Source organism: Chromobacterium sphagni (genome assembly GCF_001855555.1).
GTDB lineage: Bacteria > Pseudomonadota > Gammaproteobacteria > Burkholderiales > Chromobacteriaceae > Chromobacterium > Chromobacterium sphagni.
In genome coordinates this window covers 1-54,836 of sequence record NZ_MKCT01000016.1, presented here as the reverse complement: position 1 = coordinate 54,836, position 54,836 = coordinate 1, and the positions used below count along the sequence as shown (strand labels likewise).

Sequence of the window (54,836 nt, the reverse complement as noted above, 5' to 3'; positions counted from 1 at the left end):
CGCGGTAACGTAACGCTGTCCGACAGGCGGCACGCCCTCAGGCAAAATCATTGATGCGCGCAGCAGGTGCCAGTTGCAGCGCCGGCTGCGCGTCCGGATGGCTGCGGCTCCAGCCCTGATAGTCCTTCCAGGCCTGCGCCAGCTTCTGGCTGACATTGGCGTCGCCGTCCAGCGGCGTCAACTCCACCCCGATGCGCTGCAGCGTACGGAAGATCCCGTCCACATCCTGCCGGCTGCGGAACTCCGGCTGGGCACTGTCGCCGCTGCGCGCGCCCTGCCGCTCCACCTGCGCCCAGACATTGAACGCCGCCAGGTCGCTGGCCTGCTGCAAACCGCCGTCGGCCACCGCCTGCACCCTATCGTCGCCCTGCAGCGCCTGATGCAAGCCGGCCAGCCGGTCCAGCACCGCCTGGGCCTGCTGGTCGTTGCGGGCGCGCCCCGCCACGTTCGCCAGATCCGCCATGCCTTGCGCCGTCCGGTATTGCGGAACGATGCCATGCTGCTGGGCATCGGCAAGCCAGCTCAGATCGCGACGGTAATAGCCGATCGTGTCCACCATGCCGCGCTGAGTCAAGGGCAGCAATGAATCCGCATCGTCCTGCGACAACGCGCCATTGCCCTGCAGCAACTGACCCAGCTGCTTCACCTGGTCCACGGAAGCATTGGCGACATCGAAGCCCTTGAGCAGCTGCAGCATGGGCAGGCTCATGCCATACTGCGCCTGCAGCTGAGCGCCCTGGACCAGCGCCTGAGCCTGCCTCTTCATGGAGGCAGGAGTGGCGGGTTGCGCCGCGGCGGCCGGCGCTTCGGTTGGCTCGGGCTTGGACGGGTCCGCCGCCTTGTCCGCTGCTGCTTGCAAGTCTATCTGCAGCTTGCCGTCCGGGTGCTGCGCCCGCCAGGCCTGATAAGCGCTCCAGGCTTGAGCCATCGGATCGCCGGCCCCGACCTTGTCGTCCGCCGGCGGCAGCTTGACGCCCAGCCGCTGCAGGGTATTCATGACCGCGTCCGCGGTTTTCTGATCATAAGTTGCAGGGGGCTGGCCCGGCTCCGCCCCTTGTTGCTCAATGCGCGTCCAGTCGTTGAAGCGCTTGAGTTCCAGCGCCTGGCTCATGCTGTCGGAAGCGGCAGCCTGCACGCTGCCGTCGCCTTGCAGCGCGTCGTGTATGCCGGCCAGCTTCTCCAGCGCCTCCCGCACCCGCGCGTTCGTCTTCAACGGGAAATCGGCCAAGCGCATTGTGATTTCGCCGGCCTTGACGCTGGCCATCGCGTCGTCGCGGCGCTTGGCGAAAATTTCCAGCGCATTGCTGTCGCCCGCGGTGTTCCAGCCTTTGGACTCGATGTCGCTGCTGATGGCGCCGGCCACGTCGCCGGCCATGTCTCCCTGTGCAAGCATTACCTCGCTCAAGGCATCCAGGTCCTTGCCCGACATATTGCGCACATCGTATTGCTTCAAGAGCTGCAGCGTCTGCATGCTCAGGCCATAACGCGATTCCGGCGAGCCCACCTCCAGGCCCTTGCTGTCCAGCAACGGCGCCGGCGCATCGTTTCCGGCCGCAGTCGCCGCCCCCGCCACCCGCACGCCAGCCCAAGCGGGCCGCATTGCCACCTGCGGCTGCAAATTTATGGGAAACCCTCCGCTCACCGCCATTTCACGCCTTTCGCACCATGTTCTCTCAATGCGATATCGTCAAATGCCACTGAATATTTAATGTGAATATTCAACTTTTAGGCAGGAGCGTTCTGATTACGACAAAAACTGGCAACTTAATACGAATCCAGAAACGCAACCGCTCCATTCATGCCATTCAAGCCAGCGTCAGCGCGCCCAGGCTGGCGGCCACGACCAACAGCACTCCCAGCATCTGCGCCGGCGCGATCGCCTGCGCCAGCAGCAGATAGCCTGCCAACGCCGCAATGGCCGGCTCGGCGCTGCTCAGGATGCCGAAGGACGCCGCCGGCATCAGCCGCAAGGCGCTGATCTCAAGCACATAGGGCAGCAAGGGCATCAGCAGCGCCAGCTCCGCCACCGCGGCCAATTGCCGCGGGCTGGGCAGCGCATGGCCGGCCAGCCCGAACGGCGCAGACAGCAAGGCGGCGGCCAATAGCGCCGCCGTCAAGCCGTCCAGCCCCCGAAACACCTGCCCCGCCCGCTTCATCAGCACGATGTACCCGCCCCAGCAGGCCGCCGCCGCCGCGGCAAACGCCAGTCCCGCCGCATCGGCCTGCCATTGCCCCTGATGCCTGGCCAGCAACAGCACGCCCAGCAGAGCCAGCAAGGGCCAAGCCAGATCCAGCCGGCGGCGCGCGCCAGCCACCGCCACCAGCAAGGGCCCCAGGAAATTGACGGCCACCGTCAGCCCCAGCGGCATGCTGCGCAGCGCGGCGAAGAAGCACAACATCATGCCGGCCATCGCCCCGCCCAAGCCCAGGATCAAGCCGCGATGCCCGCGCGCCAATTCCCGCAGCGGCGGACGCACCAGCGCCGCCAGCAAGACCGCCGCGCAACTCAGCCGCAGCCATGTCAGGCTGAACGGGCCGAGCTCCCGCATCGCCGGCACCGACCAGGCCGACCCCAATTGCACGCAAGCCATGGACAACAGGCCCAGCGCCGCGCCCAGCGCCAGCCGGGAAAGCCGTGCGGCCGCTTCGCCGCGTTGGGCCGGCGCGGGCAAACGGCGGGCTAAAGGGGGTAACATGGGCTCAGTAAGTGACGAACTCGCCGCGCAGCCGTCTTTTCATGTCGCGGTGGCGCGCCAGCGACTCCGGCGCCAGATGCTCGCCGCCGCGGTGTATCCATGCCGCCTCGCCGACCTCGGCCTGAGCGCGGCCGATGATGGCGTTGACATCGCGTTCGCCCTCGATGATCTGCCTCAGGATGGGCAGCACGCAGCCCATGTCGGCGGTGACCACCGCTATCTTGGCCGCCCTGGCGGCGTCAGGACCGTTCACGCCTATCGACAGCGGCGCTCGCCGCAGCATCTGCACATCGTTGCCGCCGTCGCCCATGGCGACCAGCGCGCCATCACGCAGCGAGCGGCCAAGATTCAAGGCTATCGCAGCCTTGGCGCGGTCGCCCACCATCGCGCAGGCTTCGATGATCTCGCCCAGCAGGGTGGACGCGGTCCGGCCACGCCGTTCCGCCGGATCGTAGGAAATGCCGAGCTCGTCGCGGCAATGCTTGAGGAAGCGCGCCCGCAGCAGACGCCGGCCGGCATCGGACAGGCGCCGCGAACGCTCGCCATGCCGGCTGTGTATTTCCGAGTAGCCGTCGATGATGGCGAAGGCGTCGTCCAGATAGCGGCAGACCATCCCGATTTCATCATCCCAGCGCCGCCTCCCCTGCAACAGCTCGCGGGTCTCGTTCAAGGGAAACGGCGAGCCGATAATGCGCTCCCGCGCCAGCAGCCCGTTGCGCTCGACCAGATTGCGATATGGCTGTTGCGGCGCGGTGGTGATGCCCACCACTGGCATGCCCCGGCGCTCCAGCTCGCGGACCAGTTCGGCCGCGCCGGGGGTGGCCGCGCTGCCGCGCGCCAGTCCGTCCAGATACGCGTAGTCAACGCCGCTGGCCAGCAGCATCGGCAAGGCGAGAATGGTGTCGGTCCCTTCCTGCACCCAGGTATAGCGGCACCCCGGCGGCCCGCCGCCGACACGGCGCAACGGCCGGCGCAGACCTATGGTGGTTTCGGTAAAGGCGGCATAGCCTTCCTGATACAGGATCTGGCCATAGGATGGCACGGCCTCGATGGCGCCGTGGCGGGGCCGGACCCTGGCCGACAGCGCCTCGGCGATGAAGTCGCCCAAAAACAGCGGCCCCTCGACATCGCTGCCCAGCACGCCGGCGGCGCCGCGCAACTCCGGCAGCGCCGTCAGCGCCCGCAAGCTCCGGTCGCCCAGCAGATACTGCATGTCCTTGCCTATCATCGCACCTGCCTCCCGCCGCCTCTGGGAAATACAGCCACCCGCCGTCATCTGATTTTCATGCGGACAGAACGGACAAGATGGATTTCACCCAGATATAGGCCGGCGGCATCGGAGCGGCAACAGGCAATCGCCCGCCTACGGTTTGCACCTAGCGCAAACACCGGCCATGCGCGGCGGCAAGAAGATGCGGAATCCCGTTCACAGCCGGATCATGCCGCTTGTATACTGCCCGCCTGGCCGATACCGGCGATGTCCATGGAACCATTGGCGGGAAGCATCCGCCCAATCCCGTTCCAGGCTGAAAATGGCCAACGCCGCCCCACCTCTTTTCAACAGCGCGAACCGCATGCACTTCATCTTCGACATAGACGGCACCATCTGCTTCAACGGCAGCAGCATCAGCCCAGCCATCCAGCGCGCGCTGGCAGAGCTGGAGCGGCAAGGGCACCAGATAGGCTTCGCCTCCGCCCGCCCCTACCGCGACATCCTGCACCTGCTGGACCCGAGCTTTCACGACGGCCTGTTCGTCGGCTCCAACGGCGCGATGACCTACCACCGCGGCGAACTGACCGCCATCAGCCTGCTGGCCGACGACACGCTGCAACAGCTGTTTGCGCTGGCGGAACAGCACGCCGCATCCTATCTGGTGGACCTAGCCTGGCATTACCATTACCAAGGCGAACCCGACCACCCCTTCATGGCGCTGGTGGACCCGCAGCGCCGCGCCAGGCATGTGCCGCGCGGCGAGATTCATCAGCCGGTGAAGCTGCTGGTAACCGAATGCGCCGATGGCGATGGCCTGAAACAGGCGCTGAGCAGCCGCGACGACATCCATATCCACCACCACTCAGACCAGCAGATCGTCGACATCACCGCCGCCGGCGTCAGCAAGATGAGCGCCCTGCGCCGCCATGGCATCGAGGCGGAACAGCTGGTCTGCTTCGGCAACGACAGCAACGACCTGTCCATGTTTGCCGCCGCCAGGCATTCCGTGCTGATCGGCGGCCATCCGCAATTGCTGCGGCACGCCACCGAACAGCTGGAGCGCGGCGAGGACATCGAAACCCGGCTGATCGGCGCCATGCGCCGCCTCGGCGAGCGCTACGCCGTCCAGTGATCGCGCCGATAGCGCCGCGACCGATTTGGCAGGCCCTGCGATGGGCGGCGTATACTGCAGGCATACCCAACCATGAAGCCAAGCCATGATTCTGGTCCACACTCCCAACCCGAAGGAAGTCGCCACCTATCTCGAACTGTTCCGCGCCGCCATGCCGGAACAACTTTTCGTCGACGTCAACGAAGCCTGCCTGAATGCCGTCCGCTACCTGATCGTTTGGGGCGTGCCCGACGGGCTGATCGCCAGCCTGCCGCGGTTGGAAGCCATTTTCGCGCTGGGCGCCGGCGTGGACAAGCTGCTAGGCCGGGCCGACCTGCCGGACGGCATGCCGCTATACCGGCTGCTCGACAGCGGCATGGCCGGCCAGATGACCGAATACGTCCGTTACGGCGTGCTGGGCTATCAGCGCAATATGGATGTCTACCGCCGCCAGCAGGCGGCCGGACAGTGGCGGATGCTGGCCCCCAGGCCGCCTGCCGACGTGCATGTCGGCATCCTGGGGCTGGGCGAGATCGGCACGGCGGTAGCCAAGGCGCTGGTCCGCGACGGCTATCCGGTAAGCGGCTGGAGCCGCAGTCCCAAGCATATCCACAGCGTGCACAGCCTGCATGGCGAGTCCGGCCTGGAAAAATTGCTGGAGACCAGCCAGGTGGTGGCCTGCCTGCTGCCATCCACGCCGCAGACCCGCGGCCTGCTGAACGGCGAGCGGCTGTCGCTGATGCAACCCGGCTCAATGCTGATCAACGCCGGCCGCGGCGACCTGGTGGATCAGAACGCGCTGCTGGCCCTGCTGAACAACGGCCACCTGCGCTGCGCCCAACTGGACGTGTTCGCCGTCGAGCCCCTGCCCCACGGCCACCCGCTCTGGCATCACCCGTCCGTTACCGTCACTCCGCACATTGCCGCCATCACGCTGCGCCAGGAGGCGGTGGCGCAGATTGTCGGCAAACTGCGGCAACTGGCGCGCGGCGAAGAGGCCGACGGTCGCGTGCAGCGCCAGCAAGGCTACTGAGCCTCCAGGCAGGAGGCTTCCGGTCGCCTGCGGTTCTCTCCCCCCGACACCCTGCCGGCTGGCAAAATGGACAGCGATCGTGACGCAATCAGGCGGCCGCCATCGGAAAATCCATAAATTTCAATGTCATTTTAATTTAAATAATAAAATGATATTTGCTAATCAAAAAGGCCAGTAGCCACTGCTACAGCCGGTTTATATGATCGCCCCATTTCAATGCTGCAACGCAACAAAAGGGAATGAAATGGCCGACATCATCCACTCCACCCGCGTGCTGCCCGCCAAGCTGGAGCCGGCGCAAAAAGAGAAATTGGCCCGCGAATTGTTCCAGGTGCACGATGCCATCTTCGCCGGCACCGACTTCGACACCTTCAACGCCATGATCTTCTCCCCGCCCGCCGAGCACAGCAGCCTGCTGCTGCACCGCGACGCGAGCCGGCGCCTGGTCGGCTACTGTACGATGCACCGCTTCCGCCGCCAGATCGGCGGCCGCACTTGCAGCGTGCTGCGCATCCAGTCTGGCCTGTACAAGGAATACCGCGGCAAAAACAGCAATTTCTCCTTCATGATGCTTCAGGTGCTGTACAACTGGCTGAGCCACCCCTTGCACCCCATGTATTTCTTCGGCGTGATGCTGCACCCTTCCAGCTACGGCGTGCTGCACAAGTTCGCCCGCGGGTTCTGGCCGGCGCCTGGCCAGGACGAGCGCCACCCGCTGGCGGCCAAGGCATGCGAGCTTTTCGCCAGCTTCAACATCAATCCGGTTTCTCCCGAACGGCCCTTCATCGCCAATCTGGGCATCCTGACGCGCGACAGCAAGGACGACCACCAGTTCTGGCAGCGCTCCACCAAGCCGTCCGACCGCTTCTTCCTCAGCATGAACCCCGGCTACCGCCTGGGCGACGGACTGCTGGCGCTGGTGCCGCTGTCGCCGGTTTCCGTGGCGCACGCGGTATTCCGCTGGCTGCGCATCCGCAAACAGAAACGCGGGCAAGTCTGACCCGCCATCGGCCGGGAGACGACCCTCCCGGCCCCAATCCCACACCGCGCCAGCGCAGGCTCGAATCCGGTCGCGGAATGTCCCCGTCCAGCTGCATTACCGACCGCAGGCGGACAGGCGGCGACGGCGATCCTGCCGCCGGACCGACGCGCGACAGCTTGATTTTTGGCGGCGCAGGCAGTCGAACAGCCGGGGATGAGACAGGGGGTAGGCGCATCGCGATGCCTTTTTCCCAAGGAATTATTATGCCAAAAGCATAAATAGGCCAAATCAAACCAGAGAATCGACATGTGCGCAAGACCCGCCAATGTGGTGAATGTCAGCGAGGTTGAAGAAAAGGATCATCAGGAGGGCGCGCACTGGGGCGGCGGTTACAAACCGCTGACACCGGCGATGGAGGATCGCAAGGGCCGACTGGGAGTCAATCTCACCCGTCTGCCGCCGGGCCATGCCGGCTGCCCCTTCCACAGCCACGCGCTGGAGGACGAGGTGTTCTACATCCTGTCCGGACGCGGCGTGTTCCGCTACGGCGACGATATCTGCGAGGTAGGCCCCGGCGATTGCCTGTCCTGTCCCGCCGGCACCGGCATCGCCCACCAGCTGGCCAACCCGTTTGACCAGGATCTGGTCTACCTGGGCATGGGGCCCAACCACGCCAGTGAAGTGTGCTTCTACCCGGACAGCGGCAAGGTGCTGGTGCGCAGCCTGCGCCAGGTGGGCTATCTGCGCGAGGCCCCGTATATGGACGGCGAGCCGGAGCTGCCGAAGATTTTCGAACTGCTGAAGTAGACGCTACATCGCCTTGAACTGGCCGGCGAAGCTGCGGCTGAGCGGCAGCCTCTCGCCGCCGTCCTTCAATTGGACGAAGCTGCGTCCCAGCATGTCCTGCTCTATGCCCTGCACCGCCGCGAGCCGCACGATCAAGCCGCGGTGGATCTGGACGAACTGGCCGGGGTCCAGCCGCGCCGCCAGTTCCTTCAGCGGCGTGCGGATCAGCTGGGTTTCTCCGACCAGCACCAATTCGGTGTACTTGTCGCTGGCCTTGAAATACAGCACCTCGTCCACCGGGATCAGCCGCTTGCTGTTGCCCAGCCCGGCGGTGATCCAGTTGAGCCAGCCTCGGGCCTCCATCCTGGCCGGCTGCGGCGCTTTTTCCGGCGCCGGCAGCTGGCTCTGCAGCCGGGCGATGCAACGCAGCAGGCGGACATCGTCCAGCGGCTTCATCAAGTAGTCCGCCGCCTCGGCCTCGAATGCCTGCAACGCGAACTGGTCGTAGGCTGTAACGAACACCACCCGGCAGCCGGACACGCTTTTCGCCACGGCCATGCCGTCCACGCCAGGCATGCGTATGTCGAGAAAGGCGAAGTCCGGCCGCAGCCGGTTGATGTCGGCCAACGCCGTCACGCCGTCGTGCGCGACCGCGACGATCTCCAACTGCGGCCACAGCCTGTACAAGGCGTTTTGCAGCGCGGCGGCAAGCAAGGCTTCATCGTCGGCGATCAGCGCGGTGGGCATGGAGACTTCCTGTCGGGCAAAGAATGATTATGCAAGCGGCAATACCAGTTCGGCCAGCACACCATGCGGCTGGCGCGGCATCAGCCGCAATTGCGCCGCCGGGCCGTACAGCGCCGCCAGCCGTTCGCGGATATTGGCCAAGCCGACGCCGGGCGGCGAGGATTCGGCGATTCCCACTCCGCTGTCGCTGACGCCCAGGCGCAGAAACTTGTCCTGGCGCTCGGCGAAGATCGCCAGCTCGCCGCCGGTCACGCTGGGCTCCAGGCCGTGCCTGAGCGCGTTTTCCACCAAAGGCTGCAGCAACAGCGGCGGCAAGGGCAGCGCTTTCAGCGCCTCGTCCACTTCCAGCTTCACTTGCAGCCGCTCGCCCATGCGGATGGCGGCGATGTCCAACAGGGCCGACACCAACTCCAGCTCCTGCCCCAGCGTGCCGCCGGCGTTGCGGCTGCGCGCCAGGCTGGCGCGCAGATAGGTATTGAGATGCCCCAACATGCTGGAGGCGCGGGGCGGATCCATCTCGATCAGGCTTTGCACGTTGGCCAGGGTGTTGAACAGGAAATGCGGCTCGATCTGCGCCTGCAGCAGCGCCAATTGGGCGGCGGTCTGGGCTTCGCGGCTTTCCGCCTCGCGCCGGCGCGTGGCTTCCAGCTCGCCCGCCAGCGCCTGCGAGCGGTAGTACAGCATGCTGACGGCCATGGCGAAGGTCACCACCAGAAATGTCGGCAGCAAAAACAGATACGCTCGCTCCGGCACGCGGAAGGCGCGCGCCAACACGTCGAAAGCGCCCAGCCAGGCCGCCAGCTTGAAACCGAAAGGCACGCTGAACAACAGCACCGCCAGATAGACGACGATTCGGCTAAGCTTGAGCCAGCCGCCAAGCAGGCTGCCGGTCAGCCAGCAGCTATAGCCGATGCAAAACGAAATCAGCAGGTTGTCGTACAGCATCCCCAACCGCCAAGCGAGGAAAAAAACAGGGCGATAGCCAGGTTGATCGCGCTGCAGACGGCAAGCTCGCGCAATTCGCCGGACCAGCGTTGGTATGCACTCATGATTTCACCTCAGTGGAAATAATCGAACACCAGCTGCCATGCCTGCTTCGCCGGCCCGGCGCCATACTGGCTCAAGGCGCCGCCGTCGAAGCGCTGCCACTGCAGCGCCAGATCCACCGGGCCCAGATGATAGCGCGCCTCGGCCCAGTTCATCCCGCTATGATCCACCAGGCTGACGCCGCGCATGGCGGTCAGGTCCAGATTGTCCGCCAGCGCGTCCTGCCAACTGGCGCGCAACAGCGCGCCGCGCCGGGTGAGCAAGGCCGTGCTGGTGGCCATGCGCATGCGATACAAGCCATAGAACGGACTCTCCTGCAGTTGCCGCCAACTGGCCGAATCCGGCGCGCCGCCATCGTACTCGCCTTCCAGCGTAAGGCTCAGCTTATTGCCGCCGGTCCAGGTGAGGCCGCTCGCCAGCCGGTTGCTCCAGCCATCGCCCTCCTGCCCCAGCCATTGCCGCCATTGCGGCGCCTGCCTGCCGCCGGCCCACTCGATGTAGGCCACGGTGGAGTCGCCCAGCACCCGCGACAGATTGAAACCCAGTTGCGGCGAGCACCCCTGCTCCTGCAACAGCAACCATTGCGGGTTCAGCGCTTCGGTAAAGCGGTAGCTGTAGACCAGCAGCGCCCGCTCGCGCGGATTGCTGGCGCCGAAATCCAGGCTCATGCCATTGCCGCTGGGGCCATCGGCCAGCTTGGGCGACCAGATCGCCGTCAGCGAGGCATTGTCCCACAGCCGCTGCCAGCGCAGCATGGCGTTGCCCAGCCGGTTCTCCCGCAAGCTGGCCTGATCGGCCGACACCACCGAGCGCACCGTGCCCTCGCCCAGAAAGTCGGTCGGGTTGTAACCGACCCCCACGCCGTAACGGGTGTTGACGCGGCCAATGTCCAGCATGCTGGCGCCGCCGAACTCGCGGCTGAGATAAGCCTCTTTCAGCGTGTCGACGCCATGGCTGCGGCCCGGCGCATCGGCGAAGTTCTGGTCCAGGCGATTGGACAACACCGCGCGCCAATCCGGATCCAGCCGCCCGTCCCAACGGATGTCAAACGACAAGCGCTGGCCGCCCGGCGCGCCCGGACTGGCGATGGCCGCCGCCTCCAGCAGCAGTTTCAAATCGCGAGGTTTCTCCGCCGGCAACTGGGTCTGGTCGGCCAATTGCAGCGCCGCCGCGTCGTCGTCGGCGCTGGCCGCCCCTGACAGCAGGCCGGCCAGCGCCAGCAGCCTTCCCAAGCGCCGCATCGCTCACTCCGCCCGGAAACGCGGCAGATAGTCGCGCTGCAGCCAGGCCTCCGGCACCTCGCGCCAGGCAAAATCGCTGTTGCGCAACACCGTCACCCACTTGGGATTGAGACCGTCTATGATCACCGTCTCGGTGGGACGCTCCTGGCCCAGCACCTGCTGGTAGGCCCGGTAATAGGCGGTTTTCAGCAGGCCGCCGCTTTCGGCGTAGAACCTGGCCTTGCGGCTGCGGTAGCCCGCCGTGTCCACCCACAGCTCTATCGCGTGGTAGGTGACGCCGGCGTTGCGCGCGGTCAAGCGCAGCTTGTAGCAATGGCGCGCCTGGCGGTCGCCGTCCAGGATGTCCTCCTCGCCCGCCAGCGCGGCGCGGTAGTCCAGCGCCAGGTTCACCGTCACCACGTCGCCGTTGGAGGCCTGGCCCAGCAGGCGCTGCTGCGGAGAGATCGGCACGCTGGCCTTGCTGGCCGGGTCGTAAAACCACAGGTCGTTGCCGTTCTTCAGCATCAGCTTGCCGGCGTCGCGCGCCGGGTTGACAAAGCGCAGCAAACTGCGGAACTGGCCGTTGTTCGGGTCGGCGCGCGAATACACCGCCAGCGCGCTGCGCTCGTTCTCCTTGCCATCCTTGTAGCCCACCAGCGACACGATCAGGCCGAAGGACTTGCCCGGATTGCGCACCGCGTCGCTGTTCGCCAGTATTGTCTGCGCATCCGGCGCGGCCTGAGCCAAGCCGGCGAGCAGCGCCCATGCCGCCATCCACATCTTGTTCATGTCCATCTCCTCAAGCGTGGCGCAGAGCGTCCACGATCACCGCCCGGGCGGCGCGCCGCGCCGGCCACCAGGCCGACAAAGTCGCCATCAGCACCAGCCCCAGCGCGGTGGCGAGCATCATGCTGGTCTCGCCCCACAGCCGCACCATGATGGGCGACGGGTCCACCTGGCCAGGCGGCAGCCAGGTCAGGCCGGCGTGGTTGATCACCTGGGCCAGCAGCAGCGCCAGCGCGATGCCGGCCACGCTGCCCAGCAGGCCCAGCATCACGCCCTCGCACAGGAACAGGCGCTGGATGCCGCCGCGGCGCAGCCCCATCGCCCGCAGCGTGCCAATTTCCACCGTGCGCTCCAGCACCACCATATTCATGGTGTTGGCGATGGTGAACAGCGCCACGCAGCCGATCAGGATGGACAGGAAACCGAAGATGGTGCCGAACATGCCGGTGATCTGGCCGTATTGCGGCTGCAGCGTGGCAAAGTCGTAGGCGACCAACGGCTGGTCTTTCAAACTGGCGGCGAACAGCTGCCGCAACCGCGCCTGCGCCGCCGGAATCTGGCTGCTGTGCTTCAATTGCAGCGCGATGGCGGTGACGCGCGGCTCGCCGCCGCCATAGACCAGGCGCTGCGCGGCGGCCAGATGCATACTGACGTACATGTCGTCCAGCTCCTTCACCCCCATGCTCTGCGCCTTCACCACGGTCAGCCGCGCCACATTCGGCGCGCCGGCGGCGGTGGCAGCCAGCAGTTCTATGCGGTTGTCGGCCAGCGCCTGCGGCGCGGCGTCGGACAGCGCCCGCAGATCGGCCGGCATGGCGTTGCCGCCGCCGGCGGCCTTGACCGGCGCGCTGCAGCCCTTCACTTTCAGCGCGTCGCACAATTGCAGCACCCGCGCCACGCCCACCCCTATCACCGCCGCGTCCGGCGCGGTGCCGGTCAGGGCTATGGTCTTGGGCTTGTCGCCGAAATGGTAATCGTCCCAGCGCCGCATCCGGTTCTGCCCGGCCACCTCGCTGCCCTGGGCGATGACGGTGCGCGAGGCGCCGGCGGCGTAATGGCCGGCTATGCCGCCCAGCGACAACGTCGGCGTCGCCGCCGTCAGCATCGGTTTCAATATCGGATCGTTCTCCACCACCCGCATCACGCGCCGGTAGTCGCGGATGCCGTAGGCGGCCGGATTGCCGTTGCCGTAAAGAAAATAATCGCGGTGCTGGATCTGCAAATGGCCGCCGCTGCGGACGAAGCCGGTCTGCAGGCCATATTGCACGGTGCGGTTGTAGCCGCCGAACAAGAGCAGCGCCACCACGCCCACCACCATGGTGCCCAGCGTGGCCAGCGTGCGGCGGCGGTTGCGCAGCAGATTGCGCCAGGCCAGTTTCAGGGTGTTCATGCCATCTCCTTGCGCAATTGCGCGTCGGCGCGGCTGACGCGGCCGTCGCGCACCTGATAGTGGTCGTCAGCGGCGGCGATCACCTGCGGATCATGCGAGGAAAACACCACCGTCAACTGGTATTGCCGCTGCAGATCGCGCAGCAGCGCCAGGATGCCGGCGCCGGTCTGGCTGTCCAGATTGGCGGTGGGCTCATCCGCCAGCACCAGCGAAGGCCGGTGCGCCAGCGCGCGGGCGATCGCCACCCGCTGGCGCTGGCCGCCGGACAGCTGGCCGGGCCGCTGCCGCGCCTTGTCGGCCAGGCCTACCGCGTCCAACAAGGCCATCGCCCGCGCCTTACGCTCTGCTGCCGACACCCTGGCCAGCAGCAAGGGATATTCGACGTTCTCATACGCCGACAGCACCGGCAGCAAGTTGAAGTTCTGGAAAATGAAGCCGATGTGGCGGGCGCGGAAATCGCTGAGCGCGTCGTCATCCAGCCGGGCGATGTCCTGTCCCGCCACCAGGATGGTCCCGCTGTCGGGCTGATCCACCCCGCCGATCAGATTCAGCAGCGTGGTCTTGCCGCTGCCCGATGGCCCGGACAGCACGGTGAAACAGGCCGGCCTGACCGCCAGCTCGACATCCTGCAGCGCCGGCACCGTCACCTGGTCCAGCCGGTAATGCTTGCAAACCTGATGCATCTGCACTGACCACATCGACTCTCTCCCTGGATGGACACCACGCCGCCACTGTAAACCAGCCGGAATGCGTTTGTAATATTTTGCGATGAAACGCCACCCGTCGGCGCGAGACGCGCCTGGCCAGCGCCAGCCGCATCGTGGCGCGCGCGCACGACGAATCGGTGGAGATCAGCCAGCACAGCAGCCGGTGGCTCTGGCTCTGGCGCCGCACGGCAGCGCCGAGCTGCCGGCCAGCTATTCACACAGCAACCGCATGCGCCGCGCCGAATACGAAAGGCTGAAGCAGGAGCCGCAGATCGAGCTGTTGAAAGTGCAGAGTTGGGTGAAGGAAAGCGGGCAGAAAATCGTCATCCTGTTCGAAGGCCGCGACGCCGCCGGCAAGGGCGGCACCATCAAGCGCTGCATCCCCATCTGCCCAGCGCCGGCGAGATCGTGTTCTTCGACCGCTCCTGGTACAACCGCGCCGGAATGGAGCGGGTGATGGGCTTCTGCGACGCCCGTCAATACCTGGAATTCATGCGCCAGACGCCGCAGTTGGAGCGGATGCTGGTCAACAGCGGCATCAAGCCGTTCAAGTTCTGGTTTCGGTCAGCCGCGAGGAGCAGTTGCGCCGCTTCATCTCGCGCCGCGACGATCCGCCCAAGCACTGGAAGCTGTCGCCCATCGACATCCTGTCGCTCGACAAGTGCGGCGACTACACCGCCGCCAAGCAGGCGATGTCCTTCCACAGCCACAGCGGCGACGCGCCGTGGACGGTGGAGAAATCCGACGGCAAGAAGCGCGCCCGGTTGGGCGGCATCCGCTACTTCCTGTCGCGGCTGGACTATCCGGGCAAGGACCGGCGCGTGGCGCGCGCCCAACCCGCTGATAGTGGGCGAACCCGGCGATATGTCGGGTCAGGAAGAGCGGGACTCGCTCTCCTTTTGACCCCGCCTCTCCCCGCGCCGATGACGCCACCGGATCAGACCACCCGCCGCTGGCGGCCATCCGGTGATTGCCTGAAGACTTGGGAAACCGTATATTCGCTTTAAATAAGAATTTATACGTACTAGTCCGGTTTCGTGCAGCACTCGAATCAACCAGCAGCCTCGCAGGTAATTGTCATGAGTCACGCGCAACAACAATGGGGACGCCTGAGTACCCGAATCATCCTGGTCGCGGCCGGCGCCATCAGCATCGCCTTCGCCGCCATGATCGCCCTGATCGCCCATCTCAACTACAGCGCCGCGATAAACACCGGCTACCAGCTGGCGTCGGAACAGGCCGGCAGCTACGCCAAGGATGCCGAAAACACGCTGTCGCAGGGCTTCCTGCTGCCGCAGCACCTGGCCGACGCCATCGCCGGCGTCAAGCGCGGCGGCAAGCCCGACCGCAAGCAAGCCGACAACATCATCCTGCAGCTGCTGGACCACGCGCCGCAATCGATAGGCCTGTGGATGCTGTGGGAGCCCAACGCCTTCGATGGCGACGACAACGCCTTCCGCCTGGACTGGCCGCGCCACGACCCCACCGGCCGCTACGAGCCCTACATCACCAAGAACCCGCAGGGCAAGGCGCAGATGGACGTGATGATGTCGGCCGACCGCATCAAGGACTTCCCCAAGTTCAAGGACCACCCGGAAAGCTATCAGCCCGACTACGAAAAGCCGGGCTGGGGCGACTTCTACTACGTGCCCAAACAGCGTGGCCGCGACACCATCACCGAACCCTACCCCTACGAGGTGCAGGGCAAGAAAGTGCTGGAAAGCTCGCTGGCGGTAGTGATAAAGGACGACGCCGGCAAGATGCTCGGCGTGTCGGCCACCGACGTGGCTCTGGACCAGCTGCAGAAATCCTTCGGCCAGATCCGCCTGTACCAGACCGGCTTCATCCGCATCCTGTCCGAGGGCGGCACCTACGTGGTCCACCCGCAGGCCGAGCAACTGGGCAAGGCCGTGGCCAAGGACGACGCGCTGGCCGGCCACCTGGCGGACATCAAGAAAGGCGAAGACTTCGTCTATGAAGACGGCGGCTTCACCCACTTCTTCCACCCGATCAAGATAGCCGACACCGGACAGTTCTGGACCCTGGGCATCAGCGTTCCCACCTCCGCCATCACCGACGGCGCCCGCAAGGAAATGCTGACTGCCATCGCCATCGGCGCGCTGGCGCTGGCGCTGATCCTGCTGCTGTTGACCATCGTCATCCGCACCCAGACCCGCCCGCTCAAGCACCTGGCCGAAACCATGGAGCAACTGGCCGAGGGCGGCGGCGACCTCACCACCCGCATCGCCATCGCCAACCGCGACGAGATAGGCCGCACCGCCAGCGCCTTCAACCGCCTGCTGGACAGCCTGCGCGACATGTTCGTCAACGTGCGCGAACAAAGCCGCCAGTTGTCCGACGCCGCCGCACGGCTGAGCGGATCTGCCACCCAGGTGCACGACGCCTCCGCCCAGCAGTCGGATGCCGCCACCGCCAGCGCCGCCAGCGTGGAGCAGGTGACGGTGGGCGCGCAGCACATAGCCAGCACCGCCCAGCAAGCCGGCGACATCGCGCGCGAAACAGGCGAGATGACCGAACAGAGCGTGGCCAAGGTCAAGCGCGTCACCAGCGAGATCCAGCGCATGACCGACAGCATGCACGAGCTGGCGGACAGGATGAGCGGCCTGGGCGAGCGCTCCAACGAAGTCACCACCATCGTCGGCGTGATCAAAGACATCGCCGACCAGACCAATCTGTTGGCGCTGAACGCGGCGATCGAAGCCGCGCGCGCCGGCGAACTGGGCCGCGGCTTCGCGGTAGTGGCCGATGAGGTGCGCAACCTGGCCGGCCGCACCGCCGAAGCCACCATCCAGATCACCCGCATCGTTGAAGCCATCAGCAGCGAAACCCGCCAGGCGGTCGGCGACGTGCAACGCAGCAGCCAGCAGGTGGATCTGAGCGTGGGCATCGCCGAGGAAGCCAACCAGGCGATGCGCGAGGTGCAGGGCTACAACCAGCAGTTGGTAACCAGCATCGTCGACATCGCCGCCGCCACCCGCGAGCAATCCAGCGCCAGCCTGGAGATCGCGCAGAATGTCGAGCGCATCAGCAGCATGGCGCAGAACAACAACCAAGTGGTGAGCGAGGTCAGCCAGGCGGTGCGCCAGCTGCGCGAGCTATCCAGCGGACTGGAGCAGCTGGTCAGCCACTTCAAGCTGTAAGCGGCCCTCCCGCCCTTCCCCAGGCCCGGCTCAGCCGGGCCTTTTCATTGCCGCCAAGCCGTCAGATGCCCGCCGCGCGCAAGGCCAGCAGCGCAGCGAAGCCCAGCAGGATAAAACCACAACCGGCATCCAGCATGCGCCCGCCGCGCGCGCCCAGCCTCGCCAACAAAGCGCCGCCGCCATAGGCCAACATCAGCCACCATGCGGCGGAGCCGCAAAACACCCCGGCGGCGATGGCCAGCTGCTGCGCGCCGCTGACCGCCAGGCCGCCGGACAAGCCGGCCGCCACCGCGACGAAGGACAGAATGGTCATCGGATTGCTCAAAGTCAGCAACAGCGTGCCGATGTAGGCGCGCCACAGCCCGGCAGCGCCCTCCTCCCGCCTCGCCGGCCCAGGCGCCGGACGCCGCAGCGTGGCCACGCCCATCCAGGCCAGCAGCAGACAGCCGGCCCAAGCCAGCGGCCGCGCCAGCTGGCCGGCAAAATGCGCCGCCACGCTGCTGCCGGCCACTCCCGCCAACGCAAACAACCCATCGGCGCTAGCCGCCCCCAGGCCGGTGGCCAAACCCAAGCGCGGTCCGCCGCGCAGGGTGCGGCTGATGCACAGCAGGCCTATCGGTCCCACCGGCGCCGCAATCGCCAAGCCTATCCAGGCCGCTTGCCAGAACATGTTTTTCTCCCCCGTTGACCATGCCATACTGTGCCGCCATGCCGCGCCGATGCACATGCGCTATTTTCGCCCAGCAGCTATTCTGGCCTTGAAAACCAAAGCCAAATGGCAAAAGGAGTTTACGAATGGAAGTGGACGCCAAATCCTGGGCGATTCTGGCCGTGCTGCAGGCCAATGCCCGCCAGTCGCTGACCGAACTGGCGCAGACGGTGGGCCTGTCGGTGCCGGCGGTATCGGAAAGAGTGAAGCGGCTGGAAGAAGCCGGGGTGATACGCGGCTACCACGCCCGGGTGGCGCCGCTGCGCGCCGGCTATGCGCTGTCCGCGCTGGTGGGGATCACCGTGCCGCAGCCGGACAAGAAGACGCTGCTGGCGCGCCTGGAAGCGATGCCGGAAGTGATGGAGTGCCACCACGTCACCGGCGTCGATTCCTACATCTTCCGCCTGCTGGCGCGCGACGTCGGCCATCTGGAGCAATTGGTGGCCCAGCTCAACGATCTGGGGGAAACCCGCACCTCCATCATTCTGTCCACGCCGCTGCAAGGAAGGCCGGTTTTGCCCCCCAAATAGCCAGCCGTCAAAAATGAATAACAGCTATAGAAAAACATTTTTCAAAATTACCACATTCCGCCTGCTCTTTTTGACATGAATTCAACCGTGACCTGGCGGCTTATTCATTTTCTGAATCCGCCAATATTGCTTTAACAGCGAAAAATCCATAGCATCCACTGCCGATGCCTATCGCATCGCAAGGGCCGATTCGTCAGCCCCATGTATTAACCAACACAAACCAATTTGCACTTCCGTGCCGCATCCATTTTGGTCAACCGATTAAAAGGAGTCGCATCATGGCAAACAGCACTCTTCTCCCCAATCAATTCCTTGGCGTCAATCAGTTTTTGCAATCCGCCAGCGGGGCCTTTCAACTGATTCTGCAAAGCGATGGCAATCTGGTTTTGTACCGGATGACCAATCATCATCCGCTATGGGCTTCCAACACCAATGGCAAGGACGCCATGCGCGCCATCATGCAGACTGACGGCAACTTCGTGCTCTACGATTTCCATGGCAAGGCGCTGTGGGCAACCGGCACCAACGGCAAACCCGGCTCCTTCATTACCATGCAGGATGATGGCAATCTGGTGATCTACGAACCCAAGATACCGGTCTGGGCATCCAATACCGCACAGTAAAACCGGTCTCCCCAGTTGAGGAGCAGGCCACGCCAAACGGTGTGGCCATCAACCCGGCCCTTGCCACTCTGCAATAACTTTTGGATAGTCCATAATTCTCCAAGCAGGCATCCCACTCACTGAATCGCCGCATTACTGCAGAAAATTCCGCCACGCTATAATCCAAAAAATTGCGTTATACGCTAGAATAATCGCCAGTTCCCTACTTTCCTTTTCCTTACCTAAACACATATCTGGACTCTCAAGATTAAGACCGCTAAAAAAAACCTATATTCTGCGCAATGACGCACATGGCAGATCAGCGACTTACAAACGGCCGCCTGAGGTTTTTTTAGCGACTCCAAACATACATCTAAAATCAGTCACCACAATAACTTGGGCGTCATCAGTCCCGAGAACTTTGAGCGGGCTTTGGCGTGAGGCGGGAATTTTTCTACTGTTCCCGGAACCGTCCACGCGTCAGTGTGGGTAATCTGTGGCCGATTTCGAAAGGGGAAAGAGTTCAGCCAGACATCCTCAGAAACGACAATCGGCGCATCCCCGATGGGAATGCGCCGATCTTCAATACCAAACTACGATCAGGCTGATGCCGCCCGTTCAACGCGCGGACATGATCTCTGGCAAAACAGCCCTACTTGGCTGGGCTGGCTATTAGCGCCAACCCTCTCTAATCCTCCGAATCAAAGCAACAGTCAACATGTCGTAAACTTCTGCGGAGTTTGTATCGGATGGAACAAACTGTGCCAAGGAAACAAAATACTTCGCCTCAGTTTTTTTGGTTAACCAGAGCCAAGCCTGTTTTTACTTGCGAAAGAACCTAATCGCTCCCCACCTTGGGAATTTCCCCTTCTTTTATTGGAAGTGGGCAGACTGTGATATCAACTTCCCGCTCGATTAGTTGAATAGCAAGAAAGTTGTGCGATGGGCCTGTAATGCGTACTACTTTGTAAATACCATTAGAGCCGTTAACAAAAACATGCAGAACAAGTTGGCACCAAGCCTTGTCAGACCGGCATGAAACGCCAACTTGTCACCCAGAAGCTTTGGAAATCGTTACAACCGCTGCTTCCCATGCCACCTCGTCGTCGTGGTAAGGGCCGTCCCCGTTTGGATGATCGGTCCGCTCTGAACGGCATCCTATTTGCCCTCACCACGGGTATCCCATGGTGAGAACAAACAAGAATGTCATTGAGGGCTGCAAAATCATCCAGCCGTGACCGCCCGCCCCGGTGGGAGCGAGATGGCGGAGGGAGTGGCGGCTGCAATGACTTCCAGAGCTTCTGACTGACGACTTTCCGTTTCATCTCCGCCAGATGCGGCATCAAGAGGTTTTGTTAGCGGGTCTAAACTGGACTCAAAGCCCCAGCTTCACCTGGTGGTGGCGCAGCCAGTTATCCAGCCCCAGCGCCATTTCCAGGCCAGCGCGCTCCGGCGCCGAACTGACCGCGCCATATGGCTTGTCCAGCAGACTTCGGACGGCGGTCCGGTCCAGCAGGGATGAAGCCGGCGCGACCGAGTCGTCCAGCACTCTGGCCAGCCCTTCGCGCAGCGCGCGCTCATAGGCCGGGTCCTGCGTGGCCGGATACGGGCTCTTGACGCGTTGGACAATGGAATCCGGCAACACATCCTTGCCGGCGGCGCGCAGCAGGCTCTTCTCGCGGCCATCGAAGTTCTTCATGCTCCACGGCGCGTTGAACACGTATTCCACCAGCCGGTGATCGCAGAACGGCACCCTCACCTCCAGTCCCACCGCCATGCTCATCCGGTCCTTGCGGTCCAGCAGCGCCTGCACGAAGCGGGTCAGGTGCATGTGGCTGATCTCGCGCATCCGCTTTTCCTTGGCGTTGTCCGTGGCCAGCGTCGGCACCTCGGCCAGCGCTTGGGCGTAGCTGTCGCGGCGGAAGCGCGGCATGTCCAGCTGCCGCAGCAGCTCAGGCGCGATAAGCGACTGGCCGTCGAAGAAGGAGCCCGCGTTGCCGCTCAACCAGGGGAAGGTGTCGGCCGCCACCGCGGCCGCGTCGTGGAACCAGCGATAGCCGCCGAACACCTCGTCGGCCGACTCCCCGGACAGCGCCACCGTGGATTGGCCGCGGATCGCCTCGAACAGCTTGTACAGCGACGGCAGCATGTCGCCCCAGTAGGCTGGCGGCAAATCCTGCGCGCCCAGCACTGCCGCGCGCAGCGCCGGGTCGGCCAGTTCGCGGCTCTCCAGCAGGATTTCCTGATGCTCGGTGCCGGCATGGGCGGCCAGATCGCGCACGAAGGGCGCGTCCGGCGAGCCGCGCAGATAGTCGGAGGTAAACTCGATGCCATGATTGACGAAGTCCACCGAGAACGAGCGCACCCTGCCCTTGCCTTGCATGGCGGTGCTCCTGGCCGCCAGCGCGGTGATCACCGACGAGTCCAGCCCGCCGGACAGCAGCGTGCACAGCGGCACGTCGGCGATGATCTGACGCTCGACGATGTCATCCAGAAGCTCGCGCACGGTGCGGATGGTGGTGGGCAGGTCGTCGCCGTGTTCGCGCGCCTCTAGCTGCCAGTAGCGGTGCTTGCGCAAGCCGGCGCGGTCAACAGTGATGGTTTGGCCCGGCCGCACCTCGCGCATGCCGGCGAACACCGCCGCCTCCGGCGTCTTCACCAGGTCCAGCATTTCGCGCAGGCCGTCCGCGGTCACCAGGCGCTGCGCTTCCGGATGCGCGAGGATGGCCTTGGGCTCGGAGCCGAACAGCACGCCGTCGGCGGTCGGATAGTAATACAGCGGCTTCACCCCCATGCGGTCGCGCACCAGCAGCAGCCGCTGCTGGCGCGTGTCCCAGATGGCGAACGCGTACATGCCGTTGAGTCGACCGGTCAGCGCTTCGCCCCATTGCAGGTAGGCGCGCAGCACCACTTCGGTGTCGCTGCGGGTGCGGAAGGCGTGGCCCAGGCCGATCAGCTCGCTGCGCAGCTCCTGGAAGTTGTACACCTCGCCGGTGTACACCAGGCAGGCCAGCGCCTTGCCGTCCGCCTCGGCCAGCATCGGCTGGCTGCCGCCCTCCAGATCGATGATGGACAGGCGGCGGTGGCCCAGCGCCGCATGGTGGTCCAGCCACACCCCTTCGGCGTCCGGCCCGCGCAGCCGCATGGTGCGCGTCATGTTGTCGATGACTTCGCGGTATTCCCTGACATCCCGCTCAAAACTGATCCAGCCTGCGATTCCGCACATTTTGGCTCTCCTCCGTGGATGGAATCCATAGCGAACATCCATGCCGGCAAGGGCATCGCCATGAATGAAAAAGTATTTTAGTGAACGGGAGAGTTCGGGATATGCCAGGCGGCGCGCCGCGCGCGGAACCACCGGCTAAAACTGGTAATAAGAATGGGTTGTTGACGTATTTTTGCAGCCATCCGCCCACTCCGGCGGACGGCTGCAGACGGATCAGGAGGCCTGGCGGCAAGCCTTGTCGGGCGGCGCGTACTGCTTGCCGGCCTCCAGCGGCTGCGCCAACGGCGAAGACCAGGTCTGCTCGTGCAGCGCGGCGATGCGGGCGGCCATCGCCGGATTGCGCAGCACCACTTCCAGATTGCGCGACTTGTCCATATAGCCGCCGCTCCAGTTGCTGGTGCCCACCCAGGCGATCCTGCCGTCTATCGCCATGGTCTTGCTATGGATCACCCGCGCGAACGGGATGCAGGAGCCGTCGCGCGGAATGGTAACGTAGCGCACCTCCATGCCGGGCAACACCGCCAGGCTTTTCAGGTAATCAACCCCCGGCTTTTCCAGATTCCAGTCCGACACCATCAGCTTCACCTTCACTCCGCGCGCCAGCGCGCCGCGGATGGCGTTGTCGAACACCGGGTAGTAGCTGCGCGGCTTGCCGAAGCTCAGCGGCGCGTAGTCCAGCAGCTGGATGCGCACTTCCTGCGTCGCTTCCGCCATCAGCCGAGGCAGCGCGGTTTCGGAATCGCCGACGCCGTCCGGGTTATAGGCATTGGGGCTGGCCAGCAGCACCGCCGGCTGGCGCAGGTCCGCCGGCAGGATAGCGCTGCGCAGCGGCTCCGTCTTGCCGCCGGCGGCGAGCGTTTGCTGCGCGGCCCAGTCCTGCTCGAAAATAGCCTGCATCCGGCCGGCCATGACCGCATCGTCCACCTTCAAACCGGTTTCATGGATGTGTTGCAGCGAGCGCCAGTCGAAATTCTGGCTGCCGACATAAGCCTGCCTGCCATCCACCACGATGAACTTGGCGTGGATGATGCCGTTGCCGGTGATCTGGTTGTAATCGAGCTGACGGTATTGCAGATTTGGGATGCGCTTGAGACGCTCTATGGTGGCTGGATTGCTGGCGAACATGCCCTTCTTTTCCATCAGGAAGCGGATCTTGACCCCGCGCCGTCCCGCCGCCTCGAGCCTGTCCATCACCTGGTCGAGCTTACCGCCCGCCTCGCCCGCCACGTAGAACTGTTCCAGCGCGATCTGCTTCCGGGCCGAGTCGAACAATTCGTCCCATACCGTGGCCGGGTCGCGCAAATCCGGCGTATCCAGGCCGGCGTGCTGCGGAGCGGTATGCACCAGTTCAAAGCCGGGGATGGTGAAATCGGCGTGGGCCAGCGTGGACGACACTACCAGGGCTAGCGGCCAGCAGCGGCTGCGCATTGCGGCTTCCTTTGCAAAATCGCGAATGATGACATTATCATGTTAAGGAAGTATGAACCGCACATCCCAGCCCCGCGCCGGCCGGGCAAAACAACAAGGCCGCTCCTGCCGGAGCGGCCCGTCCGCATCTCAAATCAGCGCTCAGCGCAATGACAACAGCGCCAGCACCCGGTAGCGGCTGATGCCCAGCAAGGCCGGCACCAGTTGCTGCAAATGGCCGAAATCGCCGCTCTGGTTGAGGCGGGCGTTGAAGTCGCTGACAAAGGCGTCGGCCCAGCTCGGCTCGTCCTGTTTCGCCAGCTGGCTGATGGACTGGCGCGCCTCGGCGATGGCGCCGTTGATGGTGGAGCGCGTCTGCTGCAGTTGGGCGATAGCGCGCAGCACGCCTTGCAGCGTCTGCCGCACCTGGGCATGGTCGTCCACCTGCCACTGGCCCGGCGCCAGCGCCGGCGGCTCGGCGTCCAGCGCCAAGGGTTGCGGTACCCCGCCTGGAAAGCGCACCCCGCCGCCGCGAACGACAAGGTCGTTTTGCAGCCGGCTCCAGTCCTGTTCGCTGCAACTGAAGCCCAAGCGGCCATGATCGTCCAGCTCGCAGCGCACGCCGGCCGGCCCCAAAGCCTGATTGAGCCGGCGCAGGATGTCTTCGCGGCCGACGCCGGCGCCCACCTGCACCGCGCTGGGCGGCGCGCCGCCGCCGGTGGAAAACACCAGGGTTTCCGATTGACCCTGGCTCAGGCTGTCCAGATCCAGGCCGCGCGCGGCGAACAGCTGGCGCGATGGCGCGCCGAGGCTCAGCCTAAGCTGGCCGTCCAGGCTGCCGACGCTGTCGTCCCGCCTTTGCTGCCAAGCCTGCTGCAGCTGGTCGCGCTGCTCGGCCAGGCCATCGCAGTCCACCCGGCGCTGAGTCAGCTGCTGGCTGAGGCTGCCCTTGAAGTTTTCCAGCTGCCGCAGCATGTCGTCGACGAAACCTTGCGCGCACTGCGCGGCGCTGAGCTGCTCGTTGAGCTGGGTGCTGTAGCGCCAGCCCGACGCCGAGGCGGCGGACGGCTGGGCGCTGGCCAGCGCGGGGCGGCCGCCGGCACCGGCGCGGCCGCTTGCCGGCGCGATGGCCGATCCATTCTTGCTCCAGCGCCTGTCCGCGCTGGGGTGGTTGACCGAGGTAAGCGTGCTGGACATGGCGGCGGACTCAGATCACGTCGAACAGGGTCAGCTGGCTGACCTTGCCGTAGGCCTTCTGGCTGGCCTGCAAGGCCATCGACAGATTGTTCATGTCCATATAGGCGGTGCCGTAGTCCAGGCTGCCCAGTTCCAGAATGTTCTGCTGGTTGGCCAGGCTAAGGCTGTTGTGGTTGCCATCCAGCGTCTGCAAAACGTTCTGCGAGCCGCCCAGTTCGGAAATGCGGCCGCTGACATCGCCTAGTGCGCTGTCCACGCCGTCCATCACCCCGCGGATGGTGGCGCCGACGGCGGGGTCCTTGTTGTCCAGCGTCGGGCTTTGCAGCGTGGCGATCGCCTTGTCCAACTGGTTGAGCAAGGCGGCCATCGGCTGCAGCGTGACATTGGACGGCTGAGTCACGCCCTCGCCCACCGTCACCTGCTGGCTGTCGGTGTTGCCGGCGAAGCTGTAGCGGCTGCCTGCCGGCTGAGTATTGTCCACCGCGATGGCGGCGGTATTGATGGCGCTGCCGGAAAACATGTAGCGCCCTTCGCTGTCCTTGGTGTTGGCGGCGAACAGGATGCTGTCACGCAGGCTGATCAGCGGCGATGCCATCGCCTTCAAATCCTCCGCCGGCGGCTGGTTGGCGGCCGCCACCAGGATGTCGCGCGCGTCGCGCAGGTTGGCGCTGATGCCGTCGAGCAAGGCTTCGTTCTTGGACAGCTGCGACTTGAGCGCGCCGATATTGTCGCGGTACTGGCTCAAGGACGCCTCCTCGCGCTGCAGGCGCAGCAGGCGCACGCTGGCGATGGGATTTTCCGAGGCCACCAGCATACTCTTGCCGCTGGACATCTTCTGCAGCAGCTCGGCCATGCTGGAACTGCTGTTCTGCATGGCCAGTCGCAGAGTGGACTGGTACTGGTTGCTGGAGATACGCATGCTTGTCCTTACAGGATGGCCAGGGTGCTTTCGAACAGCTGGTTGGCCACCGAAATCACTTTCATATTGGCCTGGTACATCTTCTGGTATTCGATCAGGTTGACCGCTTCTTCGTCGCGGTTGACGCCGCTGGTGCCCTGCCAATTCTTCTCGGCCTCGGCCCGGATCACGTTGGCGGTGTCCAGGCCGGACTTGTTCTGCTGGCTGGAAATGGCCAGGTGGCCGATCATCTGCGAATAGGCGTCGCCCAGCGTCACCTGGCCGACGCCGGCCAGCGGGAAAGCCTGCTGCTTGATCGCCAGGATGGCCCGCAGATTATCGTTGTTGCCCGGCTTGGCCGGATCGGCGGAAAAACCCAGGTCGGCCGCCGCGATGCCGGTGGTTTGCAGCAAACCGTGGGCGGCGCCGGCATCGTACTGGAACAGCGGCTTGCCCGGTTGGCCGTTCAGGTCGTAGCCCTTGGCCAACTGAGCGTTGACGCGGCTCGCCAGCTCGCCGGCCAGCGCGCGCACCTGGGTCTGGATAGGGCGCAGATTGTCGGCTTCGAACTGGTTGAGTCCGCCCAGCTGGCCGCCCAGACCGCTGCCGGGAATGGAATACTTCTCGGTGCCGAAGGCCAGCTTCAGCTGCTGGCTGCCATCGGGCTGGCCTTCGCTGTCCAGCGTGGCGGCGCTGTTGCCGGCGACCAGCGGCAGGCCGTTCTTCAGGCTGACGCTCTTGCTGCCGTCCGGCTGGGCCACCACCCGCACCTCCACCAGCGACGACAGCGAGTCGATCTGGCGGTCGCGCTCGTCCTCCAGGCCGGAGGTGTTGATGCCCTGCGCCCTGGCCGACATCAGCTTGTCGTTGAGGGTGGCCAGGTTGGCGGCGGCGCTGTTGATCTGGGTCAGCGTGGCATGGCGCTGTTCGGCGATGGCCGCCAGCTGCGAGCCGAGCACGCCGTCCAGGTTGTTGAAGCGCTGCGCCAGCGAGCCGGCCTCGCGCACCACCTGGTCGCGCATGGTGTTGGAGTCCAGGCTGGCGGCGTTGAGCGCGGCGAAGAACTTGTCGAAACCGGCCGACAGGCTGCTGCCGTCGCTGCCCATCACCTGCTCCAGCTGGCTGAAGTAAGGCTGGGCGGCGGACTGCTCGCCGACGCTGGAGCCTGCCTGCCACTGCAGCAGGTTCTTGTAGTCGTCGCTGAAGCGGCGCACGCTGCCGACCGCCACGCCATAGCCGGCGCTGTCGGGGTCGCCGGTGCCCGGCGCCTGGGTGGTCAACACCACGCCCTGGCGCGAATAGCCCGGAGTCATCGCGTTGGCGATATTCTGGCTGGCCGTATTGAGCGCGACCTGTGCGGCCTGCGCGCCGGACAGCGCGTTGTTGATCATGCGCATGGTTTGGCTGTCATCACTTGTTCAGGGGAAACATCGGTGTGGCGAAAGCGGCCAGCCCCTGGTCATGGCCATGGTCATAGCCTTGGCCTTGGCCTTGGCCTTGGCCTTGACTGTCACTGGCGACGGCCGCGCCCTCCGGCTTAACGGGAATATTCCCATTCGCCGGCAGCAGCTGCGCCAGGATGGCGTTGGCGACGCCGAAAACGCGCTGGCGCGCCAGCTGGTCGGCCAGCGCGCCGTCAGCCAGGTCCAGCATGTCGCCGTTGATCGAGTTGGCGAACACGCTGTCTTCGCCCGCCACTTCGCGGGTGGTCTTGCGCATCTGCTTGAACATTTCGCGCACGAACTGCGCTTCGAACTGTTCGGCGGCCTTTTCCGCCTTCTTGCGGTATTCGGCGCTGGCCGGCGCCACCGGGGCGTCGCCGCCGGAAGGCAGGTTCTGGTTTTGCAGATCGTTGCTCAACATCGGCTGTTTCCTTAAATCACTATCAGTTCGCCGTCGATGGCGCCGGCCTGGTCCAGCGCCTGCAGAATGGCCATGACGTCGTCCGGCGTGGCCCCGGTGCGGTTGACCGCGTCGATGATGGCGCGCAGGCTGGCGCCGGCCGGCCACTTGAACATCCGCCCCGCCCCTGTTCCACGTTGACGCTGGAATTGGGCACCACCTTGGTGTCGCCGTTGCTGAACGGCCCCGGCTGGCTGACCATCGGGTTTTCCGAGATCACCACCCGCAGGCTGCCGTGCGACACCGCCGCCGCGCGCACGGTGACGCCTTCGCTGATCACCACGGTGCCGGTGCGCGAGTTGAACACCACGCGCGGCAGCTCGGCGCCGACATTGACGTTGAGCCGCTCCAGCCTGGCGACGAAGGCCACCCGCTCGGTGGGATCGATCGGCGCCTTCACTTCAATCGTAGTGGCGTTGCGGGTGCTGGCGATCTTGCCGTAACTCTGGTTGATGGCCTTGACCACATTGCTGGCAGTCTCAAAACTGGGGCGGCGCAGGCTGAGGCGGATCGAGTCGCCCTGCTCGAAATCGCTGGGAATCTCGCGCTCTATGCTGGCGCCGTTGGGAATGCGCCCGGCGGTGGGGGTGTTGACGGTGACGCTGGAGCCGCTCTTGCCCTGCGCCGACAGCCCGCCTATCACCACGCTGCCCTGGGCCAGCGCGTACACCTCGCCGTTGGCCGCCTTCAATTGGGTCAGCAGCAGGGTGCCGCCGCGCAGGCTCTTGGCGTCGCCCAGCGACGACACCGTCACATCTATGGTCTGGCCGCGGCTGTAGCCGGGCGGCAGGCTGGCGCTGACCATCACCGCCGCCACGTTCTTGACGCGGGTGTCGGTCTTCTCCGGCATCTTCAGGCCGAACTGCTTGAGCATGTTGGCGACCGACTGGCCGGAGAACTTCACCTGCGAGTTGTCGCCGGTGCCGTCCAAGCCCACTACGATGCCGTAGCCTATCAGCTGGTTGTCGCGGATGCCCTCGACATTGACCATCTGGCGCAACGGCAAGGCGAAGGCGGCCAGCGGGCAGGCCGCCAGCAAAACAACCGCCAGCAGGCGGCGGAAAAACGCTAGTTTCATGACGGACCTTAAAACGGCATCAGCGGGCTGGTGAAGAACTTCATCAGCCAGCCGGCATTGTTGGCGTCGGCCAGCGCGCCGGTGCCGGAATAGCCGATGCGGGCGTTAGCGATGCGCAGCGAGGAGACGCGGTTGTCGGTGTCGATGTCTTCCACCCGCACGTAGCCGGCCAGCCGCAGCGTTTCCTCGCCCTGGTTGAGCGCCAGCTGTTTCTCGCCCTTCACCTGCAGCAAGCCGTTGGCCAGCACCTTGTGCACCACCACGGTCAAGGAGCCGGCCAGCGCGTTCTGCTGGGTGGAGGTGGACGAGCCGTTGAAGTCGCGGCTGGCGTCTATGCCCACCTGGGCGTTGAACGTGGTATTGCCCAGCAGCGACGGAGCCACCTTGGCGCCGGATTTCTTGCCGAAGCTGGTGCCGGCCTGTTTGCTGGCCTGGGTGGTTTCCTCCAGCACCACGGTCAGCACGTCGCCGGGACGGAAGGCGTGGTTGTCCGAAGTGAGCGACAAGGCGCCCGCAGGGGTGAACACACCGCCGCCGCGGCTGGTCTGGACCTGCTGCCGCAGCAGGTCCGGCAACGGGTCCGGCTCCGGCTGCGGCGGCTGGAACTGGGCGCAGGCCGCCAGCAGCAAGACCGCCAGCGGCGCAAGGCGGATCAGCCTCATCGCACCGCCTGACCCAGCTGCTGCAGCATATTGTCGGCGGCCGACAACACCTTGGTGTTCATTTCATAGGTGCGCTGCGCGGCGATCATGTCCACCATCTCCTCCACCACCTGCACGTTGGAGCCTTCCAGACTGCCCTGCTTGAGCTTGCCCAGCGCGTCGGTGCCCGGATTGCCGGTGGTGGGGTTGCCGCTGGCGGCGGTTTCCTGGAACAGGTTGTCGCCCAGCGCCAACAGGCCGGTGGGATTAATGAAGTTGGCCAGCGTGACCTGGCCGATGTCGGTGGGTGTGGAGCCGCTGCCCTCGGTCACCGACACCGCGCCGGTCTCGCTGATCGAGACCTTGGTGGCGGTGGCTGGAATGGTGATCTCCGGTTCCAGCGGCAGGCCCTGGGCGTTCACCAGCTGGCCGTTGGCGTTCAGCTGCAGCTGGCCGGCGCGGGTGTAGCCGGTTTCGCCATTGCTCATCTTCACCTGCAGAAAACCCTGACCGACGATGGCCACGTCCAGCGACTGGCCGGTGGTGGTGAGATTGCCCTCGGTGAACACCTTCTGGCTGCCCACCAGCCGGGTGCCGTTGCCCAGTTGCACGCCGGACGGCGAGACGTTGTTGTCGTCCACCTTGCTGCCCGGCTGCTTGTCCACCTGGTAGAACAGGTCTTCGAACACCATGCGGTCGCGCTTGAAGCCGGTGGTGTTGACGTTGGCCAGGTTGTTGGCGATGGCGGTCAGGCGCGCGTCCTGCGCCTGGATGCCGGTTTTGCTGATCCACAATGCCGGGTTCATGCTGAATTCTCCAAATCGGTGTGGTTGGCGCTTACGCGCGCACCAGGCGGTTGCCCGCCTCGTTCATGTCGCTGGCGGCGTTGAACAGCTTCATCTGCATTTCGAAATTGCGGTTGAGCGTCATGGTGGCCACCATCTCCTCCACCGCGGACACATTGCTGCGCTCCAGATGGCCGCCTTGCACGGTGACGGTGTCGTCGGCGGCCAGCGGCCGGCCCTGGCGGCTGACGATCAGGCCGTCGGCGCTCTTGCCCACCTCGCGCGGATCGGGCTTGACCAGCTTGAGCTTGTCCACCGGCTGCATTTCGGTGTCGCCGGGATTGAGCACGGAAATGGTGCCATCGGCCGCCACACTCACCTTGGTGTAGCCTTCCGGCAGCGTGATGGCGCCGCCGTCGCCCAGCACCGGGTGGCCGTTGACGCTGAGCGCGCCGTCCGGCCCCACCACCATGCTGCCGGCGCGGGTGTAGGCCTCGCTGCCGTCGGCGGCGGAAATGGCCATGAAGCCGTCGCCCTGCAAGGCGATGTCCAGATCGCGACCGGTCTCCACCACCGCGCCGTTGCGGCTGTCCAACACGGTCGGCGCGTTCTGGCTCAGCAGGCGGGCGTCGTAGCCGTAGCCCGGCACCGCCTGGCTGGTGGCGGCGTCGATGTCGGCGCGAAAACCGCCGGTCTCGGCGTTGGCCAGGTTGTTGGCGTGGATCTGCTGCGCCTTCAACATGCGGTCGGCGCCGCTCATCGCGGTGTAGATCAGCGCGTCCATGCCTTACACCGCCTGCATCAGCGCTTGCATCGCCTGGTTTTCCGCCGAGATCACCTTGGTGTTGGCCTGGTAGTTGCGCTGCGCGGTCATTAGGCTGACCAGTTCGGCGGTGACGTCGACATTGGACTGCTCCAGCGAGCCGGTGGCCAGCTTGCCGGCCATGCTGCTGCCGGCGGTGGAGAACAGCGGCGCGCCGGAGCCGGCCGACTCCTGCCAACTGGTCTGCGAGCCGGCGGTCAGCGCGTTCTCGTTGGCGAAATTGGCGATGGCCAGCTGCGCCACCGTCATCTTCTGGTCATTGCTGTAGCTGACGATCACTTCGCCGTTCTCGCCCAGGCTGACGCCGGTGCGCGCGCCCGGCGCGTAGCCATTGCTGGCGCTGCGGCTGGTGCTGGCCTCGCCGGCGAACTGGGTGGTGCCGGTATAGTCCACCGCCACGCTCAGCGGGGAAGCTCCGGCCGGAGAGCCCAGATTCAGGGCTACGGTCGCCGCCGGCGCGGTCAGCTTGCCGTTGGTGTCGAACTTGAGGTCGGTGGTGGTGGCCAGCGGATTGCCGTCCAGCACGTAGTGCACGGTGACGGTGCTGTCCGCGGTCTTGCAGAAGTACTGCGTCAGGTTGTGCTTGTTGCCCAGCGAGTCGTAGACGTTGGACACGTTGGAATAGTTGAAGCTCTGATTGGTGCCCTTGTCGAACGGGATGGTCTGCACCGCCCAGCCGGAGGACATGTTGCCGGTGTACTGCAGCGAGTCGCTGGGCTTGGCCGGGATGTTGCCGGTAGGGATCTGGATGTCGCCGATCGCGCCCAGCGCGCCGGCGTCGGACTTGGCATAGCCCTGCATGCGGCCGCCGTAGTTGTCCACCAGATAGCCGTCCTTGTCGGTGTTGAAGATGCCGACCCGGCTGTAGGTCATCGCGCCGGCGACGCTCTTGGACACGAAGAAGCCGCGGCCGTCGATGGCGGCGTCCAGCGCGCGCCCGGTGGACACCACGCCGCCGCTGCGGCCGATGTTCTGGTTGTTGGCGTTGGCGTTGACGCCCATCGCCTGGCTGCCGGCGTAGGCAGAGGCGAAGGTGACCCGGCCGGACTTGAAGCCGTAGGTGCCGGAGTTGGAGATGTTGTCGCTGATGCTGCCCAGCTGGTTGTTGACGGCGTTGATGCCTGACAGAGCGATTTCAAAACTCATGGTGGTCTCCGGAACGGGCTTTAAGCGGAACTGCCGGGCTTGCCCAGCAAGGCGGATATGGAAGAGGACGGAAAGTCGCCCAGGCCTGCCAGCGTGATGGTCGGCTCGCCGCCGTTGACCGGCAGGCGCACGCCGCTGACCGCGGCCTGCAACTCCAGCAGGCCGGCCTTTTTCGACGCGGTGGAGAGTTCCACCTGGTAGTCCCCGGCGACAAGGCCGTAGTCGGCCAGCTTGACGCTGAAATCGGACGCGCCGGCGGCGCGCTTGCCCAGATCGACCAGGGTGCGCTTGCCGGCGGCGTCGGTCAGCGTCAGCGTGGCGTGCTCCTCGGCGCCAGATAGGGTGACGCGGCCGGACAGACTGCCCTGGCCGTCGCTGCGGATGCGGTCGGTCTGCACCAGCATGTTCTTGCCCACCTGCGCGCCTAGCGCCACGCCCTGCAGCTCGCGCAGCATCGCGCCCTGGCTCTGCAACTGGCTCAGCATGCCCTGGGTGGACTGCATCTGGCTCATCTGCGCCAGCTGGCTGACGAACTGCGACGGATCGGCCGGGTCCAGCGGACTCTGGTTGCGGATTTGCGCCAGCAGCAGCGTCATGAACATGTCGTTGCCGCCGCCGCTCTGGCCGGCGGCCGGAGCCACACCCTGCCCGCCCGCTTGCTGGCCGTTGCCGCCCGCGGCGAACGGCTTCGATTGCGCCTGATCCACGCTCATGCGTTGTCTCCCAGCTTCAGCAGGTCCTGCTGCATGCTTTTCACTTTGGACAGCACCTCGACGTTGGTCTGGAAAGCGCGGCTGGCCGACAGCATGTCGGTCATCTCTTCCACCGCGTTGACATTGCTGTAGAAAACATTGCCGCTGGCGTCGGCCAGCGGATTGCCCGGCTCGTGCGCCTTGCGCACCGGCTCTTGGTTCTGCACCACGTCCAGCACCTGCACGCCCATGCCCTCGCCCTGCATCTGGCTGCTGAATACCGGCTTGCGGCCGTGATAGGCCGCCTGTTCGGTGCCGGCGGCGGTGTCGGCGTTGGCCAGATTGCTGGCCACCGTGTTGAGACGCACGGTCTGCGCGGTCATCGCCGAGCCGGCGATGCGCGAGATATCCCGGAATGACATGCTTGCTTACCCCGCGATGACTTTGGCCAAGCCATGCAGCTTCATATTGATGAAGGTGAGGCTGGTCTGGAATTCGGAAACGTTCTGCGAGAACTCGGCCTGCTCAACGCCCAGCTCGACGGTGTTGCCGTCGCGCGAGGGATGGTTCGGCAGCCGGTACATCAAATCGCCGCCGCCGTCATCCAGCGCCATGGAAGAATCGGCGCCTGACGATGCCAGCGCCGCCTTGAAATCGATGTCACGCGCCTGATAACCCGGGGTGTTCTCGTTGGCGAGATTCGACGCCAGCACCCGGGTCCGCTCCGCCCGCAGCCGCAAGGCCTCGGGGTGGACGCTCAGGGCCTTGTCCAGATGCATGCCCATTGCCTTGACCCTATCAGTTCACTACCATGTTCAAGCTATTGACTAGAAATAGCCTTTCTATTGGAAAGCGATACTAATAAGCGAGCCCGGCATCGTATACGCAACAATTACCACGCGGTTTGTAATGGCAAAATTCACGAAACCACGATACACACAGGCATGGCCGCTGCTCGGCCTGCTGCTCTCCCTGCCCGTTCAGGCCGGCAACTCCGCCGAACAAGCCGTCCGGCAGCACGCCGTCCAGCTGATCCAACAACGGCTGTCCGACGCCGGGCTGGGCCAGGCCGACATCCGCCTGCAACTGCTGCCGCCGCGCGATCTGCCGGCCTGCGTCCAAGCCTGGCGGGTGGAGGCAACGGACAGCCGCGCCTTCAGCCGCATGCGCTTCAGCGTCGGCTGTCCGGACAAGGACTGGAGCGGCGACTACATCGTCCGCGCCAGCGTCAACGCCAGGGTGGCCAGCGCCGCGCGCGACCTGCCCGCCGGCGCGCCGCTGCAGAAAGAGGACATCGCCTGGAGCCAGCGTCCGGTCAGCGAGCCGGCCGACCTGTTCGGTGCATCCAGCCCGCCGCTCGGCCTGGCGGCGCGCGCGGCCCTCAGCCAGGGCCAACTGCTGCGCCGCAAGCAGCTGCAGGCGCCGCTGCTGGTGAAGCGCGGCGGCGAAGTGCGCATCGTCGCCCGCCAGGACGGCATAGAGGTCAGCAACGCCGGCGAGGCGCTGGCCAACGGCCGCAAAGGCGAGGTGATCCGGGTGCGCAACGTCGCCAGCGGCAAAGTGATCAGCGCCCGCGTCGGCGCCGACGGCGAGGTGGAGGCCATGGACTGAGCGCGCGGCCAGGTCATGGTGTATATCTCCGGAAGACGCCTACCGCAAAGGAGAGACCATGAAGATTCTGCCCGTCGTCCTGCTGCTCGCCCCGATGCTGGCCTGCGCCGCGCCCGGCGCCTCCGCCCCGCACGGCCAGGCCCGCTTCGGCGAAATGAAGGCCAAGCTGCTACAGGAGCACGCCCAGCGCATCCAGATTCTGCAGACCAGCCAAAGCTGCATCCAGGCGGCGCAGACGCCGCAGGCGCTCAAGAGCTGCATGGAAACCCAGCGCCAACAGATGCAGGCGCTGCGCCCCGGACAATAAGCCCCCCACGCGCCAGCTGGCGGCCGTTGCCGCCGGCGCGCAATTCCCCTCTCCGGGAATTAGCTAATCCGAATCTTTCATTTCACAACGATCGTCAATGTCGATACATTTTGCATATTCCATTATGTATTTTGTATCCAGAAAGATGATGCCAGCCACACTCCGCCACCACTCCCCGCCTCGCCACTGTTCCCGGCTGCCCGGCTGATTTATCCGCGCAATCCGGGCAGGACCGCCTTTCCCGAATAACAAAGAAAGCTTTTTCCATGATGAAACACACCCTGCTGCTGGCCGGGCTGGGCGCCGCTTTGCCTTTCGCCACCCTCGCCTCCGACGCCACCTCCCAGGACAATTCGCTGGAGCGCGTCACCGTCACCGGCTCCAATATCCGCGCCAGCTCGAAGGCCAAGACCAATCCGGTGCAGGTGATCAGCGCCGCCGACATCGCCGCCAGCGGCAAGAGCAGTCTGCCCGACGTGCTGCGCTCGCTGGCGGTGAACAGCGGCAACAGCTTCAACGAGCAGTACACCGGCAGCTTCTCCGCCGGCACCGCCGGCATCTCGCTGCGCGGCCTGGGCCAGCGCAACACGCTGATTCTGGTCAACGGCAAGCGGGTGTCCAACTACGCCACCGCTCAGGAATTGCAGGAAACCTTCGTCGACCTGAACTCGCTGCCGCTCAAGGCGGTGAAGCGGATAGAAATCCTCAAGGACGGCGCATCCGCCATCTACGGCTCGGACGCCATCGCCGGCGTGGTCAACATCATCCTCTACTCCGACTATCAGGGCGCCGAGCTGGGCGCCAGCGTCAGCCGCGACGCCAGCACCGGCCAGAACGAACGCCAGTTCAATCTGCTGGCCGGCAAGGGCGATCTGGGCCAGGACGGCTACAACCTCTGGTTCTCCTTCGACGCGCAAAAGCGCGACCGGCTGGACCAGACCGACGTTTCCTGGCTGAAGGACAACGACTTCCGCGGCCAACCGGGCGGATCGCTGGTGCGCAACGTCACCAACTACTACAACGGCAACCCGGTCCAGCGCTTTCCCAACGCCATCGGCCCGCTGCAGGACACCGACTACGGTGCGCTGAACCCCGGCAAGAGCGGCCGGGTATGGGCCTACAATCCGGCGCAATACACCACGCTGATGCCGGGCATAGAGCGCTACCATGCCGCGCTGCATGGCAGCTACCGGCTGGACGCCGTCACCGAGGCTTATGCCGAATTCCTATACGGCGCCAGCCACAGCAACCAGATCTTCGGGCCGCCGCTGTCCGTCACCAGCTCGCTGCGCGCCTGGAACGCCGCCACCCAATCGCTGACGTCCATCAGCAATGTGCTGCCGGCCGGCAACCCCAGCAATCCCAACGCCGGCCCCACTCCGATCAGCGCCACCCTGTTCGACCTGGGCCAACGCGACAAGACCGACAGCGTGTCGTTCCGCCGCCTGCTGGCGGGAGTGAAAGGCAGCGGCGACAAATGGGACTGGGACGTGTCGGGCCTGTATTCCGACAGCCGGCTGCGCGAGTACGCGTACAACTTCGTCAACCGCTACGCCTATGAGAAGCTGCTGGCCAGCGGCGGCTACAACTTCATCGATCCGGCGCAGAACAGCGCGGCGACGAAGGACAGCCTGCTGATCAACACCCTGCGGCCGGCCTGGTACCGCACCGCCAGTTTCGACGCCACCGCCAGCACCGAGCTGGCGCAGTTGCCGGCTGGACCGCTGGGCTTCGCCGCCGGCTACCAGCTGCGGCGCGAGATGATGAACGCCGGCACCTCGGCCGCAGTGACCAGCGGCACCGAATTGCGCCCGGCGCTGGACCTGATCAACGGCGCCCGCAACGTGCAGGCCGCCTACTCCGAGCTGAGCGTGCCGCTGCTGAAAAGCCTCAGCCTGAGCGCCGCCGCCCGCGCCGACCACTACAGCGACTTCGGCAGCGCCTTCTCGCCCAAGCTGGGGCTGCGCTATCAGCCGCTGCAAAGCCTGACCCTGCGCGGCTCGCTGTCCAAAGGCTTCCGCGCGCCGTCGCTGCCGGAAATCACCCACAGCACCGCGGTCAGCTACGGCAGCGTGCAGGACCCTTACGATCCGATCACCCCCAACCAGAGCATAGGCTACACCCACCTGGTGGTGGCCAATCCAGCCATCAAGCCGGAACACTCCACCAACGCCAACCTGGGCCTGGTGCTGTCGCCGACCGCGGACAGCAGCATCGCCATCGACTATTACCGGATCCGCCAGAAAGACGTGATTGGCCTGGAAGACGTCGACAATCTGGTGCGCAACCCCGGCGCCTACCCCGGCCAAGTCGTACGCGACAGCCAGGGCCGGCTGCAGACCATCACCCAGCAGTTCACCAACCTGGGGAACCGCGAAACCTCGGGCTTCGACCTGGACCTGAGGCAAAGCTGGAAGCTGGCCGGCGGCCGGCTGACACTGGCCGCGCAGTGGAGCCGCCTGCTGTCCTTCCGCCAGCCGCTGCAACAGGGCGGCGCGCTGCAGGAAGGCGCCGGCAGCAACCTGCTGGGCGCGCTGCCGCGCTGGAAAGGCCAGACGTCGGCCAGCTGGGACAATCACGACTGGTCGTCCACCCTGACCTGGTTCCACACTGACGGCTACACCCAGGCCTTCAGCAGCGGCGCGGACGACCAGAGCCGGGTGGGCAGCTCCAACACCTTCAACCTTAGCGCCAGCTACAAGGGCGTCAAACGCGTCACGCTGACCGCCGCCGTGCAGAATCTGGCCAACCGCCGGTCGCCTTGGGATTCGCATGCCGGAATCTATTACGACTCCAGCCAGTACGACCCCACCGGACGCACCTTCACGCTGGGCGTGCAATACAAGCTGGACTGATCCCCTCCCGTCCCGGCAAGAAAAACGGCGACCATGCACGCATGGTCGCCGTTCGTCGTTCTTACGCAATATCAGTGGAAAATAATCCGTAAATTTACTTATGCTGAATTAGTCTGTAAAAGTCAGTTGCTTCGATTATGGTTTCGTCAACAACAGCTCGCGACAAGGATATTCTCCATGGCCTTTTTCAACCGCAAACTCAGCCAGAACCTTGAACAGACTAGGCAGGAGCTGGACAAAGCGCGCAATATGCTGAGCGCCATCGAGCGTTCGATGGCGCTCATCGAATTTTCCAGTTCGGGCACCATCATCCACGCCAATGCCAGTTTCCTGCAGACCATGGGCTACCGCAGCGAAGAGATCGTCGGCCAGCATCACCGCATCTTCTGCCCCTCCAGCTACGCCAACAGCCCGGCCTACCACAACTTCTGGCAGCAGCTTGCTCGCGGCGAATTCCAATCCGGCCGCTTCCTGCGCCTGCGCAAAGACGCCAGCGAGGTCTGGCTGGAGGCGAACTACTCGCCGATCATGGACGCGTCCGGCAAAGTGACCGGCGTGATCAAGGTCGCCACCGACATCACCCGCCAAGTCGAGGCGGAACAGGACAGCAAGGCTTTGCGCACCGCGATAGACCAGTCGATGGCGCGGATCGAATTCGACCTGCAGGGCAATATCCTCGACGCCAACGACAACTTCCTGCAAGTGTTCGGCTACGGCAAGAACGAGGTCATAGGCAAGCACCACCAGATGCTTTGCGAAGCCGCCTATGCGCACAGCCCGGAATACGCCGAGCTGTGGAAACAGCTCAGGCAGGGGCGCTTCCTGCAAGGCCAGTTCCGCCGCATCGACAAGAACGGCCAACTGATCTGGCTGCAAGCCACCTACAATCCGGTGCTGGACCCCACCGGCCGGCCGGTGCGGGTGGTGAAATTCGCCACCGACATCAGCGAACAAATGCAGCGGCTGCAACAACAGGCGGAAAACGCCCAATCCGCGGTGCAGGCCTCGGAAAACACCGAACAGCTGTCGATCCAGGGCAGCAGCGTGCTGGAGCAGGCCACCACCGAAATCAGCCGGGTGGCCGACAGCGTGGAGAACTCGTCCACCATCCTGTCCAAACTGGGCAACAGCTCCAGCCAGATCGGCTCCATCGTCAACACCATCAGCGACATCGCCGACCAGACCAACCTGCTGGCCTTGAACGCCGCCATCGAGGCTGCCCGCGCCGGCGAAACCGGCCGCGGCTTCGCGGTGGTGGCCGACGAGGTGAGAAAGCTGGCGGAGCGTACCAGCCAGTCCACCGGCCAGATCTCCGGCATCGTCAAGAGCATTCAGGATGACTCGCGCTCGGCGATCGAAGCCATGGGGCAGATGCAGACGCTGACCCACAGCAGCCTGCAACTGGCGGATCAGGCGCGCGGCGCGATTTCCGAAATCCGCAGCGGCGCCCGCGACGTGGTGCAAGTGGTGCGGGAAGTCTCGGAGCTGCTGCAGCAAAGTTGAGCGGCGGCAGCCCAGCCTCCCGGCCAGGCGCCGCCTCGATGCCGGCCTAGCGGCCCAGGCCCAGCGCCTCGCGCACGTCGCACATGGTCGCGCGCGCCACTTTCTCGGCGCGGGCGTTGCCGTCGGCAAGTATCTCCGCCACCAGTCCGGGATTGGCCAGATATTTCTCGGCGCGCTCGAACATCGGCTGCTGCTCGCGCACCACGGCGTCTATCACCGGCTGCTTGCAGTCCAGGCAGCCGATGCCGGCGCTGGTACAGCCCGCCTTGACCCATGCCTTGGTCTCATCGTTGCTGTACACCTCGTGCAGCTGCCAAACAGGGCAACGGCTCGGGGTGCCCGGATCGGTGCGGCGCACCCGCGCCGGGTCGGTCGGCATGCCGCGGATCTTCTTGCTCACCGTCTCCGGCGCCTCGCGCATGGTGATGGTGTTGCCGTAGGACTTGGACATCTTCTGGCCGTCGAGGCCGGGCATCTTGGAGGCGGCGGTCAGCTTGGCCTCGCACTCCGGCAGGATGGTCTTGCCCTTGTTCTCCAGCCATCCCGCCAGACGCTCGCGGTCGGCGCCGCCCAGATTCTGGCTGGCGGCCAGGATCGCGCGCGCCGCTTCCAGCGCCTCCGCGTTGCCGTCCTGCAGATAGGCGGTGCGCAACCGGTCGAACTCTTTGCCGGCCTTGCCTATTTTCTTCGCCGCCGCGCGCGCCAGCTCCTCGAAATTGGGCTCGCGGCCGAACATGTGGTTGAAGCGGCGAGCCACTTCGCGGGTCAGCTCGATGTGCGGCACCTGGTCTTCGCCCACCGGCACCAGACCGGCCTTGTACACCAGGATGTCCGCGGCCTGCAGCAAGGGATAGCCCAGGAAGCCGTAGGTGGTCAGATCCTTGTGGCTGAGCTTCTCCATCTGGTCTTTATAGGTGGGCACCCGCTCCAGCCAGCCCAGCGGCGTCACCATCGACAGCGCCAGATGCAGCTCGGCGTGCTGCGGCACGCGCGACTGCACGAAAATGGTGGATTTTTCCGGATCGACGCCGGAGGCTAGCCAGTCGATCACCATTTCATTGATGGACTTGCCGATGATGGAGACGTCGTCGAAGTTGGTGGTCAGCGCGTGCCAGTCGGCCACCATGAAGAAGCATTCGTGACTGTGCTGCAACTCCACCCAGTTCTTGATCACGCCGTGGTAGTGGCCAAGGTGCAGGCTGCCGGTGGGGCGCATGCCGGAAAGAATGCGGTTGGCGAACATACTATTTTGCTCTCATTGGCGCGGGGCGCGCAAAACCGCCAGCATCGCCCGGCGGCAGGACTGGCCCCGCGGAAGGTTTTAGAAAAACATTCGGATCAAATCATACATCAAGCCGTAAAACGGCTGCAGGATGATCCCGAGCTTGCCGGTGGCCAGCAGCAACAGCAGAACCCACATGCCGTAGCGCTCGGTCTGCGCATACCGCCAGGCCCAGCCGGGCGGCAGCAGGCTCTCGACGATGCGGCCGCCGTCCAGCGGCAGGATGGGCAGCAGGTTGAGCAGCATCAGCGAGATGTTGATGGCTATGCCGGCCTTGCTCATCAACAGCAGCGGCTCGCTGTAGGCGGTGTGGCTGTACAGCGCCAGCTTCAGCAGGCCCACCCACAGGAATACCATGGCGAAGTTGGCCAGCGGCCCGGCTGCGGCCACCCAGCGGCTGTGCTGGCGCGGCTTGCGCAGCGCGCTGAAATTCACCGGCACCGGCTTGGCCCAGCCGAAGATAAAGCCGCCCATCATCAGCGACAGCAACGGCAGCAGCACGGTGCCGACCGGGTCGATGTGCTTGAGCGGATTGAGCGTCATCCGCCCCAGCATGTAGGCGGTGTTGTCGCCGAAGCGGCGCGCCGCGTAAGCGTGCGCCGCCTCATGCAGCGTGATAGCGAACAGCACCGGCAAGGCATAGATGGCTATCTGCTGGACCAGCTGGTTGAAATCGACCATGGGCTCTCCTCTCCTTGCCGCCCGCCGTCGAAATGACGGCGCGCCGGCAGTTTGACCAACCCGAGCGGCCGGTCAGCCGCCGCTCAGAATGCCACCACCCCCACGATCAACTGGAAAATCAGCTGAACCAGCGGCAGCAGCACCTTGCCCAGGATGCCGCTGAACATCAGCAGCAGCAGTATCCAGAAGCTGTAGGGCTCGACCTTGGAAAATTGCCAGGCGGCGCGCTGCGGCAGCAGCGCCTGCAGAATCACCCCGCCCGGCAGCGGCGGCAGCGGAATCAGGGTGAAGATCATCAGCGCCACGTTGATCTTGACGCCCACCAGCGCCATCAGCGCCAGCGGCTCGCCAAAATAGTCGGGCACATGGCTGGACGCCAGGATCAGCACCGCCCACAACAGCGCCATCGCCAGATTGGCCAGCGGTGTCACCAGTGCCACCTTGGCCAATGCGGTGCGCGGCTTGCGCATGGCGCCGGCGTTGAGCTGCAGCGACTTGGGCCAGCCGATGATGAAGCCGCCCAGCGCCACGCCCACCAGCGGCAGCAGGATGGAGCCCACCGGATCGATGTGCGCCAGCGGGCTGAAAGTGCGGCGGCCGGTCATGAAGGCGGTGCGGTCGCCCAGGTGGTCGGCCATATAGGCCTGCGCGCCGGCCGGCACGGTGATGGCGAAAAGGATGGGCAGGATGGAGATCGCCAGTTGCTGAATCAATGAAAGTGACTGCATAGTTTTCCGAAGATTGAAGAATGAATCAAAGACCGAAGGGCGCCAGCGCGCCCTTTCCCTGGCGCACCAGTTCCACGCCGTCGGTCATGTCGATGACGGTGGTGGGCTCGGTTCCGCACCAGCCGCCGTCTATCACCGCGTCCACCAGATGCTCCAACCGCTCGCGGATTTCATAGGGGTCGGACAGCGGCTCGGCATCGCCCGGCAGCATCAGGGTACAGGACAATATCGGTTCGCCCAGATCTTCCAGCAAGGCCAGCGCCACCTTGTGGTCCGGCACCCTCAGGCCTATGGTGGAGCGCTTGGGGTGCAGGGTGCGGCGCGGCACTTCGCGGCTGGCCTGCAGGATGAAGGTGTAGCTGCCGGGCGTCGCGCTCTTGAGCAGGCGGAACTGGCTGTTGTCCACCCGGGCGTAATTGGCCAGTTCGGACAGGTCGTGGCAGACCAGCGTCATCAGGCGCTGCTTCAGATCCAGGCCGCGGATCTGCAGGATGCGCTCCATCGCCGCCTTGTCGCCCAGCGCGCAGCCCAGCGCGTAACAGGAGTCGGTGGGGTAGGCGATCACCCCTCCCTCGCGCAGGATTTTCACCGCCTCGCGGATCAGCCGCGCCTGCGGATTGTCAGGATGGATCACGAAAAACTGGGCCATGATGGTGTCCTTGTCAGGCCGCCGGCCTGATGATGCGCGCGCTCAGCGCCTGCCAGACGGGCCGGCACAGCGGCGGCAGCGCTTCGGTGTAGCCGACGTCGCGCCCGCCTTCTCCCGGCGCGTGGAAGTCGCTGCCGCTGCTGGCATACAACTGGTGCCGTTCGGCGTGCAGCGCGAATTTGTGCATGTCGTCCAGGCTGTGGCTGCCGCAGGCCACCTCGACTCCTTCTCCGCCCGCCGCCTTGAAGTCCAGGATCAGCCGCTCGATCAGCGTGCGACCCATGTCGTAACGGCCGGGATGGGCGATCACCGCCATGCCGCCGGCGCCGGTGATCCAGCCCACCGCATCCTCCAGGCCGGCCCAGTCGTGGGCGACGTAGCCGGGCTTGCCCGGCGTCAGGAATTTGCGGAACACGGTGCGCACATCCTTGACCGCGCCCGAGTCCACCAGATGGCGGGCGAAATGGGTGCGGCCTATCATGTCCGGATTGTCGCACCAGCGCATCGCGCCTTCGAAGGCTCCGGCGATGCCGGCGGCCGCCAACGACTCGCCCATCTGCCGCGCCCGCTCCACCCGGCCGTCGCGGATGCGCTGCAGACCGGCGGCCAAGGGCGGAAAACCGGGGTCTATGCCCAGTCCGACGATGTGGACGGTATGCCGACCCCAGGTGACCGACACCTCGACGCCGTTGAGGAAATCGATGCCGTGCCCCGCCGCCGCCGCCGCCGCCTCGGCCAGACCGGCGGTGCAGTCGTGATCGGTCAGCGCCAGCAGGCTGGGCGCGCGCGCGGCGGCGCGGTCTATCACCTCGGTGGGCGACAGCGCGCCGTCCGAGACGCGGGAATGAAAATGCAGATCAATGCCGGCCATCAGCCTCTCCTGCCTGAGCCCGCCGCAGCGCCTCGCGCTGCCGCCAGGCGGCCAGCCGCGTGCGGTATTCGCGCAACTCCTGCTGGTAAATATCCAGGATGCACGGATCGCAGCCGCTGCCGCAGCACATGTCGTCGTCCACCTCGAACGGCGGCTCCGGCATGGCGTCCGTTGCGTCATCCATCTCAGACGGCCTCGACCTGGATATGGAAACCATCGCCGCTCACCTGCTGGCCGGCGCGGATCTTGCAGGTCTTGCGCAGTTCCTGCGCGCCATCCACCTGCACATTGCCCTCGGCGATGAAGTGCTTGGCCTCGCCGCCGGACTGGCAGACATTGCAGGCCTTGAGCAGATCGCACAAGGCGATGTATTCGCTGTTGAGCCGGAACGTTTCTTTCATTTTGCACACCTATTCTGGACAGGCTTGTGAGCGGCCTGTGGACAAGGCCGCCAAGCCCTTAATCTGTCTGATCTTTTTTTCGTCGCCCATTTTTTAGGCAGCTCTTGCCGGCTATCCACGCCGCCGACGGACAAGGCTGTGGAGTCGTTGTGGACAAGCGCGGCAAACCGCTGATTCCACAACCGCTTTTTCATTCGCTTATTTTTTAGGCAGCCAGCAGCGGCAAAAGTGCCTGCCCCGCCCGCTCCAGCCTTTCCTCCGGTCCGCCCGCCAGTTCGACGGCGGCGATCCCCATGTCGGCCAATTCCCGCCGGTGCAGATCCAGCAGCCAGTCGCGCTGGGTGGGATGGCTGCGCAGCGGATCGGCTTGCCACGGCATGTCCGGCCGGGTCAGCAAGGTAAGCGCGTAATCCTGCGGCCGGTACAGCCGCAGCAACGCGGGAGATGCCCGGCCGAAAGCCACTTCCGCCCAGATCTTGCAGGTAAGCACGGTGGTGTCGCACAACAGGATGTCGGCGCCGCAGGCTGCCCGCGCCTCCGCCGTCAACTGGCCCGCGGCTATCGCCTCAATGTCCGCCATGCTGGAAATATAAGGCCGATCGGCATAATAGGCACGCGAGTATTCCGCCACCCAGGCGGCGCGCCGGCCTTCCCGCCTCAAACGCTCGGCCCACGCCTCAGCCAGCGTGCTCTTGCCGCTGGACTCCGGGCCGACTATCGCCACCCGGATCGGCCCGCCGACCTGACTCTGCCGCATCTTCCACACATCCTGTCCGCGGCCGCCGGCAGACGCCGCCAGCAGTCACCGGAACCGAGCCGGCCATTATACCCCGGCGCGCCCAGCTTTCCCGGATTTTCACAGCTTGCGGGGACAGGGCTGTGAGCTGACTGTGGACAAGCCAGACAAGCCATTGAACTATCAGGCCATTCGCCGCGCTGACTGTTTTTTAAGCAAGCGGGAACTTTTTCCCCAATGCCGGTGCAAAGCCGTGTGGGCGCATTGTGGATAGGTGAGGCAAACCACTGAACTGCAAGCGCAAAACAGCACTGCCTGTTTTTTAAGCGGAATCGACCATGCCCGCAGCCGGCGGAATCCCCACTTGCGGTACACAATCCTGTGCGCGACATGTGGACAAACGGGGCAAGTGGCTGATTTGACGCCGACTCCCGCCCTCCGCCTATTTTTTAATCGCCACGCGGCAAACCACCCCCGCGCCATCGGCGCGAGAACCTTCGCCTTTCCCCACACCAGCAGTGCAAAGCCATGTGGACGCGCTGTGGAAAAGCCCGCCAAGTCGTTGAAGCCTGAAGATAAAAAAGGGCTGCCCATTTTTTAGGCAACCCTGCTGAAGCATGGTCAGGCGTCAGGCGCTCATCTCGCCGCGCAGCGGCCTCCGCAGCCTGAGGGCCAGTTCCGCCGGCGCATGTCCGGCGGACAGCAGCACCTGCAGCTTGGCCAGCGCCGCCTCCGGCGTCAGGTCGGCGCCGGGCAGCGCACCGGCGCGCGCCAGCGGCTGGCTGGCGGCATAAGCCCCCACCTCCACGCCGCCCCGCACCACCTGGGTCAGGGTCAGCACCGGGCAGCCGCGTTCGGCCATCGCCTTGATGCCAGCCAATAAGGCGGGATCGGCGGGCGCATTGCCGCTGCCGTAAGCGAGCAGGATGGCGCCATCCAGGCCGCCTTGCTGCAGAATCTGGCCAGCCAGCGCGCCGCCATGGCCCGGCGTCAGCATCAGCGCCGCCAGCTTCAGATTTTCATCCACTCGCAGCTCGCGCCGCTCTCCTTCGCCTGGCAACCAGCGCTGGCGATGCCAATGGGCATGGATGGCGAACTCGGCCAATGGCTGGTCGTTGGGGCTGGCGAAACCAGCGAAGCGCTCCACGTCCAGCTTGCGCGCGCGGCAACCGCGCAGCAGCAGCCGGTCGAAAGCCACCGCCACTTCATGCAGATCCGGCTGGCAGGCCGCCTCCAGCGCATCGGCCAGATTGGCCCAGCCGTCGGAACGCGGATGCACCAGCGGCAGTTGGGCGCCGGTCAGCACCACCGGCTTCTTCCAGCCTTGCAAGGCGAAGGCCAGCACACTGGCGGTATAAGCCATGGTATCGGTGCCATGAATCACGACGAAGCCGTCATAGGCGTCGTAGCGCGCGGCAAGGGCATCGATGATCTGGTTCCACTGCCGGGGAGCGAGGGAGGAGGAATCTATCAGATGCTCGAATTCGACAATGTCGAACTCCAGGCCCGGGCGGGCGAAACGCTGCAGCAGGCGCGGCAGCAGGCCTGGCACGGGCGCCAGGCCTTCCGGAGTGTGGTCCATGCCTATGGTACCGCCGGTGTAGAGCGCCAGAATTCGGCTCATTTTAGAATACTCCATCAGGCTTTATTATCCGCCCGATGGTAACGCAAGCCCAATCTGCCGTCACATGCCGGCGGCCGGCCGGGACTCAGCGCAGCGCGTCGGACACCGCGTAGTCGATGGCGCGCCGCGCCTCGTCTATGTGATGGACGATGTCACGCTGCAAGGAGCGCAGGTAGGGGTCGTCTTCATGATGGGTAGCGTCCTGGCGGGCCTTGTCCAGCAGCACCTTGGCCTGGTGGAAGCGATCTTCCGGCCTCCAGCGCGCGTCCGGCGGCATGCGGTCATCCACGTTCTTGCCGTCGTCGATGGCGGCGTCGCGCATCTTGCGCAAGGCCTTGTTGATCTCGTCCACCGCATGGCGCTCGTCATTCATCACCCGCGGATAGTCCGGACGGGCCAGCAGATCGCGCGCGGTGCGCAGATCGGTCATTGCGTGCAGATAGTAGGGGTGCTCCTCGGGATGCCACTGGTGCTGCTGCCAGGTCCAGGCATCGCCATCGCGCCAGCCGTCGGCCAAAGCCTGGCTGCTCAGAACCGCATTGCCGGCCGCGGCCACCATCAACATCATCAGTATTCCGGACAATTTCATCTTGCTCTCCTTGTAAGACCGGGTATCGGGCTTGCGCTCAGCGCAAAGCGTCGTCGATGGCCTGCTGTACCGCATGGTGCGCGGCATCGACATGGTGCAGGATGCGGTGCTGCAGATCGCGCACCCACGGGTCGTCCTCTTGATGGCTGGCGTCGCGGCGAGCCGAGCCAAGCAATTCCAGCGCCTTGTGGAAACGGTCGGTGGGACTCAGGCGCGCGTCGGGCTGCTCGTAGCGCCAGGGCTGCTTGCCGTCTTCGAAAGCCGCACGCTGCATCTCACCCAGCGCGGCGTCGATCTCGGCCACCGCGTGGCGCTCGTCCTCCATGATTTGCGGATAATCCTGCCGCGCCAGATAGGCCCTGGCCTGGCGCAGATCGCTCATTGCATGCAGGTAATATGGATGCTCGGCTGGGCGCCAGTCGCGCGGCATTTCTAGCCGCACCGTCGCCGGCTGATACGCCACCTGGGCGCGCGGCGGCGTCACCACGCAGGCGCTCAGGCTGGCGGCGGCGATCAGCGGCCCCAGCCACTTGATGCCAGCATTTTTCAATTTCATTCCTTTTCTCCTCAACGATTCTTCGCCATGCCACGGCCTTCCCGGCTATGGCTGCGCGGCGGCAATTCTGTCCCGGCATCCACCCGGGCCTGACGACAGCATTACACCGAGCCGGTCCGTCTTCAGCAGGATTTAGGTTTCCGCATGTAAGCATTTGTAGCCGCCAGGGGCATAAAACATATCCGTTTTAGTTAAAGATTTTCTCTGCGGCTTACTTTGTGAGTTTTCATTAAGAAACCAGAATATCTGCCATGCGATGATTCCAGTGCGGAAAAGTGACAGACAGTCTGTCTGCCTGTCACTTTTTTAGGAATTAAATCTAAAAGTTGACTTTTATTAAACAAACCACATTGTCCACATGCTAAAAGCATTATTGTTATAAAAACATAAGACCATAGGCTTTCAGCAGCTAACCGCAACGGTTTCTGACCCTAGGTTGCTGCGGAAATACTGGATGCGGGAGGAAGCTGGCGGGCCTTCCCATTCAGTAAAAAGCGAACAACCTGCCAGACCAATCATTCAGCAAGGTGCTTCATGTCCTTACACCGCAATCACGACATTCAGGCCCTGCAGGGCCAGACATTGACCATACACGTCAACAACCAGCCGGTTGCCGCCGCAGCCGGCGAAACCGTGCTCAGCGTGCTGAACGCTGTCGGCCTGCGCCAGCTCAGCCGCAACGACAACCAGCAGATTGCCGGCTCCTACTGCGGCATGGGCGTCTGCCATTGCTGCCAGGTGCGCATCGACGGCCGCCACAAGCGCCGCGCCTGCCAGACCGTGGTGCAGCCCGGCATGCGGGTGGAAACCGCCGGCAACCGCCTGAACACGGAGGGCCTGAAATGAACGGCAAACCGGTAATCGTCGGCGGCGGCCCGGCCGGCATGTCCGCTGCGATGGAGCTGGCGCGCCATGGCGTGCACAGCATCCTGCTGGACGAGGCCTCCCGCTTGGGCGGGGTGGTCTACCGCGGCCCGCTGCGCCAGGGCGTGGTGCTGGATTATCTGGGAGAGCGCTACCGCGACAATATGCAGGCGCTGCACCGCGAGTTCGAACAATTCCGCCCGCAGATCGACATCCGCCTGAACACCCGCGTCGTCGGCGGCGACGGCGGCCAATTGTTCGCCCTCTCGCCGGATGAGTGGGTACAACCGGTACCCTACTCGCAGCTGCTGCTCTCCGCGGGATGCCACGAACGCAGCGTGCCCTTCCCCGGCTGGACCCTGCCCGGCGTGATCATGCTGGGCGGCCTGCAGCTGCAAATCAAGAGCGGCGTGGTCAAGCCGTTGGGCCGCACCGCGCTGGCAGGCACCGGCCCGCTGCTGCCGCTGGTGGCCTGCCAGTTGCACCGCGCCGGCGCCGAAATCGCCGGCGTCTATGAAGCCTGCGCCTTCGGCCGGCTGGCCAAGGAGGCCATCGTCCTGCTCAACCAGCCGCAGTTGTTCCTGGACGGCCTGAGCATGGTGGCTTACCTGAAGCGCCACGGCATCCCGCTGCATTACGGCTGGGGCATCGTAGAGGGCAGCGGCTCGGCCGAGCTGCAAGAAATCACCGTCGCGCCCTATGACGCCGACTGGAACGCCGACCTGTCGCAGCAGCGCCGCCTGCCGGCGCAGACCCTGGCCGTGGGTTACGGCTTCATCCCGCGCACCCAGTTGACCCAGCAGATGGGCCTGGAGCACCAGTACCACGACGATGGCTTCCTCAAGCCGGTCAACGACGACTGGCAACGCAGCAGCCAGCCTCACATCCACTTGGCCGGCGACATCGGCGGCCTGAGGGGCGGCGAGGCGGCGATGCTGTCCGGCCGCATCGCCGCGCTGTCCATTCTTTGGCAGCGCCACATCCTCAGCGAACAGCAAGCCATGCAGCAGCGCCGCGCCTGCCTGGACCAGTTGGCAGCGATCCTGCGCTTCCGCGTCGGCATAGACCGCTTCACCCGCCGCGGCGCCGGCCAGTTGGCGCTGCCCCGGCCGGACACGGTGATCTGCCGTTGCGAGCACGCCACCCGCCAGGACATAGATAACGCGCTGGAGCAAGGCGTGAACGACCTGATCAGCCTGAAGATGCGCACCCGCGTCAGCATGGGCGACTGCCAGGGCAAGATGTGCGTCGGCTATTGCAGCGACAGGCTGCGCGAACACACCGGCAAGAAGGACGTGGGCTGGATCCGGCCGCGCTTCCCGCTGGACCCGCTGCCGTTCTCGGCTTTCCAGTCCATGGCCACCCAACAGACGGAAGAGGTTTGACATGAAGCAGTACGATATCGTGATCGCCGGCGGCGGCGTCATCGGCGCCTCCTGCGCCTACCAGCTGTCCAAACGCGGCAACCTGAAAATCGCCCTGATAGACGCCAAACGGCCGGGCAACGCCTCGCGCGCCTCGGCCGGCGGCCTGTGGGCGATAGGCGAATCAGTCGGCCTGGGCTGCGGCGTGATCTTCTTCCGCATGACCTCCGCCAAACACAAGCGCGAGGCCGCCGGCTCGGCCGTGACGGTCAGCGCCAGCGCGCCGCACATCCTGCCGCAAAGCTTCTTCGACTTCGCGCTGGCCTCCAACGCGCTGTATCCTGCGCTGCACCAGGAGCTGCTGGCCAAGCATGGAATGGACTTCAAGTTCGAGGAGACCGGACTGAAGTTCGTCATCTACGACGAGGAAGACCAACTGTACGCCGAGCATATCGCCGCGCAGATTCCCCACCTTTCCAGCCAGGTGCGCTGGCTGGACCAGGCGCAGCTGCGCGAGAACGAGCCCTATATCAGCCACAGCGCCCAAGGCGCGCTGGAATTCCTGTGCGACCACCAAGTCAGCCCCTTCCGCCTGACCGACGCCTACACCGAGGCGGCGCGGCAGAACGGCGTGGACATCTACTTCAACACCAACGTCACCGGCGTGCTCCGCCAGGGCAGCCGCGTCGTCGGCGTGCGCACCGCCGAGGCCGGCGAATTTTCTTGCGGCACGCTGATCAACGCCGGCGGCTCATGGGCGGACGAGCTGTGCCAGTGGGCCACCGGCACGTCCATCCCGGTGAAGCCGGTGAAAGGCCAGATCGTGTTGTCGGAGAAAATGCCCAAGCTCTTGCGCGGCTGCATCACCACCAGCGACTGCTACATCGCGCAGAAGGACAACGGCGAAATCCTGATCGGCAGCACCACCGAGGACAAGGGATACGACATAAGCACCACTTATCCCGAGATCAACGGCCTGGTGCAGGGCGCGGTGCGCTGCCTGCCGGAACTGAAGAACATCAACATCAAGCGCTGCTGGGCCGGCCTGCGCCCCGGCACGCCGGACGAGTTGCCGATATTGGGGCCGGTGGACGGCGTGGAAGGCTATCTGAACGCTTGCGGCCACTTCCGCACCGGCATCCTCACCTCGGCCATCACCGGCGTGCTGCTGGACAAGCTGGCTCACCACGAGGCATTGCCGCTGGACATCCGCCCTTTCCTGGCCAGCCGCTTCGACCGCCAGAACGCGGAGGCGCCGCTCGAACCGGCCCACGCCTGAGCCCGCTCCGGCCGCCGCGGCCTGGCGCCGCGGCGGCTTTTTCTTCCGACTCGCCGCCACTTGTCCAGCACTGAAACCATTTTGTCATATTACTGACGTGTATTTGTCATCAATCCCTCATACCATCGCATAAGTTTTGATAAGCCAATGGCCAATGAAGGGGAGCAATGATGAAGAACAAACTGGGTTACGCCGCCGTAGTCGGCGCGCTGAGCATGATCGCCAACTCCGCTTTGGCGGACAATCTGGCCGCGCTGGTGCAGGCCGCCAAGAAGGAAGGCGAACTGACCGTGATCGGCCTGCCGCACGACTGGTGCGGCTACGGCAACGTGATCGCCGGCTTCAAGGCCAAATACGGCATCAAGGTGAACGAACTGAACCCGGACGCCGGCTCCGCCGACGAGCTAGAGGCCATCAAGGCCAACAAGAACAACAAGGGCCCGCAAACGCCGGATGTGATCGACGTCGGCCTGTCCTTCGGCCCGCAGGCAAAGGCCCAGGGCCTGCTGCAGCCTTACAAGGTATCCACCTGGAAATCCATCCCCGACAACGCCAAGGACAAGGAAGGCTACTGGTATGGCGACTACTACGGCGTGCTGACCTTCCAGGTCAACAAGGACCTGATCAGCAAGGCTCCGGCCGACTGGGCCGACCTCTTGAAGCCCGAATTCAAGAACGCCGTGGCGCTGGCCGGCGACCCGCGCGCCGCTAACCAGGCCATCCAGGGCGTATTCGCCGCCGGCCTGTCGCAGGCCAAGGGCGACGTGAACAAGTCCGCCGACGCCGGCCTGAAGTTCTTCTCGCAATTGAACAAGAACGGCAACTTCGTGCCGGTGATCGGCAAGGCCGCCTCGCTGGCCCAGGGCACCACCCCCATCATCGTGCGCTGGGACTACAACGCGCTGGCCGACCGCGACACCCTGAAGGGCAACCCCAAGGTTGAAGTGATCGTGCCGAAGACCGGCGTGGTGGCCGGCGTCTACGCGCAAGGCATCAACGCCTACGCACCGCACCCCAACGCCGCCAAGCTGTGGATGGAATACCTGTACTCCGACGAAGGCCAAGTGGCCTGGCTGAAGGGCTATTGCCATCCGATCCGCTTCAACGACCTGACCGCCAAGAAGAAGATTCCGGCTGATCTGATGAGCAAGCTGCCGGACGCCGCCGCCTACAAGAAAGCGGTGTTCCCCACCATAGAGCAGCAGGAAAGCTACAAGGCCGGCATCACCAAGCAGTGGGACAGCGTGGTGGGAAGCAGCGTCAAGTAAGCCTGATCCAGCAGCATCGTATCGGGCCGCCGAAGGCGGCCCTTTTACCTGGCAAGAGAAAACACATCGATGGCCGCATCATCCGACACCATGTCCCCTCCCCGCACCAGCCTCTCCAGCAATAAGCCGCAACGCAGCGCCATCCTGTCCTGGCTGGGCGTGGCGCCCTTCCTGCTGTTCGCGCTGTTGTTCCTGATCCTGCCCACCGCCATGCTGATGGTGGGTGCCTTCCAGGACGCGCAAGGCAACTTCACGCTGGGCAACATCATCCGCCTGTTCGAGCCCAATATCCTCAGCGCCTACCGCATCAGCCTCGAGATCAGCGCCGCCTCCGCCGCGCTCGGCACCGCGCTGGGTCTGCTGCTGGCGCTGGCGGCCATCCGCGGCGGCCTGCCCGGCTGGATCCGCCCGACGCTGACCACCTTTTCCGGGGTGGCGTCCAACTTCGCCGGCATCCCGCTGGCCTTCGCCTTCCTGTCCACGCTGGGCCGGATGGGTCTGGTCACCATGCTGCTGCGCAAATATCTGGACTTCGACCTGTACGGCAGCGGCTTCACCATCCTCAGCTTCGCCGGCCTCACCCTCACCTATCTGTACTTCCAGATTCCGCTGATGGTGCTGATCATCGCCCCGGCGGTGGAGGGCCTGAAAGACGAATGGCGCGAAGCCTGCGAAAGCCTGGGCGGCTCGCCGCTGGCCTACTGGCGCCACATCGCGCTGCCGGTGCTATGGCCCAGCCTGGTGGGCGCGGCGCTGCTACTGTTCGCCAACGCCTTCGGCGCGGTGGCCACCGCCTACGCGCTGACCGGCAGCTCTCTCAACATCGTCACCATCCTGCTGTACGCCCAGATCCACGGCGACGTGCTGCACGACCAGAACCTGGGTTACGCGCTGGCTTTGGGCATGGTTCTGATCACCGGCAGCGCCAATGCCGGCTACATCTGGCTGCGCAAGCGCAGCCACCGGGAGTCCGCATGAAAACCACCGCTACTTCGCGCCTGGGCGCCTGGATCGCCATCCTGCTGGGAGGCGGCTACTTCCTGCTGCCGCTGCTGGCCACTTTTGAATTCAGCCTGAAGATGCGCCGCGAGGGCTACAGCTTCGAAGCCTACAAGGTGGTGCTGACCGACCCCGGCTTCCAGCAGAGCTTCGGCTATTCCGCCGTGCTGGCGCTGCTGACCATCCTGGTCGGCATCCTGCTGGTGGTGCCCACGGCGTTCTGGGTCCAGCTCAAGCTGCCCAGGCTGCGCCCGCTGATCGAGTTCATCACCCTGCTCCCGCTGGTGATCCCGGCCATCGTGCTGGTGTTCGGCTACCTGCGCCTCTACGGCAGCGGCGGCTGGCTGCCGCTGACCGGCAACGAGCGCGGCACCGACCTGTTGCTGGTGTTCGGCTACGTGACGCTGGCCATGCCCTATCTGTACCGCTCGGTAGACACCGGCCTCGCGGCGATAGACGTGCGCTCGCTGACCGAGGCGGCGCAAAGCCTGGGCAGCGGCTGGTTCGACATCTTGCGCCTGGTGATCTTCCCCAATCTGAAAACCGCCATCCTGTCCGGCGCCTTCCTGACCTTCGCCATCGTCATCGGCGAGTTCACGCTGGCCAGCCTGCTGGCGCGCCCGGCCTTCGGCCCCTATCTGCAGCTGATCGGCGCCAACCGCGCCTACGAGCCGGCCGCGCTGGCCATCATCGCCTTCCTGGTCACCTGGGCGGCGATGGGCCTGATGCAGGTGGTCAGCCGCAACCGCGCCGCCCTGGCGGCCGACCAACACTAAGCTCCCGCTACGGAACCATCATGGCATATCTGCAGATCAAGCATCTGAACAAGCAATTCGGCCAGCAGGCCGTGGTACACGATTTCAACATGCGGGTGGAGGCCGGCGAGTTCGTCACCTTCCTCGGCCCGTCCGGCTGCGGCAAGACCACCGTGCTGCGCATGATCGCCGGCTTCGAAAGCCCGAGCGGCGGCAGCATTACCCTGCAGGGCGAGGACATCACCCGGCTGTCGCCGCAAAAGCGCGGCATCGGCATGGTGTTCCAGAGTTACGCGCTGTTCCCCAATATGGACGTGGCGGCCAATATCGCCTTCGGTCTGAAAATGCAGAAGCGCTCGGCCGACGAGATCCGCCGCAAGGTGGCGGAAGTGATCGCGCTGGTGGAATTGAACGGCCGCGAGCGCCACTACCCGCACCAATTGTCCGGCGGCCAACGCCAGCGCGTCGCCCTGGCGCGCGCGCTGGTGGTGGAGCCGCGCATCCTGCTGCTGGACGAGCCGCTGTCGGCGCTGGACGCCCGCATCCGCAGAAACCTGCGCGAGCAGATCCGCGACATCCAGCGCCGCTTGGGCCTGACCACCATCTTCGTCACTCACGATCAGGAAGAGGCGCTGACCATGTCCGACCGCATCTTCGTGATGAACCAGGGCAAGGTGGAGCAGGAGGGGGCGGCGGAAACCATCTACACCCAGCCGGCCACCGAGTTCGTCGCCCGCTTCATGGGCAACTACAACCTGCTGTCCGCGCAGCAGAGCCATGCGCTGCTGGGTCTGGAAATCCAGGGCCACCTGGCGATACGCCCCGAATCCATCCAGCTGGTGGGGCATGAGCACGGCGGCGAAGACACGCTGCCGGCGGTGATCCGCCAACACCAGTTGCTGGGCAGCATCATCCGCTACCAGGTGGACGCCGGCGGCACCATGCTGCAGGTGGACCGGCTCAACCGCAACGCCGGCGACCTGCTGTCCAGCGGCACCCAGGTGCGGCTGCAAATCTCCCGCGACGACTTGCGCGAAGTGCGCTGAGCGCGGGCCAAACCGCCGCAGATGCCATCCCGACCGCGCTCGGCCGGTCGGGATTTTTACATCCGGGCCGCATCATGCGGCGCCGCGCAGGCTAGGCCTGCCTGCCATCCGGCCCTTGCTGGAAGTACTGCATCTGCCGGCGCAGGCTGTCGGCCCGCATCGCCACCTCCTGCGCCGCCGCCGACAATTGCTCGCTGGCGGCGGCATTGCCCTGCGACAACTGATTGACGCGCTGCATCGCCTCGTTGATGCCGCCCACCCGGTGCGCCTGGGTGGTGGCCTCCTGCGAGATGCCCCGCACCAGCTCCAGCGTGCGGCGGCTGGATTCGACGATGTCGCTCAGCTGCTGGCCG

Annotated in this window: 53 protein-coding genes and 5 pseudogenes (1 of these 58 running past the window's edge); 22 read left to right on the top strand and 36 right to left on the bottom strand. The window is 65.0% G+C overall.

What is annotated here, in order from left to right; all coding sequences use genetic code 11:
* Positions 1 to 13: the final stretch of an HD-GYP domain-containing protein gene (locus BI344_RS08260; RefSeq protein WP_071112491.1), read on the top strand. 1,334 nt of this gene lie to the left of the window's left edge; only the last 13 of its 1,347 coding nucleotides appear in the window; the start codon falls outside the window, past its left edge; the stop codon is at positions 11 to 13.
* A 24-nt stretch (positions 14 to 37) separates the two neighbouring features.
* Here the strand turns inward: BI344_RS08260 and BI344_RS08255 are convergent, their stop codons facing one another.
* The 3 genes from BI344_RS08255 to BI344_RS08245 form a co-directional block, all read right to left on the bottom strand.
* Positions 38 to 1,600 carry a hypothetical protein gene (locus tag BI344_RS08255; RefSeq protein WP_139166925.1) on the bottom strand — a complete coding sequence of 521 codons (1,563 nt, stop codon included), beginning with the start codon at positions 1,598 to 1,600 and terminating at the stop codon, positions 38 to 40.
* Between the two features lie 205 nt (positions 1,601 to 1,805).
* Positions 1,806 to 2,696: an EamA family transporter gene (locus BI344_RS08250; protein WP_071112489.1), complete on the bottom strand. Its 891-nt coding sequence runs from the start codon at positions 2,694 to 2,696 to the stop codon at positions 1,806 to 1,808.
* Between the two features lie 4 nt (positions 2,697 to 2,700).
* Entirely contained in the window at positions 2,701 to 3,924 is a 1,224-nt protein-coding gene (locus BI344_RS08245; RefSeq protein ID WP_071112488.1) for a hypothetical protein, read from the bottom strand.
* 346 nt (positions 3,925 to 4,270) lie between these two features.
* On the opposite strand from BI344_RS08245, the gene BI344_RS08240 reads away from it, so the two are divergent.
* From BI344_RS08240 to BI344_RS08225, 4 genes are all read left to right on the top strand, one after another.
* Positions 4,271 to 5,041, top strand: coding sequence for an HAD-IIB family hydrolase (locus BI344_RS08240; RefSeq protein WP_071112498.1), 771 nt, complete (start codon positions 4,271 to 4,273; stop codon positions 5,039 to 5,041).
* An 85-nt stretch (positions 5,042 to 5,126) separates the two neighbouring features.
* Entirely contained in the window at positions 5,127 to 6,053 is a 927-nt protein-coding gene (locus BI344_RS08235; protein ID WP_071112487.1) for a 2-hydroxyacid dehydrogenase, read from the top strand.
* A 244-nt stretch (positions 6,054 to 6,297) separates the two neighbouring features.
* Positions 6,298 to 7,053 (top strand): hypothetical protein, encoded by a 756-nt coding sequence (locus tag BI344_RS08230; protein ID WP_071112486.1) that lies wholly within the window; start codon positions 6,298 to 6,300, stop codon positions 7,051 to 7,053.
* 288 nt (positions 7,054 to 7,341) lie between these two features.
* Positions 7,342 to 7,842, top strand: a complete 501-nt coding sequence (locus BI344_RS08225) for a cupin domain-containing protein (RefSeq protein WP_071112485.1) — start codon at positions 7,342 to 7,344, stop codon at positions 7,840 to 7,842.
* A 3-nt stretch (positions 7,843 to 7,845) separates the two neighbouring features.
* On the opposite strand, the gene BI344_RS08220 is transcribed toward BI344_RS08225, so the two are convergent.
* The 6 genes from BI344_RS08220 to BI344_RS08195 form a co-directional block, all read right to left on the bottom strand.
* Positions 7,846 to 8,568 carry a LytR/AlgR family response regulator transcription factor gene (locus BI344_RS08220; protein WP_071112484.1) on the bottom strand — a complete coding sequence of 241 codons (723 nt, stop codon included), beginning with the start codon at positions 8,566 to 8,568 and terminating at the stop codon, positions 7,846 to 7,848.
* 27 nt (positions 8,569 to 8,595) lie between these two features.
* The gene (locus tag BI344_RS08215; RefSeq protein WP_071112483.1) at positions 8,596 to 9,513 is read right to left on the bottom strand and encodes a sensor histidine kinase; all 918 of its coding nucleotides are present in this window, start codon (positions 9,511 to 9,513) and stop codon (positions 8,596 to 8,598) included.
* Between the two features lie 113 nt (positions 9,514 to 9,626).
* Positions 9,627 to 10,856 (bottom strand): hypothetical protein, encoded by a 1,230-nt coding sequence (locus BI344_RS08210; protein WP_071112482.1) that lies wholly within the window; start codon positions 10,854 to 10,856, stop codon positions 9,627 to 9,629.
* A gap of 3 nt (positions 10,857 to 10,859) precedes the next feature.
* Complete coding sequence (locus tag BI344_RS08205; RefSeq protein ID WP_071112481.1) at positions 10,860 to 11,624, bottom strand: outer membrane lipoprotein-sorting protein; 765 nt, start codon at positions 11,622 to 11,624, stop codon at positions 10,860 to 10,862.
* 10 nt (positions 11,625 to 11,634) lie between these two features.
* Positions 11,635 to 13,011 (bottom strand): ABC transporter permease, encoded by a 1,377-nt coding sequence (locus BI344_RS08200; protein ID WP_071112480.1) that lies wholly within the window; start codon positions 13,009 to 13,011, stop codon positions 11,635 to 11,637.
* Positions 13,008 to 13,709 (bottom strand): ABC transporter ATP-binding protein, encoded by a 702-nt coding sequence (locus tag BI344_RS08195; protein ID WP_071112479.1) that lies wholly within the window; start codon positions 13,707 to 13,709, stop codon positions 13,008 to 13,010. The genes BI344_RS08200 and BI344_RS08195 overlap by 4 nt, the downstream gene beginning before the upstream one ends.
* A 199-nt stretch (positions 13,710 to 13,908) precedes the next feature.
* Here BI344_RS08195 and BI344_RS22790 point away from each other — a divergent pair.
* Positions 13,909 to 14,725, top strand: a pseudogene (locus tag BI344_RS22790) (polyphosphate kinase 2 family protein); the annotation flags it as partial.
* Between the two features lie 72 nt (positions 14,726 to 14,797).
* The gene (locus BI344_RS08185; RefSeq protein WP_071112477.1) at positions 14,798 to 16,879 is read left to right on the top strand and encodes a methyl-accepting chemotaxis protein; all 2,082 of its coding nucleotides are present in this window, start codon (positions 14,798 to 14,800) and stop codon (positions 16,877 to 16,879) included.
* A 61-nt stretch (positions 16,880 to 16,940) separates the two neighbouring features.
* Here BI344_RS08185 and BI344_RS08180 read toward each other — a convergent pair whose 3' ends face one another.
* Positions 16,941 to 17,549 (bottom strand): LysE/ArgO family amino acid transporter, encoded by a 609-nt coding sequence (locus BI344_RS08180; RefSeq protein WP_083338883.1) that lies wholly within the window; start codon positions 17,547 to 17,549, stop codon positions 16,941 to 16,943.
* Positions 17,550 to 17,674: 125 nt separating this feature from the next.
* Between BI344_RS08180 and BI344_RS08175 the strand changes: the two genes are divergently transcribed.
* From BI344_RS08175 to BI344_RS22785, 3 genes are all read left to right on the top strand, one after another.
* Entirely contained in the window at positions 17,675 to 18,118 is a 444-nt protein-coding gene (locus BI344_RS08175; protein ID WP_071112476.1) for an Lrp/AsnC family transcriptional regulator, read from the top strand.
* A gap of 278 nt (positions 18,119 to 18,396) precedes the next feature.
* The gene (locus tag BI344_RS08170) at positions 18,397 to 18,741 is read left to right on the top strand and encodes a hypothetical protein (RefSeq protein WP_071112475.1); all 345 of its coding nucleotides are present in this window, start codon (positions 18,397 to 18,399) and stop codon (positions 18,739 to 18,741) included.
* Positions 18,742 to 19,755: 1,014 nt separating this feature from the next.
* Entirely contained in the window at positions 19,756 to 19,911 is a 156-nt protein-coding gene (locus BI344_RS22785; protein WP_083370127.1) for a transposase, read from the top strand.
* Positions 19,912 to 20,095: 184 nt separating this feature from the next.
* On the opposite strand, the gene asnB is transcribed toward BI344_RS22785, so the two are convergent.
* The 14 genes and pseudogenes from asnB to flgB form a co-directional block, all read right to left on the bottom strand.
* Positions 20,096 to 21,946, bottom strand: a complete 1,851-nt coding sequence (gene asnB, locus BI344_RS08165) for an asparagine synthase (glutamine-hydrolyzing) (RefSeq protein ID WP_071112474.1) — start codon at positions 21,944 to 21,946, stop codon at positions 20,096 to 20,098.
* Positions 21,947 to 22,159: 213 nt separating this feature from the next.
* On the bottom strand, positions 22,160 to 23,374 hold the full coding sequence (locus tag BI344_RS08160; RefSeq protein ID WP_071112473.1) for a phospholipase D-like domain-containing protein: 1,215 nt from the start codon (positions 23,372 to 23,374) through the stop codon (positions 22,160 to 22,162).
* 141 nt (positions 23,375 to 23,515) lie between these two features.
* A complete protein-coding gene (locus BI344_RS08155) occupies positions 23,516 to 24,550 on the bottom strand; it encodes a hypothetical protein (protein ID WP_071112472.1) in 1,035 nt (344 codons plus the stop codon).
* A gap of 10 nt (positions 24,551 to 24,560) precedes the next feature.
* Positions 24,561 to 25,469, bottom strand: coding sequence for a flagellar hook-associated protein FlgL (flgL, locus tag BI344_RS08150; RefSeq protein ID WP_071112471.1), 909 nt, complete (start codon positions 25,467 to 25,469; stop codon positions 24,561 to 24,563).
* Positions 25,470 to 25,477: 8 nt separating this feature from the next.
* Positions 25,478 to 26,845, bottom strand: a complete 1,368-nt coding sequence (flgK, locus tag BI344_RS08145; RefSeq protein WP_071112470.1) for a flagellar hook-associated protein FlgK — start codon at positions 26,843 to 26,845, stop codon at positions 25,478 to 25,480.
* Between the two features lie 13 nt (positions 26,846 to 26,858).
* Positions 26,859 to 27,311 (bottom strand): rod-binding protein, encoded by a 453-nt coding sequence (locus BI344_RS08140; RefSeq protein ID WP_071112469.1) that lies wholly within the window; start codon positions 27,309 to 27,311, stop codon positions 26,859 to 26,861.
* A gap of 11 nt (positions 27,312 to 27,322) precedes the next feature.
* A pseudogene (locus BI344_RS08135) lies at positions 27,323 to 28,341 on the bottom strand (flagellar basal body P-ring protein FlgI).
* Positions 28,342 to 28,436: 95 nt separating this feature from the next.
* Positions 28,437 to 29,090: a flagellar basal body L-ring protein FlgH gene (flgH, locus tag BI344_RS08130; RefSeq protein WP_071112468.1), complete on the bottom strand. Its 654-nt coding sequence runs from the start codon at positions 29,088 to 29,090 to the stop codon at positions 28,437 to 28,439.
* Complete coding sequence (gene flgG, locus BI344_RS08125; protein WP_071112467.1) at positions 29,087 to 29,875, bottom strand: flagellar basal-body rod protein FlgG; 789 nt, start codon at positions 29,873 to 29,875, stop codon at positions 29,087 to 29,089. The genes flgH and flgG overlap by 4 nt, the downstream gene beginning before the upstream one ends.
* A gap of 31 nt (positions 29,876 to 29,906) precedes the next feature.
* Positions 29,907 to 30,638 carry a flagellar basal body rod protein FlgF gene (locus BI344_RS08120; RefSeq protein ID WP_071112466.1) on the bottom strand — a complete coding sequence of 244 codons (732 nt, stop codon included), beginning with the start codon at positions 30,636 to 30,638 and terminating at the stop codon, positions 29,907 to 29,909.
* A 3-nt stretch (positions 30,639 to 30,641) separates the two neighbouring features.
* On the bottom strand, positions 30,642 to 31,823 hold the full coding sequence (locus tag BI344_RS08115) for a flagellar hook protein FlgE (protein WP_071112465.1): 1,182 nt from the start codon (positions 31,821 to 31,823) through the stop codon (positions 30,642 to 30,644).
* Between the two features lie 20 nt (positions 31,824 to 31,843).
* Complete coding sequence (locus tag BI344_RS08110; RefSeq protein WP_083338881.1) at positions 31,844 to 32,536, bottom strand: flagellar hook capping FlgD N-terminal domain-containing protein; 693 nt, start codon at positions 32,534 to 32,536, stop codon at positions 31,844 to 31,846.
* Positions 32,533 to 32,937: a flagellar basal body rod protein FlgC gene (flgC, locus tag BI344_RS08105; RefSeq protein WP_071112464.1), complete on the bottom strand. Its 405-nt coding sequence runs from the start codon at positions 32,935 to 32,937 to the stop codon at positions 32,533 to 32,535. The genes BI344_RS08110 and flgC overlap by 4 nt, the downstream gene beginning before the upstream one ends.
* Positions 32,938 to 32,943: 6 nt before the next feature.
* Positions 32,944 to 33,294 (bottom strand): flagellar basal body rod protein FlgB, encoded by a 351-nt coding sequence (gene flgB, locus BI344_RS08100; RefSeq protein WP_275638016.1) that lies wholly within the window; start codon positions 33,292 to 33,294, stop codon positions 32,944 to 32,946.
* Between the two features lie 130 nt (positions 33,295 to 33,424).
* On the opposite strand from flgB, the gene flgA reads away from it, so the two are divergent.
* From flgA to BI344_RS26090, 5 genes and pseudogenes are all read left to right on the top strand, one after another.
* Positions 33,425 to 34,126, top strand: coding sequence for a flagellar basal body P-ring formation chaperone FlgA (gene flgA / locus BI344_RS08095; protein ID WP_071112462.1), 702 nt, complete (start codon positions 33,425 to 33,427; stop codon positions 34,124 to 34,126).
* 58 nt (positions 34,127 to 34,184) lie between these two features.
* On the top strand, positions 34,185 to 34,433 hold the full coding sequence (locus BI344_RS08090; protein ID WP_071112461.1) for a hypothetical protein: 249 nt from the start codon (positions 34,185 to 34,187) through the stop codon (positions 34,431 to 34,433).
* A 266-nt stretch (positions 34,434 to 34,699) separates the two neighbouring features.
* Positions 34,700 to 37,288, top strand: coding sequence for a TonB-dependent receptor plug domain-containing protein (locus BI344_RS08085; RefSeq protein WP_071112460.1), 2,589 nt, complete (start codon positions 34,700 to 34,702; stop codon positions 37,286 to 37,288).
* A 33-nt stretch (positions 37,289 to 37,321) separates the two neighbouring features.
* Positions 37,322 to 38,236, top strand: a pseudogene (locus tag BI344_RS26095) (PAS domain-containing protein); the annotation flags it as partial.
* Positions 38,237 to 38,449: 213 nt separating this feature from the next.
* Positions 38,450 to 38,791 (top strand): annotated as a pseudogene (locus BI344_RS26090) (methyl-accepting chemotaxis protein); the annotation flags it as partial.
* A gap of 46 nt (positions 38,792 to 38,837) precedes the next feature.
* On the opposite strand, the gene BI344_RS08075 reads toward BI344_RS26090, so the two are convergent.
* The 11 genes from BI344_RS08075 to BI344_RS08025 all read right to left on the bottom strand — a co-directional run bounded on the left by BI344_RS08075 (position 38,838) and on the right by BI344_RS08025 (position 46,908).
* Positions 38,838 to 40,034: a tryptophan--tRNA ligase gene (locus tag BI344_RS08075; protein WP_071112458.1), complete on the bottom strand. Its 1,197-nt coding sequence runs from the start codon at positions 40,032 to 40,034 to the stop codon at positions 38,838 to 38,840.
* Between the two features lie 78 nt (positions 40,035 to 40,112).
* Entirely contained in the window at positions 40,113 to 40,754 is a 642-nt protein-coding gene (locus tag BI344_RS08070; RefSeq protein WP_071112457.1) for a site-2 protease family protein, read from the bottom strand.
* Positions 40,755 to 40,837: 83 nt separating this feature from the next.
* Positions 40,838 to 41,482: a site-2 protease family protein gene (locus BI344_RS08065; RefSeq protein ID WP_071112456.1), complete on the bottom strand. Its 645-nt coding sequence runs from the start codon at positions 41,480 to 41,482 to the stop codon at positions 40,838 to 40,840.
* A gap of 25 nt (positions 41,483 to 41,507) precedes the next feature.
* Positions 41,508 to 42,131, bottom strand: a complete 624-nt coding sequence (locus BI344_RS08060; protein WP_071112455.1) for an L-threonylcarbamoyladenylate synthase — start codon at positions 42,129 to 42,131, stop codon at positions 41,508 to 41,510.
* 13 nt (positions 42,132 to 42,144) lie between these two features.
* On the bottom strand, positions 42,145 to 43,002 hold the full coding sequence (locus BI344_RS08055; RefSeq protein WP_071112454.1) for a 3',5'-nucleoside bisphosphate phosphatase: 858 nt from the start codon (positions 43,000 to 43,002) through the stop codon (positions 42,145 to 42,147).
* Entirely contained in the window at positions 42,989 to 43,186 is a 198-nt protein-coding gene (locus BI344_RS08050; RefSeq protein WP_071112453.1) for an oxidoreductase-like domain-containing protein, read from the bottom strand. The genes BI344_RS08055 and BI344_RS08050 overlap by 14 nt, the downstream gene beginning before the upstream one ends.
* Before the next feature lies 1 nt (position 43,187).
* Complete coding sequence (locus tag BI344_RS08045; RefSeq protein WP_071112452.1) at positions 43,188 to 43,403, bottom strand: RNA-binding S4 domain-containing protein; 216 nt, start codon at positions 43,401 to 43,403, stop codon at positions 43,188 to 43,190.
* A gap of 205 nt (positions 43,404 to 43,608) precedes the next feature.
* The gene (locus tag BI344_RS08040; protein ID WP_071112451.1) at positions 43,609 to 44,160 is read right to left on the bottom strand and encodes an AAA family ATPase; all 552 of its coding nucleotides are present in this window, start codon (positions 44,158 to 44,160) and stop codon (positions 43,609 to 43,611) included.
* A 607-nt stretch (positions 44,161 to 44,767) separates the two neighbouring features.
* Positions 44,768 to 45,763, bottom strand: a complete 996-nt coding sequence (locus BI344_RS08035; protein ID WP_071112450.1) for an asparaginase — start codon at positions 45,761 to 45,763, stop codon at positions 44,768 to 44,770.
* Between the two features lie 85 nt (positions 45,764 to 45,848).
* The gene (locus BI344_RS08030; protein ID WP_083338880.1) at positions 45,849 to 46,352 is read right to left on the bottom strand and encodes a hypothetical protein; all 504 of its coding nucleotides are present in this window, start codon (positions 46,350 to 46,352) and stop codon (positions 45,849 to 45,851) included.
* Between the two features lie 37 nt (positions 46,353 to 46,389).
* Positions 46,390 to 46,908 carry a hypothetical protein gene (locus BI344_RS08025; RefSeq protein WP_083338879.1) on the bottom strand — a complete coding sequence of 173 codons (519 nt, stop codon included), beginning with the start codon at positions 46,906 to 46,908 and terminating at the stop codon, positions 46,390 to 46,392.
* Between the two features lie 534 nt (positions 46,909 to 47,442).
* On the opposite strand from BI344_RS08025, the gene hcnA reads away from it, so the two are divergent.
* The 7 genes from hcnA (at position 47,443) to BI344_RS07990 (ending at position 54,483) form a co-directional block, all read left to right on the top strand.
* Positions 47,443 to 47,754, top strand: coding sequence for a cyanide-forming glycine dehydrogenase subunit HcnA (gene hcnA, locus BI344_RS08020; protein ID WP_071112449.1), 312 nt, complete (start codon positions 47,443 to 47,445; stop codon positions 47,752 to 47,754).
* Complete coding sequence (locus tag BI344_RS08015) at positions 47,751 to 49,157, top strand: FAD/NAD(P)-dependent oxidoreductase (protein ID WP_071112448.1); 1,407 nt, start codon at positions 47,751 to 47,753, stop codon at positions 49,155 to 49,157. Before hcnA ends, BI344_RS08015 begins: the two co-directional genes overlap by 4 nt.
* 1 nt (position 49,158) lies before the next feature.
* On the top strand, positions 49,159 to 50,415 hold the full coding sequence (gene hcnC, locus BI344_RS08010; protein WP_071112447.1) for a cyanide-forming glycine dehydrogenase subunit HcnC: 1,257 nt from the start codon (positions 49,159 to 49,161) through the stop codon (positions 50,413 to 50,415).
* Between the two features lie 170 nt (positions 50,416 to 50,585).
* On the top strand, positions 50,586 to 51,683 hold the full coding sequence (locus BI344_RS08005) for an ABC transporter substrate-binding protein (protein WP_241499287.1): 1,098 nt from the start codon (positions 50,586 to 50,588) through the stop codon (positions 51,681 to 51,683).
* A gap of 90 nt (positions 51,684 to 51,773) precedes the next feature.
* A complete protein-coding gene (locus tag BI344_RS08000) occupies positions 51,774 to 52,661 on the top strand; it encodes an ABC transporter permease (RefSeq protein ID WP_241499285.1) in 888 nt (295 codons plus the stop codon).
* Positions 52,658 to 53,458, top strand: coding sequence for an ABC transporter permease (locus BI344_RS07995; protein WP_071112444.1), 801 nt, complete (start codon positions 52,658 to 52,660; stop codon positions 53,456 to 53,458). Before BI344_RS08000 ends, BI344_RS07995 begins: the two co-directional genes overlap by 4 nt.
* 20 nt (positions 53,459 to 53,478) lie before the next feature.
* Positions 53,479 to 54,483 (top strand): ABC transporter ATP-binding protein, encoded by a 1,005-nt coding sequence (locus tag BI344_RS07990; protein ID WP_071112443.1) that lies wholly within the window; start codon positions 53,479 to 53,481, stop codon positions 54,481 to 54,483.
* Between the two features lie 91 nt (positions 54,484 to 54,574).
* Here BI344_RS07990 and BI344_RS07985 read toward each other — a convergent pair.
* Positions 54,575 to 54,836, bottom strand: a pseudogene (locus tag BI344_RS07985) (methyl-accepting chemotaxis protein); the annotation flags it as partial.

What these genes read in the sequence shown, in the direction of transcription:
- BI344_RS08160 (WP_071112473.1), bottom strand. Translation starts at nt 23,374, where the DNA reads ATGCGCAGCCGCTGCTGGCCGCTAGCCCTGGTAGTGTCGTCCACGCTG.
- BI344_RS08090 (WP_071112461.1), top strand. Translation starts at nt 34,185, where the DNA reads ATGAAGATTCTGCCCGTCGTCCTGCTGCTCGCCCCGATGCTGGCCTGC.
- BI344_RS08245 (WP_071112488.1), bottom strand. Translation starts at nt 3,924, where the DNA reads ATGATAGGCAAGGACATGCAGTATCTGCTGGGCGACCGGAGCTTGCGG.
- BI344_RS08035 (WP_071112450.1), bottom strand. Translation starts at nt 45,763, where the DNA reads ATGAGCCGAATTCTGGCGCTCTACACCGGCGGTACCATAGGCATGGAC.
- BI344_RS08250 (WP_071112489.1), bottom strand. Translation starts at nt 2,696, where the DNA reads ATGTTACCCCCTTTAGCCCGCCGTTTGCCCGCGCCGGCCCAACGCGGC.
- asnB (WP_071112474.1), bottom strand. Translation starts at nt 21,946, where the DNA reads ATGTGCGGAATCGCAGGCTGGATCAGTTTTGAGCGGGATGTCAGGGAA.
- BI344_RS08140 (WP_071112469.1), bottom strand. Translation starts at nt 27,311, where the DNA reads ATGTTGAGCAACGATCTGCAAAACCAGAACCTGCCTTCCGGCGGCGAC.
- BI344_RS07990 (WP_071112443.1), top strand. Translation starts at nt 53,479, where the DNA reads ATGGCATATCTGCAGATCAAGCATCTGAACAAGCAATTCGGCCAGCAG.
- BI344_RS08215 (WP_071112483.1), bottom strand. Translation starts at nt 9,513, where the DNA reads ATGCTGTACGACAACCTGCTGATTTCGTTTTGCATCGGCTATAGCTGC.
- BI344_RS08235 (WP_071112487.1), top strand. Translation starts at nt 5,127, where the DNA reads ATGATTCTGGTCCACACTCCCAACCCGAAGGAAGTCGCCACCTATCTC.
- hcnA (WP_071112449.1), top strand. Translation starts at nt 47,443, where the DNA reads ATGTCCTTACACCGCAATCACGACATTCAGGCCCTGCAGGGCCAGACA.
- flgH (WP_071112468.1), bottom strand. Translation starts at nt 29,090, where the DNA reads ATGAGGCTGATCCGCCTTGCGCCGCTGGCGGTCTTGCTGCTGGCGGCC.
- BI344_RS08000 (WP_241499285.1), top strand. Translation starts at nt 51,774, where the DNA reads ATGTCCCCTCCCCGCACCAGCCTCTCCAGCAATAAGCCGCAACGCAGC.
- BI344_RS08060 (WP_071112455.1), bottom strand. Translation starts at nt 42,131, where the DNA reads ATGGCCCAGTTTTTCGTGATCCATCCTGACAATCCGCAGGCGCGGCTG.
- BI344_RS08185 (WP_071112477.1), top strand. Translation starts at nt 14,798, where the DNA reads ATGAGTCACGCGCAACAACAATGGGGACGCCTGAGTACCCGAATCATC.
- BI344_RS08005 (WP_241499287.1), top strand. Translation starts at nt 50,586, where the DNA reads ATGAAGAACAAACTGGGTTACGCCGCCGTAGTCGGCGCGCTGAGCATG.
- BI344_RS08155 (WP_071112472.1), bottom strand. Translation starts at nt 24,550, where the DNA reads ATGTCCAGCACGCTTACCTCGGTCAACCACCCCAGCGCGGACAGGCGC.
- flgL (WP_071112471.1), bottom strand. Translation starts at nt 25,469, where the DNA reads ATGCGTATCTCCAGCAACCAGTACCAGTCCACTCTGCGACTGGCCATG.
- flgB (WP_275638016.1), bottom strand. Translation starts at nt 33,294, where the DNA reads ATGCATCTGGACAAGGCCCTGAGCGTCCACCCCGAGGCCTTGCGGCTG.
- BI344_RS08065 (WP_071112456.1), bottom strand. Translation starts at nt 41,482, where the DNA reads ATGCAGTCACTTTCATTGATTCAGCAACTGGCGATCTCCATCCTGCCC.
- BI344_RS08230 (WP_071112486.1), top strand. Translation starts at nt 6,298, where the DNA reads ATGGCCGACATCATCCACTCCACCCGCGTGCTGCCCGCCAAGCTGGAG.
- BI344_RS08225 (WP_071112485.1), top strand. Translation starts at nt 7,342, where the DNA reads ATGTGCGCAAGACCCGCCAATGTGGTGAATGTCAGCGAGGTTGAAGAA.
- BI344_RS08025 (WP_083338879.1), bottom strand. Translation starts at nt 46,908, where the DNA reads ATGAAATTGAAAAATGCTGGCATCAAGTGGCTGGGGCCGCTGATCGCC.
- BI344_RS08075 (WP_071112458.1), bottom strand. Translation starts at nt 40,034, where the DNA reads ATGTTCGCCAACCGCATTCTTTCCGGCATGCGCCCCACCGGCAGCCTG.
- hcnC (WP_071112447.1), top strand. Translation starts at nt 49,159, where the DNA reads ATGAAGCAGTACGATATCGTGATCGCCGGCGGCGGCGTCATCGGCGCC.
- BI344_RS08255 (WP_139166925.1), bottom strand. Translation starts at nt 1,600, where the DNA reads ATGCGGCCCGCTTGGGCTGGCGTGCGGGTGGCGGGGGCGGCGACTGCG.
- BI344_RS08015 (WP_071112448.1), top strand. Translation starts at nt 47,751, where the DNA reads ATGAACGGCAAACCGGTAATCGTCGGCGGCGGCCCGGCCGGCATGTCC.
- BI344_RS08200 (WP_071112480.1), bottom strand. Translation starts at nt 13,011, where the DNA reads ATGAACACCCTGAAACTGGCCTGGCGCAATCTGCTGCGCAACCGCCGC.
- BI344_RS08195 (WP_071112479.1), bottom strand. Translation starts at nt 13,709, where the DNA reads ATGTGGTCAGTGCAGATGCATCAGGTTTGCAAGCATTACCGGCTGGAC.
- BI344_RS08110 (WP_083338881.1), bottom strand. Translation starts at nt 32,536, where the DNA reads ATGAGCGTGGATCAGGCGCAATCGAAGCCGTTCGCCGCGGGCGGCAAC.
- BI344_RS08220 (WP_071112484.1), bottom strand. Translation starts at nt 8,568, where the DNA reads ATGCCCACCGCGCTGATCGCCGACGATGAAGCCTTGCTTGCCGCCGCG.
- BI344_RS08180 (WP_083338883.1), bottom strand. Translation starts at nt 17,549, where the DNA reads ATGTTCTGGCAAGCGGCCTGGATAGGCTTGGCGATTGCGGCGCCGGTG.
- BI344_RS08240 (WP_071112498.1), top strand. Translation starts at nt 4,271, where the DNA reads ATGCACTTCATCTTCGACATAGACGGCACCATCTGCTTCAACGGCAGC.
- BI344_RS08175 (WP_071112476.1), top strand. Translation starts at nt 17,675, where the DNA reads ATGGAAGTGGACGCCAAATCCTGGGCGATTCTGGCCGTGCTGCAGGCC.
- BI344_RS08040 (WP_071112451.1), bottom strand. Translation starts at nt 44,160, where the DNA reads ATGCGGCAGAGTCAGGTCGGCGGGCCGATCCGGGTGGCGATAGTCGGC.
- BI344_RS08070 (WP_071112457.1), bottom strand. Translation starts at nt 40,754, where the DNA reads ATGGTCGATTTCAACCAGCTGGTCCAGCAGATAGCCATCTATGCCTTG.
- BI344_RS08045 (WP_071112452.1), bottom strand. Translation starts at nt 43,403, where the DNA reads ATGAAAGAAACGTTCCGGCTCAACAGCGAATACATCGCCTTGTGCGAT.
- BI344_RS08170 (WP_071112475.1), top strand. Translation starts at nt 18,397, where the DNA reads ATGGCAAACAGCACTCTTCTCCCCAATCAATTCCTTGGCGTCAATCAG.
- flgK (WP_071112470.1), bottom strand. Translation starts at nt 26,845, where the DNA reads ATGCGCATGATCAACAACGCGCTGTCCGGCGCGCAGGCCGCACAGGTC.
- BI344_RS08115 (WP_071112465.1), bottom strand. Translation starts at nt 31,823, where the DNA reads ATGAGTTTTGAAATCGCTCTGTCAGGCATCAACGCCGTCAACAACCAG.
- flgG (WP_071112467.1), bottom strand. Translation starts at nt 29,875, where the DNA reads ATGAACCCGGCATTGTGGATCAGCAAAACCGGCATCCAGGCGCAGGAC.
- BI344_RS07995 (WP_071112444.1), top strand. Translation starts at nt 52,658, where the DNA reads ATGAAAACCACCGCTACTTCGCGCCTGGGCGCCTGGATCGCCATCCTG.
- BI344_RS08085 (WP_071112460.1), top strand. Translation starts at nt 34,700, where the DNA reads ATGATGAAACACACCCTGCTGCTGGCCGGGCTGGGCGCCGCTTTGCCT.
- BI344_RS08120 (WP_071112466.1), bottom strand. Translation starts at nt 30,638, where the DNA reads ATGGACGCGCTGATCTACACCGCGATGAGCGGCGCCGACCGCATGTTG.
- BI344_RS08030 (WP_083338880.1), bottom strand. Translation starts at nt 46,352, where the DNA reads ATGAAATTGTCCGGAATACTGATGATGTTGATGGTGGCCGCGGCCGGC.
- BI344_RS08210 (WP_071112482.1), bottom strand. Translation starts at nt 10,856, where the DNA reads ATGCGGCGCTTGGGAAGGCTGCTGGCGCTGGCCGGCCTGCTGTCAGGG.
- BI344_RS08205 (WP_071112481.1), bottom strand. Translation starts at nt 11,624, where the DNA reads ATGAACAAGATGTGGATGGCGGCATGGGCGCTGCTCGCCGGCTTGGCT.
- BI344_RS08055 (WP_071112454.1), bottom strand. Translation starts at nt 43,002, where the DNA reads ATGGCCGGCATTGATCTGCATTTTCATTCCCGCGTCTCGGACGGCGCG.
- flgA (WP_071112462.1), top strand. Translation starts at nt 33,425, where the DNA reads ATGGCAAAATTCACGAAACCACGATACACACAGGCATGGCCGCTGCTC.
- BI344_RS08050 (WP_071112453.1), bottom strand. Translation starts at nt 43,186, where the DNA reads ATGGATGACGCAACGGACGCCATGCCGGAGCCGCCGTTCGAGGTGGAC.
- flgC (WP_071112464.1), bottom strand. Translation starts at nt 32,937, where the DNA reads ATGTCATTCCGGGATATCTCGCGCATCGCCGGCTCGGCGATGACCGCG.
- BI344_RS22785 (WP_083370127.1), top strand. Translation starts at nt 19,756, where the DNA reads ATGAAACGCCAACTTGTCACCCAGAAGCTTTGGAAATCGTTACAACCG.